The following is a 56,722-nucleotide window of genomic DNA, read 5'->3' as shown; positions in this document are numbered from 1 at the left end:
AGGGCGGCGCGGCTGCGGCCATGACCGGGCCGCTTGCGGGCAGCAGCGACAGCAGCAGGGCGCCCAGCCCCCAGGTGCCGGCCGCCAGGATACCCGCCGCGCGCAGGTTCGGCCGGCGCCACCAGCGCGCGGGCGTGAGCCACGCCGCCAGCACCAGGGTGGCGATCAGGCCGGCCGCGTAGGCGAGCACGGTGAGGGAGTTCGCGCTTGGCATGGCACTGTCCTTACGCGTCGAAACGCAGCACGTAGTGGCCCGCCACCAGATGGTGACCGGCGGGCAGCGTGTACGGTTGCTCGACGCTCGCTTCGCCGATGCTGGCCACAAAAGCGAGCTTGTCGTCGAGGTGATACAGCGCCTGGGTGGCGGACAGGCGCCCGATCAGGTAACCGTTCGGCCCCGCCTCGAAGCTGAAGGCGCTGCGCGAGAGGCCGATGCGGTCGGCGCTGGCGCTGTCCGCCCCGCTCACCAGGTGCAGGAAGCGCGGCGAATCGAGCACGCGCAGCGCGGCCAGCATGGGCGCGCTGCGCCCGAAGGCAAAGCGCGCACCGCCGGCGACCGGCGCCGCGATCGGGTGCGGCAGGCGCAGCACGGCGCAGTAGCGCTCGGCCATCGCCGGTGCAACCGCCAGCAGTTCGACCGTGCGCGCGTCGACCGGCGTAAAGGTGGCTGGCGCCGCAATCGGCTGGCGCCCGGCGCTGGTGAGCGCGTACAACTGGTCGTCCGCATTGACGCCGAAGGTCAGGGCCGCCGCTTCGCCGTCGCTTGCCAGCAGCAGGGACGGGGCCAGCCCGATCTCCATCGACACCGCGCCGGTGTCGCGGTAGCGCGACAGGCAGGGCAGCGCCAGGCCGACCAGGCTGACACGTTGCCGCGCCAGCGGGGCGTAGGTGGCGTCGCTTTCGACCGGGGCGGCGGCCGGGCGGTGGCTGAAGGGCACCGCGGTGTCGCCGCTGTCGATGCCGGCGGGAGCGCGCGGCTTCCACACGGCGGCCGGCTTGGCTGAGGGAGCAGGGATCGGGGCCGACGTTGTGGCGGAACCGGCGCGCCGCACGCGCATCAGCAGGCGCGCGGCCGGGTCGCCCCTGGCGCTGACGAGGTACTGGCCGCTGAGCGCATCGAGCACGCAGTCGAACGCGCCCTTGGGCCGCACCTGCACCTCGATCGGGGCGTCGGGACCATCGTTAATGAGCAAAATGGCGCCGACGGTGCCGAACGGCCAGCTTGGTACCGCGTGGCTGGCCAGGTCGGCGTCGTGACCGATCAGCGCCAGGCGCTGTTGCGGATAGATCGGGCACACCGCCTGCCAGATGGCGCTGTCGCGCGAGGTTTCCACTGTATACAAGGGCTGCTCGCCGGCGGCCGGCAGGTAGACCGCGTGGCCGAACTTGACTTCCACCTGGCCCGGTTCGAGCGCATCGGTGCCGACGACGTCGTAGCGCACGTCGTCGCTGCCGAGCAGGTCGCCAAAATCTTTCTGGTGCAGGGCCGTGAGCGACTGCGCCAGGTCGCGCACGCGGGCGCCGCGCGTCAGGTGGCGGTCGTCGTCGACTTCGTCCTGCGCCAGCATCAGGGTGATGTGCGAGAAGCAGCGCGTGGGAGCGCGGCCCCGGTGCTCGCGCGGGGAGCGTTCCAGCAGGTCGCGCAGCAGCGGGCGGCGCGAGAACAGGGCCAGGCCGGGCGCCTGCCACAGGGTTTCGGCGTTGAACACATCGTTCACCTTGCCCAGGACTTCATGTTGGACGTAGACCGGCATGGTTGATTCTCCTCGAATGATTGCGCACTGATTGCACTGAACGTTAGCAGGGGGCAGATGAAAAACAGCAGATGGCTGCCGCCGGCCGACAGAAAACTCATGGGCTGGCCCATGATCGGGAAGATCGCCAGGTTGGTCCCCCACGACAGCAAAAAGTGGCCCAGCACAAAGGCCGCGCCGCCGCACAGGGCGAAGCAGCGGAAGCGCCACAGCCAGGCCTGGCGGAAGTCGCGCGTTTGCTCGCTGGCGCCAAAGGCGCGCGCCGCCGTTTGCAGCAGGCCGACCAAAAACAGCGCCTGCAAGGCCCACAGCGCCAGTGCGCCCAGCAAGCCGTGGCGGTTCAAAAAGAAGGAGGGCGCAAAGTCATCCTGCACCGCCGGGATATGCAAAGCGCTGCCGCCGACCTGGCCCATGGCGCCCAGGCCAAGCCGGCTGTCGGCGCCCCACCACGCGCCTTCGGCGATGGCGCGCGCGGCCAGCAGCAACTGCTGGCCGGTATGCGGATGCTGGGCCGGGTCGAGCCACACCAGGAAGCGGTCGGCGTAAAAACCCCATTGCGCCACCTCGGCCACGCCGGCGCCGCGCAGCCAGGCGATGCCGCCGGCGGCCACGCAAGCGACGCCGAACAAGGCGGCGGTGGCGCCGTGGGTGCGGGTGGCGAGCGACCAGGCCAGGGCCATCGCCATGCACCACACCAGTAACAGGATCAGGGGCGAATAATCGTCCACCTGGACCAGGGCCAGCCCGAGCAGGGCGGCGAACAGCAGCACCGGTGCGGCCAGGCGCAGCCAGCGCCGCGCGGGACTCGACTGCTCCGGCATGTGCGCGTGCCAGCCAAGGCCGATGGCGAGGCAGTGCGCGGTAAGCGCGGTCAAGGCCAGCTTGGCAAATTCGACCGGCTGCAAGTCGAACACGCCGGTTTCGTCGCCGAAGACGACCTGCATCAGGAGCGCGCCCAGCGCCGCCAGCGCAAACAGGGCGAGCACCCATTCGAGGGTGGCCTGCGGCATGGCCGGGGCGGCGGCCCATGCCCGCAGGCGCAGGTGCGCGCTGATGCCAAGGCCGATCGCCAGCAGCGCCACCGATTTCTGGAAGTGGCGCAGCGCGGCCGATTCGGCGCCGCCGAAACCGAGTTCGAGCTGCGCCAGCAGGCCGACCGCCAGCAGCAGCACGCCGGCGGCGCTGGCCAGGGTCAGGCGCGCGGGCAGCAGCAGGCAGCCCCACAGCGCGGCCCAGGCCAGCAGCATCGACCAGCCGACCCCCGGCGCGCTGCCCGATCGCTGCGACAGCAGCGCGGCCACGCCGGCGATGACCAGCAGCGCGCTGCCTGCCGCCGCCGCGCGCACCGCATCGCTTGTAGCGCGCGTAAAAGGCCAGGCGCCGCGCTGCCATTGGATGGCCGCCGCCACCGCCAGCAACAGGCACAGGCCCAGCGCAACGGGCCATGCACGCCCGGCCGGCAGCGTCCACAGGCCGCGCTTTTTCCACTGCCACGTCACTTGCGCCGGCAGCAGCGCATCGGCGTCGGCGTACAGCGCCACATGGCGTTGCGGCAGCAGGTGCAGCACGCCATCGTCGATCCGCACACCCAGGCGGGTGCGGCCTGCGACCAGCGTTTGCACGCCGGCCAGCGGTTCCGCACGGCGCGCCAGGTCGACCTGGCCGGCGCTTGACGAGATCAGGAGCGGCGCGCGGTCGGCGGCGCCCGCGAGCAGCAGGCCCTCTTTGCTGCGTGCGATGGTGGCGCTGGCGCCTTCCACATAGGCGATGCCAAGCCGGTTGCCGCAATACAGATTGCCGCCAAAGGTCAGCGGACGCGCCACCGTCAACGCCTGCGGCATGGCGCGGTTCCACAGCGCGATGGTGCGTGCGGCGACGCCGGCGTCGGGGCAGGCCGGCTGCGCGCTGTCGTTGCGGTACAGGGTGGCGCCGTCGTAGCGCCACTGGGCGACGGGGCCGGAGAAGGCGACCTGGCGCGCGTTGGCGTCTTCCACATCGAAGCGCGCCGCGCCAATCCGGAACGATTGGCCGGTGCGCAGTGCGCTCGAGCCCATGCGGCGGTCGACGCCGTCGCGCTGCAGCAGCACCTGTTTGCCGGCGCTGGCATTGCTGGCCCACCAGTGGCCATCGGCGGCGCGGCGCAGGGCCAGATGGGCGTTGTCGGCTTGCGGCGCGGCCAGTTCGGCGCTGCCCAGGGTGAGCGACTCGCCGGGCCGCAGCAGCACCGAAATACGCTCGGGCGACCAGGCCGGCGGCGCGCGCCACAGGCACACCAGCTGCAACAGGCACAGCACCGCGAGCAGGGCGGCGGTAAGGAGGAAACCGGGCGAGCGGTCCGCGAAGTGCCTCATGGCCGCTCGCTCGCCGGCAGGGCGGCGCGGATGGCGCCGAGCATGCGGCTGATCTGCATGGCGTGGCACGGGCGCTGCGCGCGGTCGGCATGGAGCAGGGCGCGCAGCAGGAGCAGCGCTTCGGCCGCGCCGCCGTCGTGCGGGGCGTCGTCCGGACTCCAGGTGCCGGCGTCGGCCTGGGCGCCGAAGGCCCGTGCGAAATGCGCCGCTTCATCCTCGTGCAGGGTGGGCGGAGGGCGATTGCCGTGGCGTGCCAGCAGCATGGCCGCGCCGTCGCCACGGTGCTCGCGATAGGCCTGGCCGCACTCGCTGCAAAAGCGCAGCGGCAAGCCACCGGTGACCAGATAGTAGAACAGCGCCCCGAGGGCAAAGTAATCGGTGCGGGCGTCGGTGTGGTAGCCGTTCGCGTCCGGGAAAAACTGTTCCGGCGCCTGCCAGCTGGCCGTGCCGGCGTACGCGCTGGCGTGGCCGTCGGCCAGCGGGCGGCTGGTGCCGAAATCGGCCAGCTTGACGCTGCCGTTCCGGCGCGAGAGCAGCACATTGGCCGGTTTCAGGTCGAGGTACGACCAGCCGTACTGGTGGACCTTGGCCAGCGCCTGGTTGATCTGCCCGAGCCAGTCGAGCAGTTGCGTTTTTGTGATCGGGCGCCCGGCATCGCGTTCGATGGCGATATGGCGGCCAAGATCGGTGTCGAGCAGTTCGAGCGCCATGACGGGCAAGCCATCGTGTTCGCCGCTGTCGAGCAGGCGCACCACATGACGCTCGTCCCAGGGCGCGAGCGAGCGCAGGAAGGCGATTTCGTTGCGGGCGCTGGCGATCCAGCGTTCCTGCTGCAGGGGATGGGCGCGCGCCATCTGTGCGCGGTTGACCAGCTTGAGCGCCACGTCGCCGGCCGGCCCAGTGGCGCGCCACACCACGCCGTAGGCGGAGCCGCCCAACTGGCCGCACAGGCGGTACTGGCCCGCGCCAAGTGCGATGATCGCGTCCGCTGTTTCCATGCTTCCCCCACGAGGCGCCGGCAAGTGCCGTCAGCAAGCGATAGCGGAGGGAAGGGGAAAACGGGCGCTTCAACGCACGTAAACGAAAAAAGGCACGAGAATCTCGTGCCCGGGCAAACCTGGGAAAGCTACGCTTGATTAGCGGCCGTACCCGTGGCCATATCCGCGACCGCGTCCATGGCCGTAACCATGGCGATGTCCGCGACCACGTTCAACATACACGACCGCCGGTGGGCCATAGTAGCGTGGAGGCGGTGCGTAATACACCGGGGCTGGCTGGTAATAGCTGCGCGATTCCACATACACGGGCGCCGGTTCACGGTACGGGCGCTCATAACGGCGCTCTTCGTAGCGGGTTTCGTAGCGATTGTCATAACGGTTGTCGTAGTAGCCGCGGTTGTTGTCGCGGTCACGGGTGCTGATCGAATTGCCGACCACCGCGCCGAGCACGCCGCCGACCAGGGCACCGTTGCGCGATCCGGTGCTGTTGCCGAGGGCTGCGCCGGCGACGGCGCCGATTGCCGTATTGACGCCACGGTCGCTAGCCATTGCTGTGGAGGAGATGGCCGCTGCGGCCAGAACCACCGCACCAGCAAATTTTGTGTTCAACATAGCGTTTCCTTTGGCCTCAACCGAGATCGGGATGATCACGCAAGCGCTGGGGCATGACTGCACTATATCCCGGCTTCATGGGAATTCCATTCTTAATACATAAACTTACAAATCCTGGAATCGTGAAACAAGGGCCGCGCTACCATCTTTCCCCTTGCGTAAGGCGTGCGCTGCCCCATCTGCAACCGGTTACCCCTTCTTCCGGACCTGCCCATGCCCGCGCGCGCCGTCTTCATCGTATTGGCACTTCTGTCAATGTTGCACCTCTATATAGGCATGCGTCTGGTGCCGGCCATCGATCCGGGGCCGCTGGGCGTGGCCGTGGCGGTCGCGCTGCTGGCCGCATCGACCTTGCTGATGCCGGCCGGGTTGCTGTCGGTGCGCTTCAAGCGCTGGCGCTGGTCCGACCAGCTGGCGTGGGCCGGCATGCTGACCATGGGTTTGTTCTCCTCCCTGCTGGTACTGACGGTGCTGCGCGATGTGGCGCTGCTGGTGCTGGCCGTGTTCGGCGCCGCCGGCCAGCCGGTCGTGCGCGGCACGGCCATTGCCGTGCCGCTGGTGGCGCTGGGCGTGACCCTGATTGGCCTGGTCAACGCGCGCCGGGTGGCGCGGGTAGTCGAGGTGGAGGTGCCGATCGCCGGCCTGCCGGCCGCGCTGCACGGCTACACGATTGTCCAGATCTCCGACCTGCATGTGGGTCAGACCATCAAGCGCGGCTACCTGAATGCCATCGTCACCAGGGTCAATGCGCTCAAGCCCGACGCCATTGCGATTACCGGCGACACGGTCGACGGCAGCGTGCGACGCCTGCGCGCGCATACCGAGCCGCTGGGGCGTCTGGCGGCGCGCGACGGCGCGTTTTTCGTCACCGGCAACCACGAATACTATTCCGGCGCCGACGAATGGATCGCCGAGATGCGCCGCCTGGGCCTGACGGTGCTGATGAACCAGCACGTGGTGTGCGAGCGCGGCGACGCGGCCCTGATGATCGCCGGCGTGACCGACTTCACCGCGCACCACTTCAACGAATCGCACCGCAGCAATCCGCGCGCGGCGGCGGCGGGCGCGCCCGATCACGTGACCGTGCGCATCCTGCTCGCGCACCAGCCGCGCAGCGCCCCGGCGGCGGCGGACGCCGGCTTTCACCTGCAACTGTCGGGCCACACGCACGGCGGCCAGTTCTTCCCGTGGAACCTGTTCGTGCCCTTGCAGCAGCCGTTCACCGCAGGCCTGAACCGCATGCGCGATCTGTGGGTGTACACCAGTCGCGGCACCGGCTACTGGGGGCCGCCCAAGCGCTTCGGGGCGCCGTCCGAAATCACGCGGGTGCGCCTGGTGGCCGCTTGATCGCCGCAGTGCCGGGCCTCATACTGTGTGCCGACGGCGTCAATCCTGACGTGCGCTGAACACAGAACGGGAGAATACCGTGGGCGAAGTGGCTCGAACGCTGTTGAAATTACTGGAGCAGGCCTCGCAACCGGTAGAGTACGACCCCGAATGGCCATCTCCTTGCGCCGTGCTGCCGCCCGATGCCGATAATATGGTCGCGTGGCGGCCTGTGGCGATGGAACCGTCACCCGACTTTTCGGGCCTTGGGCTACGGCCGGACATCATCGAGTTCTATACAAGTTTTTGGGGCAGGGGATGGGAAGGCGGGCACGATGGAGAGGCTGTCTTCCTGACCGTGGCGTGGAACGCGCATGAATCAGCTCAGATCAGGGCGTCCCTGGCGTCCCAGGCCGCCGCCGGTGAACCTGTCTTCATCGCTACCACCGATTCCGATCTCTTTTTCGGCGTGGACAACGCCTCCGGCGCTGTATGGCTGTGTGAGCCGGGATACCCGCCGCTGCGTGAAGTGGCGCCGTCGCTCGCAGCGTTTTTGACAGCGCTGGCCTAGTGTCCCGAGTTAGAAATTCGTTGAATAAATATGGCGACAATCGCACCGATACTGCGTCACAAATGCTCGCCAGGCCTCGGCCTGTCTGCGCTTTGTTCCTTGTCTCGTTACGATCTCACCACATTTAATCATCAACGAATTTCTAACTCGGGACACTAGATCGCAACGATCCCCGGCAAGCCTGGCGCAAATGCGCTATCGTTGGAATCCCTCCGCCATCTTCAAGGATTGACCGCATGTCACGCACGTACCATCAGCCTGTGTTGTCCCTCCTCGCCGCCAGCATGATCAGTGGCGGCGCGCTCGCCGCCGCTCCCGGTAACGACCCCGCCGCGCTGGCCGCCATCCGCGACAGCGCGCTCAAAAGCGACTGGGCCTACGAGCGCCTGGCCGACATGACGGACCTGATCGGCCCGCGCCTGTCCGGATCGGCCGGCGCCGCCGCCGCCGTGACCCAGGTGGCCGACGCCATGCGCAAGCTGGGCGCCACCGTCACGCTGCAGCCGGTCAAGGTGCCGCACTGGGTGCGCGGCGAAGAAAAGGGCGAACTGGTGGACTTTCGCGGGCGCCCGGCCGGCGTGACCCAGCGCGTGGTGCTCACCGCCCTGGGCGGCTCCTCGGCCACCCCGGCGGCCGGCCTGGTGGCGCCGGTGATCGTGGTGCGCAGTTTCGATGAGCTCAAGGCGCGCGGCGCCGGGGTGAAAGGGCGCATCGTGCTGTTCGACGTCGCCTTCGACCAGGGCATGGCCGAGCGCGGCCAGGCGTCGCAAGCCTATCGCCAGGGCGCCAAGTACCGCGTGGGCGGGCCGCGCATGGCGGCCGAGATGGGCGCGGCGGCGGCGCTGGTGCGCTCGGTCGGCGGGGCCGACTTCCGCTTGCCGCACACCGGCAACAGCGGCATGCGCGACGGCGCGCGCATTCCGGCGGCCGCCGTCAGCGCCGAAGACGCGATGCTGATGGTGCGCCTGGCCGCGCGCGGTCCCTTGTCGATGCGCCTGACGCTCACCCCGCAAACGCTGCCCGACGCCGACAGTTTCAATGTGATCGCCGACTTGCCCGGCACCGACAAGGCCGACGAAATCGTGATCGTCTCGGGCCACCTCGATTCCTGGGACCTGGCCACCGGCGCCAACGACGACGGCGCCGGCGTGGCCAGCGCGATGGCGGTGATCGAGACGCTGAAAAAACTCGACTACCGGCCGCGCCGCACGATCCGCGTGATCGCCTGGGCCAACGAAGAAAACGGCGGGCGCGGTGCGCAGGCTTACTTCGAAGCGAACAAGGCGGCGCTGGGCAAGCAGATTGCCGCGATCGAGAGCGACAGCGGTGCGGGGCGTCCGTTCGGGCTGCGCGCCAGCGTGCTCGCGCGCGACGTGGCGCAGTTCGCGCCGCTGCAGGCCGCACTCGAGCCGATGGGCGCCGGCGCCTTCCAGCGCAGCGATGCACTCGGCAGCAGCGACCTGCACGAACTCGAACAGGCGGGCGTGCCGAGTTTTGCGCCGCTGATCGACACCGCCAACTACTTCCACTACCACCATTCGGCGGCCGACACGCTCGACAAGGTCGATCCGGAAAACCTGCGCCGCCATGTGGCGGTGATGGCCGCCACCACCTGGTTCCTGGCCAATACCGACAAGCCGGTGGCGCGCTGGGTCGACGCCGTAAAGGAGTAAGCGCCTCAGAAGGCGTCGAGCGGAATCTTCAGGTAACGCACGCCGTTCGCCTCGGGCGGCGGCAGTTGGCCGGCGTTGAGGTTGACCTGGATCGCGGGCAGGATCAGGGTGGGCATGGCCAGGGTGGCGTCGCGCCGCGTGCGCATGGCCACGAAGTCGGTTTCGCTCACGCCGTCGTGCACGTGGATGTTGTGCGCGCGCTGGGCGGCGACCGTGGTTTCCCAGGCCGGCGCGCGCCCTTCGGGTGGATAGTCGTGGCACATGAACAGGCGCGTGCCCGGGGCCAGCGCCAGGATGCGGCGCACCGACCGGTACAGCATGGCCGCGCTGCCGCCGGGGAAGTCGCAGCGCGCGGTCCCCACATCCGGCATGAACAACGTATCGCCGACAAACACGGCGTCGCCGATCCGGTACGCTATGTCGGCCGGCGTATGCCCCGGCACGTGCAGCGCGCGCGCTTGCAGCTCGCCGATGGCGAAGTCTTCGTCGGGCGCGAACAGGTGGTTGAAGCGGCTTGCTTCGCCGGCGTCGGCAAACAGCGCCGCAAAGGCGCGCTGCACGGTGCGGATGCCGGCGCCGATGGCGGTGCGCCCGCCCAGTTGCGCGGCCAGGAAGGGCGCCGCCGACAGGTGGTCGGCGTGGGCGTGGGTTTCGAGCAGCCACGCCACCGTGAGCGCCTGCGCGCGCACGAAGTCGATCACCCGCTCGGCCGACGCGGTGGACGTGCGTCCCGACTTGGGATCGAAATCGAGCACCGGGTCGATGATCGCGCACGGCGTGCCCGGTCCCGCGTGGACCACATAGGTGATGGTGGCGGTGCTGTCGTCGTAGAAGGGCTGGATCTGTGCTTGCGTCATGACCGGATTATATGCCGGCCATGCGTTTCCAGACGTAAAAAAGCCCGGCGGTTCCGTTGGGAACTGGCCGGGCCGCTTGACTGTGTATCTTCTACAGGTTCAGGCGTGGCAGGTAGCCGCCTGGAATGATTCCGAAGACCGACAGGACGATCAGGATCAGGAGAATGATGAACAGCACGCGGACGATCTGCGCAACGGGAGCCGGCAGCGGCAGCATGCTGACGAGCCACCAGATCAATCCGAAGATGACCAGGTAGATGATGAGGCTGATGAGGATATTCATTTTGTTTTCCAATACGGCTGTTGTTATTGATAAGTAGTGCAACAGAACGGACGATATCGGAAAAGCATCGGTCGATCCGTTCGGTAGGGCACATAAGCCCTCAGTCGACCGGCACGCGGCGCACGGCCCGGGCGCGCCCCCGGAATGGCCGGCCATACACGGTCTGGATGCCGCTCGTGAAGTTTTGCCCCCACACCAGGTGCGCGCGCGGCTCCTGCATTTCGCACGACCAGTACCACATGCGCTGGAAGTGCTCATGGAGGTTGGCGTAGAGCAATGCCAGCTCGCGCCGCGTCGGCAATTCCCCACCACAGGCCAGCGCCCAGTCGCGGGCGATTCCCCACGACACGTCCGTCACTTCATCCGGCAACAGCACCAGATGGTGGTCGCGACAATTGTTTTTTCCGAGAATCAGGCCGGCGTAGTGCTCTCCGGCGCAAAGGGCGTGCCTGAGGTTCGTATAGTCGTACATAGGTTCTCCATCGACGTGAATTGACTGTCTTTAGAGCGGCCCGGCGCGCGTGAGTTGCATTTAAGTGTTTGATTTCCATGAAGGAACTAAAAATATGGTTTTCATACTTGACAGAAATTTTTTTGTCAAATCATTGAACCTAAATCTTTGATCCCGCTCAAACCTTGTTCATTCACGTCACAATGTAAGGAACCTGTAATGAATAAATTTGTCACTTTTGCTTCGGAAATCCGTGTCAACGCGTTGCTGTGCAGCAGCATGACGGTCTTGCTGGCCGCTTGCGGCGGCGGCAGCGGCGAACAGGACTTGTCCCAGGCTAAGCAACAAACGCAGACGGCCAGCTACATGGCCAGCGCAGAAGGGGCCAGCGCCGAGGCGGCACCGGTCGACGCGCTGATGGCCACCCGTGCCGACGGCGACCAGGCCGATGCAAGCACGGTTGCGGCCCCGGACGGCGCCGGCCAGGCTGCGGACACCGCTCCATCCAATTACAGCGAGAAAGATTTTGCCCTCATCGGTTACGGCGCCGGCGACGCCGTGCCGGCCACGGCAACCGCCTACGGCGCCACCGATGCGGCCGCCTTGGCCGCCGCCACCGCGCCCCAGGGCTCGGACGTGACGGTATCGGCGCAAGCGGTACCCGTCATCCCCTCGACGACCTACAAGTTTTACGTGGCGCCAAACGGCAACGACAGCAGCGCCGGCAGCGCCGCCGCGCCGTTCAGGACGATTGCCCGCGCCGCGCGCGCAAGCAAGGGCAGCACCACCGTGTTCGTGGCGCCCGGCACCTACGCCGGCGGGATCAAAACTACCGTCAGCGGGTCCGCTTCGGCGCGCATCTATTTCGTCTCGACCACCAAATGGGGCGCGAAGATCGTCGCTTCCGGTTCGAGCGGCAAGACCGGTTGGGATAACAGGGGCAACTACGTCGATATCGTCGGCTTCGAAGTCAACGGCAAGGGTGGCAAGTGGACCGGCGGCATCTACAACGGCGGTTCCTACGACATGATCCGCGCCAATTATGTGCACGACATCGCCAAGGGTGTCGCCTGCAACAGCGGCGGCGGTTCGGCGATCGGCGTGGACAGCTACTACAAGGGCGTCAAGTCCGACGTCGTCGGCAACCTCGTGCACGATATCGGCCCGGCCGGTTGCCGTTTCGTGCAAGGCATCTACGTCAGTACCTCGGGCAGCGTGAAGAACAACGTGGTCTACCGCGTGGCCGAAGGCGCGATCCACCTGTGGCACGACGCCAACCGCGTGATCATCACCAACAATACGGTGACGACCTCGAACACCGGCATCATTGTCGGCGGCGGCGACTTCTATCACACCAAGGGGCCGGCCGATTACATCGCCGTGTACAGCAACATCGTGTACGACAACAAGATGGGCGTGTCGGAGCAGGGCAAGACGGGCAAAAACAATACCTACAGCAACAACCTGGTATTCAAGAATGCGACCTACAACTGGCAGCTCAGAAACGGCCTGACCCACACCGGCACCGTCAGTTCCGAGCCGCTGTTCGTGGCCTACAGCCGCAGCGGCATGCCGGACTTGCGCCTGTCGAGCAGTTCGCCCGCGATCGGGCGCGGCACCCCGGCCGAAGCGCTCGACTACGACTTCCTCGAGCGTCCACGCGATACGACGACCGGCTTCGACATCGGCGCCTATCAGCACTGATCGCCTGTAAAACAGCGACAACTCCCCCGATGCGACTGGCCGGTGACGGCTGGCGCATCGTCAATACGGCGCGCCTGGTTTGACGACCGGGCGCGCGCATGTGGCAGCGATCCGTTACGATGCAGGGAAAAACCGTATCGTTGAAGGAGATCCCCCATGTTGCCCACCCTGTTGCCTACCCTGTTACGCACCCCCTTGTCCTGTTGCATCGCCGCCCTGACGGCGCTGGCGCCGCCAGCCGCACTGGCGCAGTTGCCCACCAGTGATGCGCCGCCGGCCGCCAAAGGCTGGCGCGCGGAAACGGTGAGCGAAGGCTTGTCCCATCCCTGGGCCATGAGCTGGTTGCCGGACGGGCGACTGCTGGTCAGCACCAAGAATGGCAAGCTGTATATGCTCAAGGGCAAGCGCTTCGAGGAAGTGCCGATGGAAGGCTTGCCGCCGGTCTTCAGCAACGGGCAGGGCGGCCTGCTCGACATCGCCATCCATCCGGGCGACAAGGCCAATCCGCGCATCTACATGACCATGGCCACCGGCACCGACCAGGCCAACCGGACCACCCTGGTGCAGGGCGTGTTCGATGGCAAGCGCGTGAGCGGCATCAAGACCTTGTTCCGCGCCCAGCCCGACAAGAGCGGCGGCCAGCATTTCGGCTCGCGCCTGCTGTGGCAGAAGGATGGCACCTTGTTGATGAGTATCGGCGACGGCGGCAATCCACCACAGCAGGTGGGCGGCATGCTGGCGCGCGACCAGGCCCAGAACCTGGGCAGCCACAACGGGTCGATCCTGCGCCTGACCGATGCCGGCAAGGCCGCGCCGGGCAATCCGCTGGCCACGCGCCCGGGTGCGCTGCCCGAAATCTGGAGCTACGGCCACCGCAACATCCAGGGAATGGCGCTCGACGCCAACGGCCGCGTGTGGGCCACCGAACATGGACCACGCGGCGGCGATGAACTCAACCTGATCGAAGGGGGCCAAAATTATGGCTGGCCGCTGCAAAGCTACGGGCGCGATTACCGCACGGGCGAGCCGGTCGGCCAGTTGGTCGTGCCCGGCATGACGCAGCCCAGGATTGCCTGGGTGCCGTCGCCGGGCGCGTCCGGCCTGGTGCAGTACAGCGGCAGCCAGTTTCCGCAGTGGCGCGGCAGCCTGTTCAGCGGCGGCCTGGCCACCACCGACGTGCGCCGCATCGTGCTCGACAAGGACGCGAATGTGGTGTCGCAGGAACGCCTGCTGATCGGCAAGCGCGTGCGCGATGTGCGCCAGGGACCCGACGGGCATCTGTACGTCATCACCGACGAGGACAACGGCCAGTTGCTGCGCATCGTGCCGCAGTAAGCGCTATCCGATGAAAAAATGAAAAGCCCACGCATGCGTGGGCTTGAAGTGCCGGCAAAGCCGGATTTTCCGGTGCCGCCCCAGGGGGCGTCAGCTATCCGTATCGTCGTTCAGCTGCGCCGGCTGTCCCGATGAATTGAGTGCGTCGGACGCGCCCACCGGCGTCTGGCCGAAGGATTGAATGGTGCCGCCCATAAATTCGTAACCGGTCAGCGACGGCCCCCAGCTGCTGCCGTCCCACCACTTGTGATACAGCGCGCTGTCCGACCCCGTGGCGAAGACATCGAGACGGTTGGCCGCCCACGACACCACGTGCGGTTGCGAGGACAGGATGCCGCCCATGCCTTCGAAGCCGAGCAGGGACGGACCCCAGTTGCTGCCGTCCCACCATTTGTGATACAGCGCACTGTCGGTGCCGACCACGAATACGTCGATCCGGTTCGGTCCCCACGACACAGCTTCGGGGTTGCCGATGCACACGCCGCCGAGGCGTTCCAGGTTATTCCCGGCGGGCAGCCACTGGCTGCCGTTCCACCACTTGTGATACAGGGCGCCGTCCGTGCCGGTGACAAACACATCAAGGCGGTTGTTGCCCCATGCAACCGCGCGCGGGGCCGAGGTGCACACGCCGCCCAGTTTTTCGTAGCCGGTCAGCGACGGTCCCCAGTTGCTGCCGTCCCACCACTTGTGATACAGCGCGCGGTCGGTGCCGATGACGAACACGTCGAGGCGGTTCGGCCCCCAGGAGACGACTTCGGGCTGCTCCATGATGATGCCGCCCATGTTTTCGTAGCCGGTCAGCGACGGTCCCCAGGTCGTGCCGCTGCGCCACTTGTGATACAGCGCACGGTCGGTGCCGAGCACGAACACGTCGAGCCGGTTGGGGCCCCACGAGATGGCGCGCGGGTCGCCGATGCACACGCCGCCCAGGTTGGTGTAGCCGGTCAGCGACGGCACCCAGGCGCTGCCGTTGAAATTCTTGTGATACAGGGCGCTGTCGGTGCCTGTTACAAACAGGTCGAGGCGGTTGGGCTGGGTCGAGATGGCCTGCGGCACGCTGGTGCCGACCCCGCCCATGAATTCGTAGCCGGTCACGGACGGGTTCCAGCTCGACCCGTTCCACCACTTGTGATACATGCCGCGATTGGTGCCGAGGGTGAACACATCAAGCCGGTTCGGACCCCATGCCACGACTGGGCCCGAGCTGGGCTTGCGCGGGCCGGCTTGCAGCGCCAGCGCCTGGGCGCCGGGAGTATCGCCCTGGCCGGCGGCGCCGGCCGCCGGCTGGCTTCTCATGCTCGCGCCCGGCATGCCGTGCGCGCCTTGCGCGGCGGCGCTGGCGCCACTACCGCTGCCGCCGGCGCCATGCATCGCGCCGCTGCTCATGCCGTCCATGTTTTCCGTACTATCCGATTGCATTGATTTCATGCTGTCTTCCTTCCGGTTCGTTGATCGACTTCCTGCCCGGCTCCGTGAGCACGGCATGCCTGCGCAGGCCTGGTGAAATTATCGTGGTATTTCCAGTGGGAACTTTTGACGGAGATGCAAGGGTGGTGTTGCCGTATTCGGATACGGACATAAAAATACCAATCCCATCCGCCGTTGCGATAGCCTGCTTTCAAAAAATGCCACGGCGCCGACGCGCGCCGCCGCAGGCCCAGCATGCCGGCCAGGCCAAGGCAGACCAGGGCGAGCGAGGCAGGCTCGGGCGCCCCTGCGGGCGGCACCGTGATCGCCGCCTGGCTCAGGGAAAAACTCAAGTCGTTGAATTCGTACGGCCCGCCGCGCAAGTCCTCGAAGCTGACCAGCGTGACATCCGGCATCCAGTTCGCCTGGGCGCGCGCATGGGCACGGCGGTCGGCATTGCGGCTGGACTTGCCCGAGAAAAAATCGCGCCCCGTATTGTTAACATGCAGCCGAAACACCAGTTCGCTGCCGGCCGCAAACCGGCCCAGGTCGAGCGTCTTGCCCACCGGCGTGCTGCGATTGTTAAACATGAACACGTCGTTGTTGTCGACCCCGTCATCGGTGAACAGGTATACATCGTCCGCATAGTCGGCCGAGCTGCCCAGGTAGGTCGCCACCACGGCGCCCGGGCCTGTCGCCAGCACGGCCAGGCCTTCGGTGCCGCTGCTGGCGATGGGAATGGCGCGCGCCGCGCCGGGCATAGCCAGCGCGGCGATGGCCGCAGTGCAGGCAAGCGATGAACGAAGTAATGAATGACGTAACTTCATGCCCATGAGCTCCTCTTGAAACGGTGGTCCACGCCGTCGATCGGATGGCCCATCATAGGCAGGCGGCCCGGTGAAGAATAGCTATGCGATTTGCGTATAGCTTTTTCGCGAATATTCATATTTCGGGGGTGGCTCGCAGGCTTAGACTCCTTGTCACCCTTGACTAATGGCTAAGCAATGAAAATCATCAAACTGACGACGTACCGGGTTCCGCCGCGCTGGATGCTGCTCAAGATCGAGACAGACGAAGGCATCGTCGGCTGGGGCGAACCCGTGATCGAAGGGCGCGCGCGCACGGTCGAAGCGGCCGTTCACGAGATGACGCCATTTTTGATCGGCCAGGATCCGGGCCGCATCAACGACCTGTGGCAAGCCATGTACCGCGGCGGCTTTTACCGGGGCGGCGCGATCTTGATGAGCGCCATCGCCGGCATCGACCAGGCCCTGTGGGACATCAAGGGCAAGGCGCTCGGGGTGCCGGTCTACGACCTGCTGGGCGGCCGGGTGCGCGACAAGATGAAGATGTACAGCTGGGTCGGCGGCGACCGTCCGCTTGATGTCATCGCCGGCATCCGCAAGCTGCGCGAAGTCGGCATCGACACCTTCAAGATGAACGGCACCGAAGAACTGCGCATGTTGGACAGCGCGCGCGCGGTCGACCAGGCGGTCGGGCGCATCGCCGAGATCCGCGAAGCGTTCGGCAACGACATCGAATTCGGCATCGACTTCCACGGCCGCGTGGCCGCGCCCATGGCCAAGGTGCTGCTGCGCGCATTGGAGCCGTACCGCCCCCTGTTCGTCGAAGAGCCGGTGCTGGCCGAGCAGGCCGAGTATTACCCGCGCCTGGCCGAAGCGACCTCGATCCCGCTGGCGGCCGGCGAGCGCATGTACTCGCGCTTCGAATTCAAGCGCGTGCTCGAACAGGGTGGCCTGGCAATCCTGCAACCGGACCTGTCGCACGCCGGCGGCATCACCGAGTGCGTCAAGATCGCGGCCATGGCCGAAGCCTACGACGTCGCCGTGGCGCCGCATTGCCCGCTCGGCCCGGTGGCGCTGGCGGCCTGCCTGCACCTCGATTTTGTATCGCACAACGCCGTGCTGCAGGAGCAGAGCATGGGCATCCATTACAACCAGGGCGCCGAACTGCTCGACTACGTCATCAACAAGGAAGACTTCCGCATGGACGGCGGTTACATCGCCGCCCTGACAAAGCCGGGCCTGGGCGTGGAGGTCGACGAAGAACGCGTGATCGAAGCGAGCAAGAACGCGCCCGACTGGCGTAATCCCTTGTGGCGCCACGAGGACGGCAGCGTCGCCGAGTGGTAGCCGTGCTCGCGTCATCGTCGTGGTGCTCGCTGACGGCGTTGGCGCAGCCGTCGCGCCTGTCGCACCATCCCGGGCGCTCCCTGCGCTGGGATGCGCACGGCCGCCGCTGGTGGTGGGCCGGCGCCAGCGTCCACGCACTGCACGCGTACGCCGGCGAGGGCGCCGCGCCGCTGGCATGCCGCCTGCCCGATGCCGCCGGCCTGCTGGCGCACTGCCAGTCCGGGCGGGTGCTGCTGGGATTGAGCAAACGCCTCGGGCTGGCGCAGCCGAACACGGAAACCGGCGCGCGCCAGTTGCGCGTGCAGCCGCTGGTGGCGGTGGACGCGGCCGAACCGCGCACCGCGATCAGCGACGGCTGCACCGACCGCCGGGGTTTTTTGGTCTTCGGCACCCGCAACGTGGCCGAAGATGGGCGCGCGATCGGCAGTTTTTACCAGTATTCGCGCCAGCATGGCTTGCGCCGCCTGGCCTTGCCGGTGGTGGCCGAGGCGAGCTCCATCTGCTTTAGCGCCGACGGCAGGCGCATGTTCTTCGCCGACGCCCGCGCCAGCCGGATCATGGCCTGCGACTACGACGCCGAAGCGGGCGGCGTGGGCGCGCCGGAGGTGTTCGCGCAGCTCGACGCCGGACGCAGCCCGCGCGGCGCGGCGCTCGACGTAGATGGCTGCCTGTGGAGCGCCCAGGCCGGCCAGCTGCTGCGCTACGCACCCGATGGCAAGGTAGTACAGCGCATCGCGCACGATTGCACCAGCGTCGCCTTTGGCGGCGCCGGCCTGACGCAGCTCGCCGCCGTTGGCGCGGGCGGCTTGTTTACCGTCCCTGTTCCCGGCGTCGCGGGTCAGGCAGATAGTCCGTTCGACGATCATCGACCACAATAACTAACCAATAACTAAGACAACAGGAGACCACCATGAAATTACGTACCTTTGCAAAACTCGCCGCCGCCGCCCTGGTGACATGCGCTTTCGGCGCCGCCCACGCGGCCGATCCGGTCAAGATCGGCTTCCTGGTCAAGCAGGCCGAGGAACCGTGGTTCCAGGATGAATGGCGTTTCGCCGAGCAGGCCGCCAAGGACAAGGGTTTCACCCTGATCAAGATCGGCATTCCGAACGGCGAAAAAATGATCGCCGCGATCGATAACCTGGCCGCCCAAAAAGCCCAGGGCTTCGTCATCTGCGCGCCCGACGTCAAGCTGGGCAAGGCGGTCGAACGCGCCGCCTCGCGCAACAAGATGAAAGTCATCTCGGTCGACGACCGCCTGCTGGACGGCGCCGGCAAGCCGCTGGCGTCGGTGCCGCACATGGGTATTTCGGGCTACGAAATCGGCAAGCAAGTGGGCGCCGGTCTGGTTGCCGAAATCAAGGCGCGCGGCTGGAACCCGGCCGAAGTCGGGGTCCTGCGGGTGGCCTACGACCAGCTGCCGACGGCCAAGGAGCGCACCATGGGCGCGGTCGACACGCTCAAGGCGGCCGGCGTACCGGCGGCCAACGTGATCGACGCCACGCAAGCGAAGACCGATACCGAGTCGGCCTTCAACGCCGCCAACATCGCCTACACCAAGCAGCCGCGTTTCAAGAAGTGGGTCGCGGTGGCCTTGAACGACGAATCGGTGATGGGCGCGGTGCGCGCCGCCGAAGGACGCGGCATGCGCGCCGACGCCATGATCGGCATCGGCATCGGCGGCAGCAAGACGGCGCAGAACGAATTCGCCAAGCCGCAGCCGACCGGTTTCTTCGGCACCGTGATGATCAGCCCGAAACGCCACGGTTACGAAACCGCGGCCAACCTGTACGACTGGATCGCCACCAACAAGGTCCCGGCGGCGGAAACGCTCACCGCCGGCATGCTCATGACGCGCGCCAATGCTGACAAGGTGCGCGCCGAGATGGGACAGTGATCGACGATGTCCGCCTATCTCCAGTTTGACCAGGTCTCGAAGCACTTCCCCGGCGTGATCGCGCTCGGGGGCGTGAGCTTCGAGGCCCATGCCGGAACCGTGCATGGCCTGCTGGGCGAAAACGGCGCCGGCAAGTCGACCCTGCTCAAGATCCTGGGCGGGCAGTACCGCCCGGACGGCGGGCGCCTGCTGCTCGACGGGCGCGAAGTGCGCTTCGGTTCGGCCAGCGACGCCATCGCCGCCGGCGTGTCGATCATCCACCAGGAACTGCAGTACGTTCCCGAGCTGACGGTGGCCGAGAACGTCCTGCTCGGCCGCATGCCGACCCGCATGGGCTTTCTCGACAAGGGCGCCGCCAACAAACTGGTGTCGGAGCGGCTGGCCAGGATCGGCGTCGACCTCGACCCGAATGCGCGCCTGGCCGACCTGTCGATCGCGCAGCGCCAGATGGTCGAAATCTGCAAGGCCGTGATGCAGGACGCCCAGGTCATCGCCTTCGATGAGCCCACCAGCAGCCTGTCGCACCGCGAAACGGAGATCCTGTTCCGCCTGGTGCGCGACCTGCGCGCCGAAGGGCGCACCCTGATCTACATTTCGCACCGGCTGGAAGAGCTGTACGCGCTGTGCGACGCCTGCACCATTTTCCGCGACGGGCGCAAGGTCGCCACCCACCCGGTCATGGCCGACGTGCCGCGCGAGCGCCTGATCAGCGACATGGTCGGGCGTGAACTGAGCGACATCTACGACTACCGCGCACGGGAGCCGGGCGCCGAGCGCCTGGTGGTGCGCGGCATGGCCGACGGTTGCGACTTTTCCGTGCGCGCCGGCGAGGTGCTCGGTTTCTTTGGCCTGGTCGGCGCCGGGCGCAGCGAATTGATGCGCCAGATGTACGGCGCCGACAAGCGCCTGCCCGGCACCGTGGTGCTCGACGGCGTGGCGGTGCCGATGGGCGGCCCGTCGGCGGCGATTGCCGCCGGCATCGTCCTGTGTCCGGAAGACCGCAAGGAGCAGGGCATCCTGGCCCAGTCCTCGGTGGCCGAGAACATCAACATCAGCTGCCGCCGCCATGCGCTGCTGGGCGGGATCTTCCTGCGCCATGCGCGCGAGGCTGCGCTGGCCGACGACTTCATCGCTCGCCTGCGCATCAAGACCCCCAGCCGCGAGCAGGAAATCCGCCTGCTTTCGGGCGGCAACCAGCAGAAAGTGATCCTGGCGCGCTGGCTGGCCGAGCCGGACCTGAAGGTGCTGGTGCTGGATGAACCGACGCGCGGCATCGATGTGGGCGCCAAGAACGACATCTACCGCATCATCCACGACGTGGCCGCGCGCGGCTGCTGCGTGATCGTCATTTCGAGCGAACTGCCCGAAGTGCTGGGTATCGCCGACCGCGTGGCGGTGATGCGCGACGGCCGCATCGTGGGCGAACTGGCGCGCGCCAGCGCCGACGAACAAGCGGTGCTGCGCCTGGCGCTGCCGGATACGCTGACAGATATCGACAATAAGACGAACGATAACGACAACAACGACGACAACGCCGATACTACCTCCCGGAGAACCGCATGAGCACCATCCCAGTCACCCACGGCGGCGCCCCGGCGCTGGCCAACCGCCAGCGCGCGCTCCTGATCGAATACAGCATGCCGCTGGCCTACGCGGTGCTGTTCGCCGTGCTGGCGGCCACGGTCGATAACTTCTTCTCGGTCGCCAACGTGGTCGGCCTGATGCTGTCGGTCGCGCAGATCGGCATGGTCGCCTGCACCATGATGCTGTGCCTGGCCTCGCGCGACTTCGACCTGTCGGTCGGCTCCACCATCGCCTTTGCCGGCGTGCTCGGGGCCATGGTCCTGGAACGCACCGGCAGCGTCACGCTGGCCGTCGGGGCGGGCCTGGGCGCCGGCGCCTTGATCGGCGCCGGCAACGGCGTGCTCATTGCCTACCTGCGCGTCAATGCGCTGATCGCCACCCTGGCCACCATGCTGATGGTGCGCGGGCTGGCGTTTATCGCCTCGCAAGGGCAGGCGGTCGGGATCAATTCCGACGCCTTCATCGCCTTTGGCGACGCCCAGGTGCTGGGCCTGCCGCTGCCGGTGCTGGTGGCGGGCGCCTGCTTCCTGGTGTTCGGGGTGCTGCTCAATCATACGGTCTTCGGACGCAATACCCTGGCCATCGGTGGCAATCCGGAAGCGGCGCGCCTGGCGGGGGTCAAGGTCGAGAAGCTGCGCGTCTGGATCTTCTTGCTGCAAGGGCTGGTCACCGCGCTGGCGGGCCTGATCCTGGCGTCGCGCATCACCAGCGGCCAGCCGAATGCGGCGCAGGGGTTCGAGCTCGATGTGATTTCGGCCTGCGTGCTGGGGGGCGTGTCGCTGCAGGGCGGCAAGGCGCGCATTTTCGGAGTGCTGATCGGAGTGCTGATCATGGGGACCGTGGAAAATGTGATGAATCTGCTCAATGTCGATTCGTTCTACCAGTACCTGGTGCGCGGCTCGATCCTGCTGGCGGCGGTGCTGCTGGACCAGTTGAAGACGCGCGGCGAACGGCGGACGTAAAATACGGTGCGGAGGGCGGCGGCGTGCGCAAACGCTGAGATAGGAGGTCATACATGTTGACGTTTTGGCCATTGCGCATATATCATCGACATCCCCGACCCCGACAGCCATCCATGCCCGATCCACGCTCCGACCGATTTGTCCGCTCGCACCTCAAAACCCGCCACCTGGTGCTGCTGGTGGAGCTTGGCCGGCACGGCTCCATCATGCATGCGGCCCAGGCCGCGAACCTGACCCAGCCCGCTGCCTCCAAGCTGCTCGGCGAACTCGAACACGCGCTCGGCGTGCAGTTGTTCGAGCGCCTGCCGCGCGGCGTGGCGCCGACCTGGTACGGCCAGGTGCTGATCCGCCGCGCCGGCGCCGCCCTGGCCGAAATGGACGCCGCCCACCAGGAAGTCATGGAACTGCTCTCCGGCCTGCGCGGCCGGGTCGACGTGGGCACCGTGCTCACGCCGTCCACCCGCCTGGTGCCGGAGGCGGTCAACCTGCTCAAGGCGCGCCACGCGCGCGTGCATGTGTCGATCAGCGTCGATACCAGCAAGATCCTGGTGCAGCGCCTGCGCGCCGGCGAACTCGACCTGGTGGTCGGGCGCATTCTCGACACCGGGGCCGCCGCCGAACTGCACTTTGAACCGGTCACCGACGAACCGCACAGCCTGATCGCGCGCGCCGGCCATCCCTTGGCCGGGCGCACCGGCCTGACGCTGGACGAACTGGCGCGCCAGGGCTGGATCTTGCCGCCCAACGGCAGCATCTTGCGCGACCGCCTGACCGCCTTGTTCCTCGCGCGCGGGCTCGAGCCGCCGGCCGAAACGGTCGAAACGCTGGCCCTGCCGGTCATCGCCCACCTGCTCACCGGCAGCGACATGGTGGTGGCGCTGCCGCTGGAACTGGTGCAGCCTTACCTGCAAACGGGCCTGTTGACCGTGCTGCCGTTCGACCTGGGTATCCGCATGGACATGTACGGCATCATCACGCGCCGTCACCACCAACTCTCGCCGGGGGCCGAGAGCATGCTGGCCACGATGCGCGAAGTGGCGGCGCTGCGCTATCCGAAAGCGAACTCATCTATATGATTCCGGCATGCTAATTTCTAAATAAGCAATTGGAATCATATCCCGGGACCCGGTAGCATCGTCATCATGCGCCCGAGGGCGCGCTGTCGAAACTTCGGCGGCGTTTTGCTGTCGATAAGCTGACCAATCAAACAATCGCCCGCAGCGGCGCGGACCATCCGCACGAGCGGGGAACGGCCGGCGCCGGATGGCGCCCGCGCCCCGGCTCGTCGTACCTATCATGAGGGGAAGCATGCACACGCAATTACTTGGAATCGACTGGGGAACCAGCAACCGCCGGGCCTACCTGGTCCGGCGCGACGGCAAGTGCCTCGCCCGCCATGCCGACGACCAGGGCATGCTGGCGGTCGGCGGCGATTTCGCCGGCGCGCTGGCCAGCCTGCGCGAACGGATGGGCGTGGCGCCCGACGTCGCGGTCGTGATGTCGGGCATGGTCGGCTCGGCCAGCGGCTGGCAGGAAGTGCCCTATCTCGACACCAAAGTCCCGCTGACCGGCCTGCCGGCCCACCTGGCGCCCGTGACAGGCCACCCCGGCTGCTTCATCGTGCCCGGCTACTGCACCCGCGACGGCGCGGTGGACGTGATGCGCGGCGAAGAGACGCAACTGCTCGGCGCGGTCGGGCGCGGCCTGCTCGATGGCTGGGTGGTCCTGCCCGGCACCCACAGCAAGTGGGTCTACTTGCGCGCCGGCAAGGTCGACCAGCTGGTGACCTACATGACCGGCGAACTGTTCTCGATGCTGGCCGCCGGCGGCACCCTGGCCGCGCTGATGGCGGGCGGGCTTGACGACGACAGCGCCTTTGCCGCCGGCCTGCAGGAAGCGCGGCGCGCGCGCCCGCTGTCGAACGCGCTGTTCGGCGTGCGCGCGCGCGTGGTGTCGAAAACGATGGCGGCGACGCAGGCGCGTTCGTTTGTGAGCGGCCTGCTGATCGGCGCCGAATTCGTGGCCGCGCAGGGCCACGCCGACGGCGCCATCGACATCATCGGCTCGCCCGCTTTGAGCGCGCACTACGAGAGCGCGGCCGCGCACTTCGGCATGCCGGCGCGCGCGCACGACCCCGACGACGTTTACCTGGCCGCGCTGGCCTATTTTTTCGAAAGCGTTTAGTTATGGACACGACTATCATGGATACCACTCAATTCAAGCCACCCCTGGTCGCCATCTTGCGCGGCCTGCAAGCGCACGAGGCCGAAGCGGCCGGGGCGGCCTTGTTCGGGGCCGGCTTTCGCCTGCTCGAAGTGCCGCTCAACCGCCCCGGCGCGCTCGCATCGATCGCGCTGCTGGCGCGCATGGCGCCGGCCGGCGCCATCGTCGGCGGCGGCACCATGCTCAGCGTGGCCGACGTGGACGCGGTGCACGCGGCCGGCGGTCGCATGCTGGTCGCGCCGAACTGCAACACGGCCGTGATCGCGCGCGCCGCCGCCCTCGGCATGCTGTGCGCGCCCGGCGTGGCCACCCCGAGCGAAGCGTTCGAAGCGCTCGCCGCCGGCGCCCACGCGCTCAAGATCTTCCCGGCCGAGATGGTCGGCTACGCCGGCCTGAAAGCGTTCAAGACCGTGCTGCCGGCGGGCACGCCCCTGTGGCCGGTCGGCGGCGTCGCGCCGGACACCATGGCCGATTGGGTCGCGGCCGGGGCCACCGGGTTCGGCATCGGCGGGGCCTTGTATTCGCCCGGCACCACGCCCGAGATCCTCAGTTCGCGCGCGCAAGCGTTCGTCGACGCCTGGAATGCCACGCAGAAAACATAAGCGCGACCGTCAACCTCCAGATCAACACCAACAAGCAGGAACCCTCATGGAATTTGCGAACTATCCCAGCCTGGCCGGCAAAGCCGTTTTCGTCACTGGCGGCGGCTCCGGCATCGGTGCCGATATCGTGGCCGCTTTTGCGCGCCAGGGCGCGCGCGTGGCCTTTGCCGACCGCGACATCGCCTCGTCCACCGAACTGGTCGACGGCCTGGCCGGCGCCGTTGCGCACACGCCGTACTTCATCGGCTGCGACCTGTCCGATATCGATGCGCTGCGCGCCAGCGTCAAGGCGGCCGGCGAGAAGCTGGGCGACTTCGATGTGCTGGTCAATAACACCGCCAACGACGAGCGCCACGACTTCTTGCACGTCACGCCGGAGTATTTCGACGCCAAGATGGCGATCAACCTGAAGGTCGCGTTCTTCGCGGCCCAGGCGGTGATCGAAGGCATGCAGCGGCGCGGCGGCGGCGCCATCATCAACCTCGGCTCGACCGGCTGGAAGAACAAGGTGGCCGGCTACCCGGTGTACGCCACGGCCAAGTCGGCCGTGAACGGCCTGACCCGCAGCCTGGCGCGCGAATACGGCAAGAGCGGCATCCGCGTCAACACGCTCACGCCGGGCTGGGTGATGACCCCGCGCCAGCTCGACAAATGGGTGGACCCGGCCGGCGAGCGCGCCATGGATGACAACCAGTGCTTGCCAGGGCGCATCGTCGGCGCCGACGTGGCCAGCATGGCGCTGTTTCTCGGCGCGCATGACAGCCGCATGATCACGGCCCAGGAATTCGTGGTCGACGCCGGCTGGACCTGATGCGGTTGACGCCGCGCCGGGGCGGTGTCGTCGGCCTGCCTTGATTGGACAAAACGGACGGCGCATGCTTTCACAATAATGATACGATCTGGCATGCGCCCCAGCGGTGCGCATACCACTTCTCATTATCGGCGACCATGACCGGGCACTGGATGCGTTTGACATTTGACTTCCTCTCCAACGGCGGAGAACTCGGCGCCCTGATGCGCGCCAAGGACTGGAGCGCGACGCCGCTCGGTCCACCCGAACAATGGCCCACGCTGCTCAAGAGCACGATCCGGCTGATCCTCACGTCCAGCCACCCGATGTTCCTGTGGTGGGGCAGGGACCTGGTGCAGTTCTACAACGACGCCTATCGCCAGACCATGGGGCCGGAACGTCATCCGAGCGCCTTGGGCGGCTGCGGGCGGGAGTGCTGGGAAGAAATCTGGCCCATCATCGGCCCCCAGATCGAACTGGTCATGAACGGCGGCGGCAGCACCTGGAACGAAGACCAGCTGGTGCCGGTCACGCGCCACGGCAGGCGCGAAGATGTCTGGTGGACCTACGGCTACAGTCCGATCGAGGACCATGACGGCGTGCACGGCGTGTTGGTGGTGTGCAACGACGTAACCGCCCAGCACAAGGCCAAAGCCGCGCTCGAGCGCATGAACCTGGCCCTGACCGAGCAGATCGCGCAGCGCGAGCATGCGCAGCGGCATGAAGCGATCCAGACTTCGCAGCGCCTGCGCGCCGAACAAGCCCTGCGCGAACAGCGCGAAGCCGAATCCATGCGCCTGCGCCTGCTGTTCGAGCAGGCCCACGGCTTCATCTGCATCCTGCGCGGGCCGGAGCATGTGTTTGAATTCGTCAATTCGGCCTACCTGCGCCTGGTGGGCCAGCGTGCGCTGATCGGCAAGAGCGTGCGCGAAGCGCTGCCGGAGATGGTGGGGCAGGGATTTGTCGAGCTGCTCGATGGCGTGTATGCCAGCGGCATGCCGTACAAGGCGGGCGACCTGCGCATCGAACTGCGCCAGGCGCCCGACAGCGCGCCGACCCATGCCTACATCGACTTCGTGTACCAGCCGATCCTGGAAAACGGCGCTGTCAGCGGCATTTTCGTGCAGGGTTTCGACGTGACCGACCGCTCCATGGCGCGCCAGGCCTTGCAGCACAGCGAGCTGCGCCTGAAGGAAGGGCTGACCGTGGCGCGCATGGTGGTGTGGGACTGGGACCTGGACAGCAACGATGTGGTGTTCTCGGACAACGCACCCGAACTGTTCGGCGCCAACTGGACCAATATGCGCCAGGTATGGCACTGTTTCGACCCCGCCGACCTGAAACGGATGGAACTTGCGCGCAGCGAGGCACTCCAATGTCATGGAAGCTATGGCGATGTGGTGCGCCTGCGCCGCCCGGACAATGACCAGCTTGTCTGGTTGCAGGTGTACGGCACGGTGGTTGCGGACGAGGCCGGCAATGCCAGGTGCATACGCGGCGTATCGATCGATGTCAGCGCCCGCAAGCGTGCCGAGGAATCCTTGCGCGAGGCGGGGCGCCACAAAGATGAATTTTTGGCGATGCTGTCGCACGAACTGCGCAATCCGCTGGCGCCGATTCGTTCCGCAGCGCATTTGCTGGGTATGGCGCCGGAAAATATTTCCAGGGTGAAGATGTCGAGTGTCATCATCGAACGCCAGGTCAATCATATGACCAGCCTGATCAACGACCTGCTTGATGTGTCGCGGGTCAACACCGGGCTGGTGGTGCTCGACAAGGAGGTGATCGACCTGCATCAGGTGGTGCAGGAATCGGTCGAGCAGACCCAGCCGCTCATCAGCGAGCGCGGCCACGAGTTGCGCCTGGACGTGCCGGCCGAGGGGGTGGTGGCGGTGATGGGCGACCGCAAGCGGCTGGTGCAGGTGCTGACCAACCTGCTGCACAACGCGGCCAAGTACACGCCGGCCGGCGGGCGCATCGCGCTCGAGGCCAGCCATCATGGCGACACGGTCGAGTTGCACGTGCGCGACAACGGCATCGGTGTCGAGGCGCTGCTGATGCCGCATATTTTTGAGTTGTTCACGCAAGAAAAACGCTCGTCCGACCGCTCGCAGGGCGGGCTCGGCCTGGGGCTGGCGCTGGTGCGCAGCCTGGTGCTGCTGCATGGCGGGCACGTGACGGCGGCCAGTCCGGGGCCGGGGGAGGGGGCGACCTTTTCGGTGTACCTGCAAAAGCACGCGCTGGCCGGCAGCGCCGGCGCGGCCAGTCGCGGACCCGGCAGCCATGCGGGCGAGGGCTTGCGCCTGATGCTGGTCGACGACAACAAAGACGCCGCCAACGCCATGGCCATGGTACTGGAATCGGCCGGCCACGTGGTCATGGTCGAGCACGATCCGCTGCGCGCGCTGGAAAGCGTGGGCAACTTTGCGCCCGACGCCTGCCTGCTCGATATCGGCCTGCCCGGCATGGATGGCAACGAACTGGCGCGCCGGCTCAGGGCCACCGCACGCGCGCGCGCAGCCACCTTGATCGCGGTGACCGGCTATGGCAACAAGTACGACAAGGCCAGCGCGGTGCAGGCCGGCTTCGACCATTATTTCGTCAAGCCGGCCAACACCGCCGAGCTGATCGGCGTGCTGGCCCGCATCAAGCCGGTGCCGCGCGCAAGGCAGGGTTCGCCCGTTGCGGAGCGGATCGAGGGCTGACGCCGGCCTGGCGCGGGCTTGACGATACAGGACCTGCTTGCCGGGCGCCTCGGGGGCGGCTTGCGCCGCTGGCGAACCGGCGCGCGCCCCGCCGCGCGGATCGGGATGAACGCAAGGGCGGCAGCGTCAGCCTTGGTGGCGGCGCACGGCGGGGCTGTTGTCCGATGCCGCGCGACGATCCCCCTCGGGACACCCGCGCTATCGTATTGAAAACGCAATTTTCCACGCCGGTGATAAAGTTTGGCATCATTGAACTCCACGTCAGCCCCCATGCCCGCGCCGCTATTTATCATTCTCAACGCCGGTTCCGGCCACGCCGAAACCGAACTCCAGCGCACCACCATCGAAGACCTGCTCACCGCTGCCGGGCGCGAATTCGAACTGGCCGTGGTGGACCAGGCGGGCGAGCTGGGCGACATTGCGCGGCACATGGCCGCGCGCGCGTGCCAGAGCGGGGGCGTGCTGGTTGCCGCCGGCGGCGACGGCACCATCAACACCGTGGCGCGCCAGGCGGTCGAGAGCGGCTGCCAGTTCGGCGTGCTGCCGCAAGGCACTTTCAACTATTTCGGCCGCACCCACAGCATTCCGGAAGACCTGGGCGAGGCCGTGCGTGCGCTGCTCACGGCGCGGGTGGAGCCGGTGCAGGTGGGGCTGGTCAACGAGCGCGTATTCCTGGTCAACGCCAGCATCGGCCTGTACCCCACCTTGCTCGAAGAACGTGAGATCGACAAGAAGCAATACGGACGCAGCCGGCTGGTAGCCATGCTGTCGGCCCTGAAAACGGTGCTCGGATCGTACCGGCACCTGCACATCACCGTCGAACTCGATGGCAAGACGCGCACCCTGCGCACGCCCACCCTGTTCGTCGGCAACAACCGTTTGCAGATGGAACAAGTCGGCTTCGCCCCGCTGGCCGAGCGCATCGACGATGGCAAGCTGGCCGCGCTGGCGCCCCAGCCGGTGGGCAAGTTCGGCATGCTGGCCTTGCTGGCACGCGGCGCGCTCGGGCGCTTGAGCGAGGCCCCCAACCTGCACGCCTTCGGCCTGACCCGCATGACCGTCAAGCAGCGCGGCCTGGTGGGGCGGCGCCGCATGAAGGTCGCGATCGATGGCGAGGTGACGCAGCTCGATGCGCCGCTGGTGTTTCGCGTACTGGAAGGGCAGTTGTTGCTGCTCAAACCGGCGTCCGGCATGGCGCAGGCCGATCGGGAAGACATGGCGCTGGCCTCCTGACCCTGGCCCGCTGCGCTGGCGCGGCGCGGTTTTTTCTGGCCAAGCCCCGCCAGCGCCCGTATTGACTGGTCTACAATGCGGGCTTGTCCGTATGAACCTGGTCGACCATGAACGCTTTTAACCTGATGCGCAGCACCCACCGCCACCCGTCCGCCATCCTGCTGCTGGTACAGCTGCTCGGGATGCTGCTATATCCCTTCATCGAATCGACCCCGAGCGGGCTGGTGGTGTTCAATGCCTTCGGCATCATCGTGCTCGGATTTACCACCCGCATGGTGCGGCGCACGCCCGGGCACGCGTGGATCAGCGCCGGCATCGCCCTGCCGATCATCGTGCTGCTGGTGCTGCAAATGATCTTCGGTCGCGAGACGCTGCTGCCCTGGTCGTCCGCGCTCGAAGCGCTGTTCTACTTTTATGCGGCGGCCAGCCTGATCGCCTACATGATGGAAGACCACCGCGCCACCACCGACGAACTGTTCGCCGCCGGCGCCACCTTCACCCTGATCGCCTGGGGTTTTACGCACCTGTTCGTGCTGGTGCAGGCCATGCACCCGGGGACCTACGCGGCGGCCGTCAACGCCGCCGACGCGCGCACCTGGACCGAACTCAATTACCTCAGCTTCGCGCTGCTATCGAGCACCGGCATCGGCGACGTGATACCGCTCACGGCGCACGCGCGCGCGCTGGCCAGCGTCGAAATGTTCGTCGGCCTGATGTACCTGGCGGCGGTGGTGTCGCGCCTGATCGGCTTTACCCTGCAGCAGACCAAGGACGGCCGCGACTAAGGTGTGACGTGTGCGTGGACGATGCGCCCCAGCGTGGCCAGCGCCGCCTCGGCGCGCGCGTCCCACAAGTGGCCGTAGTTCAGGCGCAGGCAGTTCTCGAACCCCGGCTGGGGCGAAAAGATCGGTCCCGGCGCCACGCTGATGCCCTCGGCCAGCGCGGCGGCGTGCACCGCCAGCGCATCGGCCGCGCCGGGCAACTCCAGCCATAACAGATAGCCGCCCTTGGGGCGCGTGACGCGCGTGCCCTCGGGGAAGTGGCGCCGCACGGCGTCCATGAACTGCACCTGCTGCGCCGCCAGGGTGTGGCGCAACAGGCGCAGATGGCGGTCGTAGCCGCCTTTTTCCAAATACAGCGCCAGCGCGCCCTGGGCCGGCGCGCAGGTGGTCAGGGTACTGGCCAGCTTCTGGCGCGCCACCTGGCGCGTAAAGCGGCCGGCCGCCACCCAGCCGACCCGGTAACCGGGCGCCAGGCATTTCGAAAATGACGAACAGTGCATCACCAGGCCCTCGCTATCGAAGGCCTTGGCCGGCAGCGGGCGCTTGGCGCCGAAATACAGCTCGCCGAAGACATCGTCCTCGATCAGCGGCACCTGGTAGCGCGCCAGCAGGCGCACCAGGTCGCGTTTTTTCTCGTCGGGCATCAGGCTGCCCAGGGGATTCTGGAAGTTCGTCATCAGCCAGCAAGCTTTGGGGCGATGCCGTTCGAGCGCGCGTTCGGCCGCGGCCAGGTCCATGCCGTCGCGCGGGTGGGTCGGCACCGCGATCGCCTCCAGGCCCTGGCGCTCGATCGCCTGCAGCGAACCGTAGAAGGCGGGCGACTCGATCAGCACCGCGTCGCCGGGACGCGCCACCGCCATCAGGCACAGGTTGAGCGCTTCGAGCGCGCCGTTGGTGACGACGATCTCGTCGGCGTGCACCGTCATGCCATCGATCAGGTAGCGCAGCGACAGCTGGCGCCGCAAGCGCGCGTTGCCGGGGGTGAGATCGTCGACGCTGGCCCAGGGATCGAGCTGTTGCACGTTGGTGCTCATCAAGCGTGCCAGGCGCGCCAGCGGGAACAGCAGCGGGCTCGGAAAGGCCGAGCCGAACGGCACCACATCGCGCCGCATGGTGGTTTCGAGCAGGTCGAACACGCGCTCGCTCATGGCCAGTGGCAGCGCGTCTTCGGCAGGGCGCGAGGCGGTATCGGGCTCGGGCGGCAGGCGCCCGGCGCTGACGCTGACAAAATAGCCGGAGCGCTCGCGCGCCTGCACCAGTCCCTGGGCTTCGAGGGTGTAATAGGCCTCGAACACGGTGGCCGGGCTGACCCCGCGGCTGGCGCTGGTCTTGCGCACGGACGGTAGGCGGTCGCCGGGCTGCAGCGCGCCGCTCAGGATCGATTCGGAAATATCGCGCGCAAGCGCCTCGTAAAGTTTCATGATGCAGCAACGGCCCGACGAAGCCGGTAGACGGAATGGCAGCATCTTAATGCAAATCGCCTGCGCCGGCCTTTCCATCATCCAACGTTTCCTACGACCCAAACCCTCTCACACCGGGGTCTGACCTCTGATTCGAAACATTGTTAAATCAAGGTCCATGAAATGCGCGCAAATTCTGTCTCCGAAGATACCTTGGCTGCTGTTCAAGCCTTGATCCGAGCTGAGCAGACTGTGGCGACGGCCCCAGGCTGCGTCAATTGTTAAATGTTTCGAATCAGAGGTCAGACCCCGGTTGTAGGCGTTTTGGGCGTCAGGTGTTGCGGAAAATGAGTTCTTTCATCCGTTGCAGCCTCGGATATACCACCGGCACCGTCAGCATGGTGCTGGCTATGGCCATCAGCAGCAGGGCGGTGAAGGTCTCGCTGGTGATGATCTGCTTGTCGAGCAGGATGTTGACGAAGATGATCATGATCAGCGCCTTGGTCTGCAGCAGCCAGCCAATGATGCCGGCTTCGCCCTTTTTCCATTTGAGGATGCGGCCCGCGATGTGCGCGCCGATCAGCTTGCCGCCGACCGAGGCCACCAGCAGCACGCCGGCCGCAATGAACACGGCGGCGCTGCCCATGTCCCAGTTGGTGCGCAGCCCCGTGCTGAGGAAGTACACCGGCATGATCGCCAGCAGTACGTGGTGGCGCATCAGGTCCATCTTGGCCTGGTCGAACCAGTGCGCGTCCATCACCGCGCCAGCCAGGAACGCGCCGACCATGAAGTGCAGCCCGGCCCAGTCGGCGCCGAAACCGCACAACGCCAGCCAGATCAGGCCAACATACCAGCGGTCGCGCTCCGGCAACCAGACCATCAGGCGGCGGTGCAGGACCGTGGCGATGCCGAAGGCAAGCAGGAAGCCGAGCTGGCGTCCGACCCGGTTCCAGTCGAGCAGGATCAGGGCCAGTACGCCCCAAATGGCGATGTCGTCCAGGCTGGCGTAGCGCAAGATGCGCTGGCCGATCGGCTGGCGCAGGATATCGAGCTTTTCCATCAGCAGGATCAGAATCGGCAGCGCCGTCACCGCGCAGGCCATGCCGACCCCGACCACGAATTGCCAGGTCATCGCTTTCGGTCCGACCCAGCCGGCGTAGCCGAGCATGCCGGCCGCGACCACGGCGCCGAAGACCAGCGGCACGCCCAGCGCCAGGCTGGATGTAATGGTGGTTTCGCGCCGGTGCGCCCAGGCTTGCTTGAGGTCGAGTTCGATGCCGGCGATCATCACGAAGATCATCACCGCCCACCAGGCGATCCCGTTCATGGCCAGCATGACGGAGGGGTTGAAAATGAATTTGTAGTAATCCGGATACGCCGCACCCATCACGCCCGGTCCCAGCAAGACGCCGGTGATGATTTGCACCACGACCAGCGGGGCGTAGTAATCGGTCTTGAAAACGCGCCAGATGAGGTAGGGAATGGAGAAGATCAGGAGCATCGCGAGGAGGAAGATCTCCGTCGTGTTCATGGCTGTGTGCATGGGACTGTCTCGTTCTTGTTATATGGTGCGCGCGAGTGTGGTCCTCGGGCTGCATGGGCGCGGTGGCGAAATCATGTAGTAAAATTTCATAAATACCGCGCGCCAATGCTAGCTCAACAATTGAGTAAGTTCAACAACTATGTTGGGACGACAAGCCGGCGCGCAGCCGGGCGAAGGGCGCTGTTCACCGGCACGCTTGCTGCGGTATAGTCGGTGTTGTCGCCGGCTACGCCGTTTACTGTCCTTCCGAGACCCTGCCATGTCCCATACCTCAGAAACCCGCATTTTTTCGGCGCCTGCCGCGAGCGTTCCGCCAGTACTGTCCAGCGCCGACGACTATGAGGCCCTGGCGCGCGGTCCAGGCGCGCTTGCCTGCGCGCGCACCGACAAGCTGCATCACGTCTTCGGCAGCACGCGCAGCGGTTACGCGATCTACTATTTCGGGAACATCCTGGCCGCCTTCGATTTTCCGGCATTGTCCTTCCTGACCGACAGCGGCCAGCGGTATGCCTTCGAAGGCGAGTACGGCACCACGCTGGTCGAGGTGCTCGATGCCGACAAGCAGCGCGCCGTCATTACCCAGATGAATGCCTTGTTCGACGCCCTCAAGGCCAATCCCATGATCGCCTATGAGGCGGAAGACTTCGGCCACCTGTCCGAGGACGATATCGAAAAGGCGCTAGCGCGCGATTACGTCAGCGCCAGCCCGTATGCCGACACCAATGTGTGGGGCGACGAGGGCGACACGGCCGACTACCTGTTCACCTACCTGCGCAGCGTGCTCAAGGTGGTGGAAAATGCGCTGGATGAAGGCTTGCTCGTCATTTTCAGCGCCGAGATGTAGCCAGGCGACGGCACGCCCGGTCGCGCCAGCGCGACCGGGCAAGGTACATCGCTCTTACACCGGGCCGGTCAAGGCCGCCACACCGGACGCACCTTGGTGTTGATGTCGGTCGCTTGTCCCACGCGCGACTCGGCATCGACGAAGCCCGAGCGATTGCCGGAACTCAGGTTGAGGCCTTCGCCGCGGTATTCCACATCGCCGTACAGGTTCAGGCTGCCCGATGCGACCTGTGACCGTTCGAAGAATCCCAGTGGGTAGAAGGTGGTGCGCACCTGGGCCGAGCCGCCGACGATGAAGGCATTGTCGCCGTTGTTGCCGCGCTCGCCGATGATGCTCAAAGCGCCCACCGTGCCGCCCGATACCGTGCCGTTGGCGACGATGGCCTGGTCTTCGATGCGCGCATTGCCGGTGACCGAATTGCCCGCCAGGACCGTCGCGTAAGGGCCGACGAACACGCTGGCCGGCGTCGTCGATGGCGCGCAGCCGCCGCCGTTGGCGTGACGCGCCGTGCCGGCCGGGCACGGATCGCGCTGGCCGTTCTGGAAACCCTGCGGCCACGCGTTCGCCAGTTCGATCATGTACGGATAGCGCCAGATGGTGCCGTACTCCTGTTCGGCGACGATGGTCTTGAACACCGATGGCGTGGCCGTCACCACCAGGAACAGCGGTTCGCCGGCATTGACCTTGTAGGTCAGGTTGCCGTCCAGGCCTTTTTGCAAGGCGCTGTAGCGCGGCGCGGTGAACTGCGCGTTGGTGGCCACCAGACCCCAGCGGAAGTCGGCGTCGGAGCCGGGCTGGTTCACGCCCCGGAACTTGACGGTGATGGTGGTCGCGCCACTGGCCGGATACAGGCGCACCACGTTATAGCCGAAGCGCTGCGGCGCGCCGTAGTTGGGCGAGACGAAGCGGCGGTTGCCGGTCCAGTTGGTGTCGAGCGCCTCGAGCGGCATCAAGCGGTGCATGCGCTCGGACTTGTCGGCCTGGGTGATGTTGCCGTAAGCGTTGCGGAAGGCGTCGGGCGTGGCCTTGTAGTCCCATGTCACGTTGTGCATGGCCCAGTCGCCGAAAAAGTCGTTGAGCTGGGACATGCTCCATCCGCGTGATTTCTGGATGTTGGTGAACGGGTCCGGACCGGGGGTGGTCCAGATCTGGTTGGTCGCGACCGGGCACTGCTTGTCCTTGAGGTACTCCATGAACTGCCAGTTGCAGTAGCGGTCGCGCGTTGAACCAAGGTACAGGTGCGGCGCGTTCGACAGCATCTCGGAGCAGTGGGCTTCGTTCTTGTACTCGGGAAGCTGGTGCGGCGTGTAGTTGGCGTGGCTCTCGGCGATCCAGCCGCAGGTGTTCGAGTCGGGACAGCCAAGGCCGCCGTTGTACGCCATCCAATATTGCCAGGCATGGGTGAATTCGTGGGTCAGGCCCCAGTGGTCTTTCAGGGCGCCAGGCCCGATCCACATGCCGACCCGGTCGCGCGCCCAGCCGCCGGCAGTCAGGCCGTCGGTGGAGTGGATGTGGATCGAGGGCTTGATCTTGGTGGCCGTGTTGTAGAACGGCTCGGGCATGAACAGATTACTGTTGAACAGGTTCTGCCACACCGTGTTTTCGAGCGTGCTGACCGCCAGGTTGAGGTCGGTGTCGGAAACCTTTTCGTCGGAATAGAAGGCAAAGTGCGCCGATTCCTTGACCAGCTTGTAGTTCGGGCGGTCGGGGGAGGGGCCGCCTGCGGTCCAGGTGCCCGGCGTGGTGGCGGGCTTGTTGCTGTCGCAGCCAGTGGCCCAGACGGTGGTCGTGGTGCCATTATCGACCACCGGGGTCGGCGTTGGCGTCGGCGTCGGAGTCGGGGTAGGAGTCGGGGTAGGAGTAGGAGTCGGCGTCGGAGTAGGAGTAGGCGTCGGAGTAGGAGTCGGCGTCACCGGCCCGATCGCACAATACTTCTTCTTGCCCGCGATGGGGTCTCCAAACGTGGCGTTATTGCACGCCACATTGCCGGAGAGGCTTTTCGTGACCCACTTGTTGCTTGCGCCATAAGACACCGAGCGCTTGGCGGCGCCGACCACACAGGTCTCTCTCTCGGCGGCGCACTTGGTATACCCGCTCGGCCAATCGGCGGCGAAAGCCGGTGTCGCGGCGCTGCAGGCCAGCAGCGCGCTGGCGCTGGCAATCAATGTCTTGCGAATAAGCTGATCCATGTCCATCCCTCAAATGTTGTACAACGAGAAATGGTATGTTATCAGATGACTTGTGAAAAATGTAACTTTATTCGGTCGCAGTGATCATATTCTTTCGCGCCAGCACCGGCGCAGGAAGCCGGGATGGTCGGGACAACGGTCACGCCGCCCGGTTCGCAACCGCTGTGACGATCCCTGCGATAGCCCCGACGACGCCAACGCCGATAATGACCAGCAAGCAATACAGCAATGGCGTACCCCAGCTCCGGTGCTGGTAGTTCTTGCCGTACGTCGTGGCGACGAAGCGGATCTGGTCGCGCGCGCTGATGAAGTACCAGGCGATGATGACCGCAAAGCCGAAGAAGAAGTTAAACGTGCCAACCGGACCTGACTCCGGCATGGCGAACGCCAGCGTGAACGACACGAGAAACAGAAGCGCACTACCGATCAGCCAGCGTTTCGATGCCGCCGCCTTGGCGGGCTGGCCCAGCATTTGCCAGTTTTTCATGTGAATCCAGGAACCGAACATGATGCCGAACAGCAGGCACCACGCAACTGCCGCGCTTGGATTCCAGAGCGGCGGGCTCAGCCTGGTGTCGCCGGTAGTGGTGCCATTGGTCGCTTGGGGCGGGGCATAAGGGTTATCGATCATCGTGTTCTCGCATCGCGTTTGCGCCGGCCGGGGTGGCCAGTTGTCATTTGTCAGACCAGTAAAACGCCTGTCGGTTCCATAACGGACGCGCATTCCTGTTCGCCATGCGCAGGCGCGCAGGCGTGGTGATCGCGGGAAAAGTGGCCGTATCGACCATTTCCTGTGCTAGAATCTCGCCCGCTGCCCGGATGGTGAAACTGGTAGACACCCGAGACTTAAAATCTCGTGCTCGTAAGGGCGTGCCGGTTCGATTCCGGCTCCGGGCACTCCTAACAAAGTGTGCATTTCAAGGGAAAGTCCGGCCTCCTCCGTTCTCATGGAGGAAGCCGGACTTTTTTACGCCTGTACGTTGAGCGAAATCCGGGTCGGTCTGGGTTTTGCCAAAAAAATGACAGAGGAATTGGCAATGGCAGTGCCAAAAAAGTAGATGGACGGTGGCAACACCGGGTCCGTTGGCCGCTTAAGTACGTCAGGTCGAGCGCGTCGCGGAGCGCCGCTCTGCCACAGATTAGATCGCAGGATCGGTAGAACGCTCAATATGTACCGCAGCCATTTCATCGGGCTTTCGCCCATCATGTTGTGACGCAATTTGGGCGTCAGCTGGACGCTGTTGACCGAAAGCGGCCTGCTGGTCGCCGGTACGACCCGCCGACAAAGCAGCAGATGAAACAATAGGCTTTGTTTGACTGGAACGCAGGTTTTACCGTTCTTTTTCCCGCTTCGTATACTTGCCAAGCACCGCACAGGTTGAGTCGTCCTCATCCTCCGGGCGGGTACAGCTATCGCTAACAAAAGCATGCGCCCCCTCAATCGAGATCTTGGTTTTGCATACTTTATTCTTAAGCTTCCAGGTAAAGGTGATTGTGTTGCCGACTGCCTGCGCCATATTACTTTTGGCGAAGACTTCACCACCACAACTGCCACCGCCTGTGCCTAGCCAAACCTTGTAAGTCTTTGCCTTGATTGCTTTCACCGTCAGGTATCCGTGGCAACTATCGCAGACATACTCCCCTTCCAAACCGGGGCTTGCGTTGGAAAATGCAGCAAACTGGACCAGGGCAAGTGCAACAACAAGTTTCTTCATTTTTCTCTCATTCAATAGATCCCCCTGGCTGCAAGTGGCCTGTGGCGACCGGCCATATCGCCCCAAAGCAGTCGCTCGACAAGTGCTGCAATTGGCGGGAGCGCACCTTAAAACGATGTCAATCAGGCGTCTTCGCGGTCAATTAAACCCCCGTACTCATCCGAGTAAACGAGGTCGCCAGAAAATACGCGTTTCGTATACGACGTGAACCACGAACCGAAATGTGGGGCGACTAGCTCCCGCTCGCCTGAATCGTGCCACATGGTGATCACCTGTCCCGCCGATCCGGATGCATCTGGGGCAAGATCGAGACAAAGGTGATCGCCACCACCGTTGTGGGTAAATGGAATCCATCTGGCATTCCACCAGTCGCTCTGAATTCCACTTGAGGGATCAGAATGAATACCTGCAAAGTCCCCACCGTCGAGCAGATCCTTCCATACCGTCCATTGCGCCAGGATTTCATCCGTTGACAGGAATTCGGAACCCTCAAACAATCCGCCTGTATCCGGATTCTGGCCATTATGGATCTTGAGGCAGGCCACATAATCGTCTGGCAAGGTGATTCCAATTGCTTCCTGAAGGCCCGCAATCTGTTCATCCGTCGCCGGTGGGTTAAGGCCAGCGAGCCCTTCAGGCCAATGCTCTGATAGCCATACTTCGAATCTGGTCCATGAACTACGCATATCGCTTTTCCTGTTAATCGCAAATTGGAATGAGGCCGACTCGACGCCATGTGCGGCTAAGCCCCACTTTTGGCCGCGAGCGGAAGTTGATCGAAATCAGTATAACTCAGCAAAATTGCAAAAGAGGAACCTTCCCTTGCCGGCTCAGTCGCGTCTTTTGCTGTGTAGTCGCATTAATTGGTGGATGAACAGGGTCGTAGCAGTTGGTCGATGTGTGCCACATCGGAGCGAGTTATCCGACGCCTCCGAATCAAGCGATTTGAGCATTGCGAGCAAGAACAATATTCCCATCCATCGGCTAGCGATGACCGCGATTCCTCAAACGATCAGGTGTGGCGCGCCCGTTCCATTCCCTCGGCCAGCGGTATGGTGTAGCATTCGTGGCGGCGCGCCGCAGTCCGGCCCGCCGCAGTACTTACAAGGACACGAATTGAACATCACTATCAACGAGGAACTGCGTTCCTTCATCGACCCGCTCACCGCCAACGAATACGCCGCGCTCGAACGCAGCCTGCTGGCCGAGGGCTGCCGCGACGCGCTGGTGCTGTGGAACGATGTGCTGATCGACGGCCACAATCGCTACGACATCTGCCAGAAGCACAGCATCCCCTTCAAAACCGTGCAGAACGCGACCTTCGACTCGCTCGACGACGTCATGCTGTGGATGATCGATAACCACCTGGCGCGCCGCAGCGTCTCGGACTACCAGCGCGGCGTGCTCGCGCTGCGCAAAAAAGACATCGTCGCCGCCCGCGTGGCCCAGCGCGCCACCGAACCGGAAGCTGCGCAGGCCGCGCCCGACGCGGCCAAGGCGCCCGAGTCGCCGCCCTGGAACACGCGCGAAGACGTGGCCAAGGCCGCGCGCGTGTCGAGCAATACGATCAGCCAGATTGAACGCATCCAGAAGGCGGCCACGCCGCAGCTGGTTGAAGCGGTGCGCTCGGGGACGATCTCGATCAACGCCGCCGCCAACGTGGCGTCGCTGCCGGAATCGGTGCAGATCGCGGCGGTGGCCGGCGGGCGCAAGGAACTGCAACAGGCGGCGCGCCAGGTGCGCGAACAGAAGGCGTCAAGCCGTCCGCCCAAGGAGCCGCCGGCCGACGCCGAAGCCGACTTGCGCGCCCAGGTGGCAACCCTGCGCGAGAAGGTCGATGCCCTGGGCGCCGAGAACCAGGCCCTCAGGGAGCGTCTCGCGGCACTGGGCGAGAGCGCCGCGTAGCCGCGCGGGGGCGCAAGCCGCTATTGAAAATCGTCAGGAGATGCATCGATGTTTCGACCCTTTCTCGTTTCGACACTGCTTGGCTGCGCCACCATCGCCAGCGCGATGGCCGCCGGCGCCGCGCCTGACAAGCGCGCCGGCGTGCCATCAGCTGTGACGCCCGAACAGGCGCGCTGGCACAAGACAGCGCAGCGCGTGACCATCATGCGCGACAAGTGGGGCATTCCCCACGTCTTCGGCAAGAGCGACGCCGACGCCGTCTTCGGCCTGCTGTACGCGCAGGCGGAGGACGATTTCAACCGGGTCGAACTCAATTACATCAACGCGCTCGGGCGCCTGGCCGAAGTCGAAGGCGAGGCCGAAATCTGGCGCGACCTGCGCATGAAGATGTTCATCACGCCGGGCGACATGCGGGCCAGGTACGCGGCCAGCCCGGCGTGGCTTAAAAAATTGATGGTCGCCTTTGCCGATGGCCTGAACTTTTACCTGCACACCCATCCCGAGGTCAAGCCCAGGCTGATTACGCATTTCGAGCCGTGGATGGCGCTCGCGTTCAGCGAAGGCAGCATCGGCGGCGATATCGAGTCGATCAGTCTCAAGGAGCTGGAGCAGTTTTACGGCAAGAAGAGCGCGCTGGCGCTGGCGGACGCCCCGAATGCCCTCGACCGCGAACCGCGCGGCTCGAACGGCTTCGCCATCGCCCCCAAACTGAGCGCGTCCGGGCGCGCGCTCCTGCTGATCAACCCGCACACCTCGTTCTACTTCCGGCCCGAAGTCCACGTCGTCAGCAACGAGGGCCTGAACGCCTACGGCGCCGTGACCTGGGGCCAGTTCTTCGTCTACCAGGGATTCAACGACAAAGCCGGCTGGATGCATACCTCGGGCGGCGGCGATGTGATCGACGAGTACCTCGAAACGGTGACCGAAAAAGACGGCAGGTACGTCTACCAGTACGGCGGCGGCGAGCGCTCCCTGCGCGAAGTCAAGATCACCTTGCCCTACAAGAGCGCCGGCGGCATGGCCAGCAAGAGCGTCACCGCCTACTTCAGCCACCACGGTCCGGTGGTGCGCGCGCAGGACGGCAAGTGGGTCGCGGTCAAGCTGATGGAGGAGCCGCTCAAGGCCCTCACGCAGTCGTACATGCGCACCAAGGCCCGCAATTACAAGGCGTTCCGCACGACGATGGAGCTGCGCACCAACTCGTCGAACAATACCGTGTATGCGGATGCCGACGGCGCCATCGCCTACTTCCACGGCAATTTTGTGCCGAAGCGCGACACCGCCTTCGACTGGAACAAGCCCGTCGACGGCAGCAATCCGGCCACCGAATGGCAAGGCTTGCACGCCATTGACGAGACCATCACGCTGCTCAACCCGGCCAGCGGCTGGATCCAGAACACCAACAACTGGCCGTTCGCGGCGGCGGGTGCGAACAGTCCGCGCCAGCAGGACTACCCTGCGTATATGTGGTCGCTGCCGGAGAACGCGCGCGGCCTGCATGCCGTGGCCGTGCTGGAAAACCGCAAGGATTTCACGCTCGATAGTCTGATCGCCGCCGCGTACGATAGCCACCTGACCGCCTTCGATCCGCTGATCGCCTCACTGGCCGCCGCCTACGACGAGCTGCCCGCCGGCGACGCGCTCAAGGCGCAGCTGGCGCCGCAAATGGCCGCCTTGCGCGCGTGGGACCGCCGTTACGGCGTCGACTCGGTTCCGACCTCGCTGGCCGTCTACTGGGGCCAGGAGATGGTCGCGCATGCGTCCGCCGCCGCCAAGGCGAAGGGCGTGCCGACGCTCGACTACATCCGCGACAGCCTGGCGCCGGCCGAGCGCCTTCAAGCGCTGGTGCGCGCCACGGCCAGGCTGGAGACGGACTTTGGCGCCTGGCAAACGCCATGGGGCGAGATCAACCGCTTCCAGCGCATCAGCGGCGATGTCAGGCAGCAGTACGATGACGCCAAACCGAGTTATCCGGTGGCGTTCGCGTCGGCCAACTGGGGTTCGCTGGCCGCCTTCGGCATGGTGGCGCCGCAAACGACGAAGCGCATCTACGGCGACCGTGGCAACAGCTTCGTGGCGGTCGTGGAGTTCGGGCCGCGCGTGCGCGCCAAAAGCATTCTGGCCGGCGGCAACAGCGGCAATCCGGCTTCACCGCATTTCAGCGACCAGGCCGAGATGTACAGCAAGGGGCAGTTCAAGGACGTCCTGTTTTACAAAGCCGATATCGAGAAGCACCTCGAACGCAAATACCATCCCGGCCAATAGGAGCGCAACGTGATTTTGAGCGAAAAACAGAAAATGCTGGCCGGCGAAGCGTATCGCCCCGGCGACGCGGAAATCCAGGCCGACCAGTCGGTCGCCAAGGCGTGGATGGTGCGCTACAACGCCGCCCTGGGCGAGTCGGCGTCGGCGCGCCGCGTTTTGCTGGCCGCGCAGTTCGGCGCGGTGGGCGAGGGTGCGGTGATCCGCCCGCCGTTCCACTGCGACTACGGCTACAACATCCACCTCGGCAAAGACGTGTTCCTGAACTTTAACTGCGTCATTCTCGACGTGGTGAGCGTGACCATCGGCGAGGGCACGCAGATCGGCCCCGCCGTGCAGATTTACACGGCCGACCACCCGCGCGATCCGGCGCAGCGTAAAGCGGGACTGGAGTGGGGCCGCCCGGTCAGCATCGGACGCAATGTCTGGATCGGCGGCGGCGCCATCATCCTGCCCGGTGTGAGCATCGGTGACGATGCCGTCATCGGCGCCGGCAGCGTGGTCACGCGCGACGTGCCGGCCGGCGCCACCGCTGTCGGCAACCCTGCGCGCGTCCTAAGCCGCTAGCAGGCGCGCCTTCAAAAAGTCGACGAACAGCCGCGTGCGCGCCGACAGCAGGCGCGTATCGGTAATCGCATGCACCGGGATCGGCGCCAGGCGCCATTCCGGCAGCACCCGCAGCAGCCGTCCCGAGGCCAGTTCTTCGCGCGCGATCACGTTGTCGAGGATCGCAATGCCGGCGCCTTCGGCCGCCAGCGCACGGCTCAACCCCACGTTGTTCATCAGGAAGCGCGCCCTGACCGGCACCGTGACGCTGGCCGCGCCCTTAAACAAGGTCCATCCATCCTGCCGGATGCCCGGAGCGGCGCACAAGGCGTGCCGTATCAGGTCGTCCGGATGGTCGAGCGGGGGCGCCCGGTCGAGGTAGGCCGGCGCCGCATATAGCTGGCGCTCGAGCAGCGCGATCTGGCGTGCGACCAGCGTCGATGGCGCGGTCGGCGCAGGCCCCATGCGAATCGCCAGGTCGAACGGCTCGGCCAGCAGGTCGACCCGGCGCGAGGCCGCGTCGAGTTCGAAGTCGATCAGCGGATAGGCGATGGCGAATTCGGCCAGCAGCGGCGCCAGGTAGTTGATCGCCAGGTCCACCGGCATCGAGACGCGCAAGGTGCCGCTCGGACGAGCCGCATCGCCGCGCAGCGCTTCGTGCGCCACGTTGGCTTCTTCGACGATGCCCTGGCAGCGGTTGAAGTACGCCTGCCCGGCGTCGGTCAGCTCGACCCGGCGCGTGGAGCGGTGCAGCAAGCGCACGCCGATTTCCTTTTCCAGCGCGGCGATATTACGCGACAGCGTGGAACTGGACATGCCGAGCGTGACGGCCGCCTTGCGGAAGTTTTTGGTCTTCGCCACTTCCACGTAGAGCTGCATGTAGTTCAGTAATTGCATGCCGATTGCTCCATTTATGCAGCAGTGAATCTTGTTTTTGGCTGTTTATCTCATTGATGCAGCAATGTACCATGGGTTCTCACTCAGCCAGAAGGGAAACAGATGAACACCTTATTCACTCCGCTCGAACTCGGCCACCTGACACTGCCCAACCGCATCATGATGGCGCCCATGACGCGCTCGCGCTCCGACGACGCCAGCGGCGTGCCGTCCGCCGCCGTCGCCACGTATTACGAACAGCGCGCCGACGCCGGCCTCCTGATCACCGAAGGCACCTTTCCTGGCCCGATGGGCAAGGGCTATGTGCGCACCCCCGGCATTCATACCGATGCGCAGATCGCCGCCTGGAAGGATGTCACCGACGCCGTGCACCGCAAGGGCGGACGGATCTTCATGCAGTTGATGCACTGCGGGCGCATGTCGCATCCGAGCATGCTGCCTGGCGGCGCGGCGCCGCTTGCGCCATCGGCGATCAAGCCGGCCGGCACGGTCTATACCGCCGCCGGCCCGCTCGAACTGACGCAGCCGCGCGCACTGTCGACCAGCGAGGTGCAAGGCGTGATCGAGGAGTACCGTATTGCCACCCGCAACGCGCTCGCCGCCGGCTTCGACGGGGTCGAGCTGCATGCGGCGTCGGGCTATTTGCCGGAGCAGTTCCTGTCCTCGTCCACCAACGAGCGCACCGACCAATATGGCGGCTCGCTGGAAAACCGCGCGCGTTTCATCCTCGACGTGCTGGCCGCGATGGCCGGCGAGGCGGGCGGCGCGCGGGTCGGCATCAAGATCGCGCCGGAGATGGGTTTTAACGACATCAGCGACGCCGCGCCGCAGGAGACCTACAACTACCTGGTGCGGCAACTGGCCCCGCTCAAGCTGGCCTACCTGCACGTGGCCCAATTCAAGACATCATTCGACTACCACGCGGCGCTGCGCCCGCTGTTCGCCGGCGCTTACCTGCAAGGCGGCGGGCTGGTAAAAGAGAGCGCTGACGCGGCCATCGGCGCGCAGCGTGCCGACGCCGCGGTGTTCGGTGGCCTTTACCTGGCCAACCCCGACCTGGTGCGGCGCTTGCGGCTCGACGCGCCGCTCAATGCGCCCGATTCAGCCACCTTCTACTCGCCCGGCGCGGCCGGCTACACCGATTACCCGGCGCTGGGAGAAGCGGCATGAAGCGCGCGGTTCGCATTCACGCGTACGGCGGCGCCGACGCGGTGCGGGTCGACCAGGTTGACGTGCCCGCGCCAGGCGCCGGCGAGGTGCTGGTGCGGGTGCGCGCCGCCGGCGTCAATGCGCTGGACTGGAAGATCCGCCAGGGGTATCTGCAGGCGGTGTTCCCCCTTGCGCTGCCGGCCACCCTCGGCATCGAGCTGGCCGGGGAGGTGATGGCGCTCGGCGATGGCGTGACCGACTTTGCGCCGGGCGACCGGGTCATGGGACCGTTCGGCGCCCTGGGCGCCTACGCCGACGTGGTGGCGGTGGCGGCGTACAAGCTGGCGCTGGTGCCGCAGGCGATGGATTACGTGCAGGCCGCGGCGCTGCCGGTGGCCAGCCTGACCGCGTGGCAGGCATTGCGCGCCGCCGGCCCGCTGCTGCCCGGCCGGCAGGTGCTGATCCACGGCGCGGCCGGCGGGGTAGGGGGCTTTGCGCTGCAGTTTGCCAAGGCGGCGGGTGCGGTGGTGCTGGCGACGGCGTCGGCGGCCAGTCGCGGCCATGTGCTGGCGCTGGGCGCGGACCGCGTAGTCGACCGGCACGCCGAACGCTTCGAGGAGCAGGTGCGCGACATCGACCTGGTGCTCGACCTGGTGGGCGGCGACACGCTCGATCGCTCGTGGCAGGTGTTGGCCGAGGGTGGCGCCATTGTCAGCACGGCCGCTCCCGACATCGCGGCGCGCGCACCGGCCGGGCGGCGCGGCCTGTGGTTCACGATGGCGCCGGACCGGCAGCAATTGAGCGAGATCGCCGCCATGGTCGCCGCAGGGACGCTGCGCTCGACGATTGCCCGCGTCATCGGCATCGACGGCCTGGCGCAGGCCATCGAAGAAAGCCACAGCGGGCATGGGCCCGGCAAAGTGGTCGTCGATTTCACCCGCTGATACTAAGAGCCTATCTCAGTAGATCGGAGTCGCTGCTGGCACGCCTGGCAAGCGAGTGCGGCCTCGGTATTCCTTCGGAATACCCTCGTCGTTGCATGGCTAGCCATGCGGCCTCCTCGCGCATTGCCCTCGCTTGCCATGCATCGCCTACGCGCATGTCGCCATCAGCTTCCCCCGATCTACTGAGATAGGCTCTAAGATGCAACAGACGCGTCCGCCGCGCTTGCTATAATGACGCGCTTCAATCGGTGGGAACACGCAGTGGCAAAACTTTATTTCAGGTATTCGGCGATGAACGCCGGCAAGTCGACAGCGCTGCTGCAAGTTGCGCATAACTATGAAGAGCAGGGCCAGCAGGTCAAGCTGTACACGGCCGCGATCGACAGCCGCTACGGCGTGGGGCAGGTCACATCGCGCCTGGGACCGCAGCGCGAGGTCGATATCTTCGATGGCGCGACCGATTTCCTGACCGAGGTGCCGAAAGTGGCCTGCGTGCTGGTCGACGAGGCGCAGTTTTTGTCGACCGCGCAGGTGCAGCAATTGCACCAGCTGGCGCAGGTGCGCGGCGTGCCGGTCATCTGCTATGGTTTGCGCAGCGATTTCCGGGGCGAGCCGTTTCCTGGTTCGGCCTATTTGCTGGCGCTGGCCGACGACATCGAGGAATTGAAGAATATCTGCACCTGCGGCAAAAAAGCCACGATGAACATCCGCGTGGACGAGCAGGGCAAGCGGATCAGGGAAGGCGAGCAAGTGTCCATTGGCGGCAACGAGCAATACCGCCAGGCCTGCGGCCGGTGTTTTTACGCGGGCTGACACGGCCCGAGGGTAAGGAGGTGTTGCATGTCCCATCCTGTCACCTATATTCATCTGGCGCCCGGCAGCCTGCCCACAGGGCGGGTGCAGCCGGCGCCGTACAAAATGGTGGTCATCGCCGACGCGGCGGTCGCGCCCGAATGGCAATCGCAGGTGAGCGATTGGATCGTCAAGTCCGGTTGCCGCTACATGATCGCCTGGGGCGTCGATTGCAGTTCCTGGGACGACGCGGTCGATATGGCCAATATCGAAGCGTTCGACTTCGGCGATATCCCCGACCAGCATTTCATTCCCACTTCATGGCATGCCGACGATCCGATCGAGGAGGTGTTCGGCTTTTGCAAGTACGACGCGGTGCATCCGGTAGTCGAACTCAAGCAAACCGTGTTGTTGCATATTGCGGAAGCGGCGAACCAGGACGCGCTGCTGCACGCTTACGCGGCAGTGTGAGGCGCCCGGGTCGCCGCTGGCGCTGTCAGGAAACCCGCGCCCTGGAACGCTTGTTCAATCCGGCCGCGACCTCCCTGCGTACGGACGGGTTTTTGATCAGGCTCACCGCCAGCGCCTTGATACTGGCGGCTTCATCAAGTTCGCCATTGCCGGCCAAAACGGTCAGTACCCGCCGGACTTCGCTGACGTAGGTCGTGATTTCGGCGCGCCGCTCGGGTAAGTGCGAGAACGGGCGCTGTTTGATCGCCGCGATGTCTTGTTCCAGCACGCGCGCCATCTCGCGCACGAACGGCTCGGCCGGCGGCATCAGTTTTGCCGCCAGGGCGTAGTCGCGCGCCTCCACAATGGCCGGCATGGCAATGAGCGCGCAGTCGGCGGCAAATACCGGCGAGGCTGCGGCCAGCGCCTTGTAGAACTGATAGGTCGCCGCCGTATCGCCGAGTTCCGAATCGATGATGACGATATCCCAGAACGCTTCGCGGTCGTTGGCGCCGGCCAGCAGCGCCTTGGCCTTGTCGGCGCGGACGGTGCGCAGCGCGTCGAGCGCCTTGGGGTAGGCACGGCCCAGTTCGGCCCACATGCCGACCAGGTAGTAGCGTATTTCTTCCAGTGCCGGATCTTCGTCCAGGGCGTGCTGGTAGAACCAGATAAAGCCTTGGAGCGCCTCGTCGTGGCGGCCCTCGTGCAGGGCGTCTTCCGCGTCGCTGAAACGTGTCAGTGCTGTCATGATTTCCTTTTAGGTTGGGCAGCTCGCCCGAAAGGCGCATGATGCCATACTTGCCATTGGCGCAAAAGGCGCTACCGAAGAGCGTTGTACTCGTCGCCGATCTGGGGGATAATTCGTCCATGAACGATACCACTACACTCCCCCCATTGCCCGACCGCCTGTCGATCGACCCGCGCAGCCCTTTTCACAATGAAGCGGCGTTCGAACGCGACGTCGCCATCAAGCTCAACGGTAAAGAGCACCTGAATGTCGAGGAATATTGCATCAGCGAAGGCTGGATCAAGATTCCATCCGGCAAAGCACTGGACCGCAAGGGCCATCCGATGCTGATCAAACTCAAAGGCACGGTCGAAGCGTTCTATAAATAGAACGATTTGATGCCGTCCTGCCCTTATCGGGCCGGGCTGGCGAACCCGTAATCCAATTTTGTCCCCGCTGATGCCGCCGCGCTGTGTTTACATCGCGATTGTGTCACCGGGGATATTCATTTGTGCAAAGGGGATGACGTGGTCTGGATACCGCAAGGCGGTTTTTTGTCCGAGAACGGCGCAGCATGAATCCCGTCGCCCGTGTGCAACTGGACGAGCTGCGCCAGCACCTGCGCAGTGCCGCGCTGGCCACGGCTGGCGGTTTTCGTCCGCCGCAGGACCCGCTGACGTCCTGGTTCGGGCGCGGCGTCGGCTTGCCGCACGAGACCTTGCCCGAGTTTGAAGGCAAGCCGATGTTCCCGCTGCTGCAAATCCACGTGGCCGAGCTGCCGTACGTCCCCGAGCAGTTGCGCGACGTTGCCTTGCTGGTGCTGTTCCACAACCAGTCGCGCCATCCCTTCGATCTGCCGCACGGCGAAGGATGGCTGATCCGGGAGTACGCGCGCCTCGACGGCCTGGTTCCTTTGCCGGAGGTAACGAAACCCGTCAAGCCGTTTCCCATCCGCTGGACCAGGGTGGACGATGACGCGCCGGCCTGGGAAGGCGCCTGGGAAATCGTCGACCTGGCTGCGGTCAATGACGACGAGGCCGCGACCGACGCGTTTTTCGACGGCTTTACGCGCTATACCGGCACCAAGGTGGGCGGTTATCCGTACGAAATCCAGCACGGCGTCGGCCTTCACGACTTTGTGTTCCAGGTTGGCTCGGAAGAGAAGGTCGGCTGGATGTGGGGCGACAATGGCGTCGGCTACTTCTTCCGCGCGCCGGATGGCCAGTGGCGCTGGGATTGCCAGTTTTACTAGCACTTACTTAGGGTTCAGGCGTGCAGGGGATACGCCCCTGTCAGCACCTGCGGCGCGCTCGCCACCCGCACCATGTGGCTGAAGGCGGCCGACAGGCCACCCTGGCGGTCGATCACGGTCCAGCCATCGCCTCTCTCCGTCAGCGTCGGCTTGCCCTCATGGGCCAGCACGAACAGCGACAGCACCGTGCCTTCGGTCAGTACATGGTCGGTGCCGAACCAGCTTTTCGGTTTTACGATCATCGGCGGCAGGATCGGTTCCGCGCCGATCATATGGCCGGCAAACTGCGGCGAGAGGAAGATCCCCTTTTCGAGCGCCGACTTGCCCAGTTGCGCCGCCAGCGCCGACACGGTCACGCCGGGGCGGCACAAGGGCACGGCGGCGTCGATGCATGCGCGGGCGTGCTCGAGCAGGAGGCGTCGTCGGGGCAGGATCGTGCCGGCCTGCATGCTCCAGTTCTGCACGCAAAATGCGCCTGCGCCGTCGGTGCCGCACACTGCCAACTTGACTGCGTCGCCATCCTTGATCAGCGTGGTCCGGCTCGGAATCGCATTCATCGCCTGCGTATTGAGGCACACCGATATATCGTCGGGAAAACCCATGTTGGTGCGCATCGTCAGGCCAATGCCCCGTTTCTTCGCTTGTTCGCGGGCCATGTCGGCCAGGTCGGCGGTGGCCATGCCCGGCTGGACTGCGCCGAGCACGGCGGCCATCAGCTCGCTGTGAGCATGCGTCAGTATGGCCAGTTGCGCATTCAGCGCCGGCGAATTGGGGGTGGTAGGGCGGATAGTGGTAAACATCGGCATGGCGCAGTGCGGTGTAAGGGGGGCGCACGATACCATGCCTGCGTCTTGCCGGGCTGGTCTATGGTATAAGTTTGGCCATGAACGCCGGACAGTTTCCCGCATCATGAAAGACATCCTCCTCTACCTCGCGCCCTCGGTCGCGCTGGCGCTGGTGATCCGGGTGCTGGCCGGAGCCCATCCCTTCTTTTTCCTGTTCACCGTGGCCGGCACCATCTGCCACGAGCTGGCCCATTTCGTGGCCGGCCTGCTGACCGGCGCACGGCCCGCCTCGTTTACCGTGATCCCGCGCCGGGTCGGGCGCCACTGGGAACTCGGCTCGGTCACGCTGACCCGGGTGCGCTGGTACAACGCCGCCCCGGCCGCCCTGGCGCCGCTGGTGATTGTGCTGCTGCCGCTCTGCGTGGCCTGGTGGCGCACACGCCAGGCTTGGCAGTTCGACCCGCGCGACCTGCTCATCGCGCTGGCGCTGGCGCCCCAGTTCCTCTCGTTCTGGCCTTCGATGGTCGACTGGCGCATCGCGGTGCGGTCCTGGCCTTATCTGTTCATCATCGGCGGTGCGGGCTGGACGGTGTTCCACTTCCGGCCACACCTGTTTCAATTTGTAAATCCATGAAGCGGTAGCGCCGTCAGCCCGTAAGCTCGGTTTCGCGCCGCTGCGTGGCTCGCCCTGTGTTATGCCACTATCCTGTTAGAATCGGAAGCAGTAGCCGATTTAGCGGCTGGGCGCCCTTGCACTGCACGGTTTCGCCCGCAGATAACACCAGTTCCCGCTCGGAGAGACAACGAATGAAGAAGCACATGTTGATGGTCGCACTGGCATTTGCCGCGACGACACAAGCGGCAGTCCCGCAGCCCGTCAAGGCGGTTGCCCAGCCTGCCAAAGCCGGCACCACGCCGCTCAAGCCGGTTGCCACGCAAACCCAGGCCGCCGCCTGGGCCGCCACGGTCTTTGGACGCCACCATTACAAGGTCACCCCGCTTGACGATGCGATGTCGGACAAGATTTTCGACCGCTACCTCAAGTCGCTCGACAGCGACCGCCTGCATTTCCTGCAGAGCGATATCGATGGCTTCGAGCCGATCCGCACCAGGCTCGACGATGCGATCAAGGCGGAAAACCTGGCCACGCCGTTTTCCATGTACAGCCTGTACCAGCAGCGCTTCAACGAGCGTTTCGCGTATTCGCGTGAGCTGCTCAAAGGCAAGTTCGACTTCACCACCGACGAAACCTTCCAGATCGACCGCGAAAAGGCGGCCTGGCCGAAGAATATCGAGGAAGCGCGCGACCTGTGGCGCAAGCGCGTCAAGAACGACTGGCTGCGCCTGAAGCTGGCAGGTAAAGACGACAAGTCGATCCGCGAAACGCTCGACAAGCGCTACGAAAACTACGTCGGCCGCATGGGCAAGGTCGACAGCGAAGACGTGTTCATGACCTTCATGAACGCCTACGCCACCTCGATCGAGCCGCACACCAACTACCTCGGCCCGCGCTCGGCCGACAACTTCGCCATCGCCATGCGCCTCTCGCTCGACGGCATCGGCGCCGTGCTGCAGCAGCGCGAAGACTACACCGTCATCCGCGAGATCGTGGTCGGCAGCCCGGCCGGCATGTCCGGCAAGCTGAAAGTGGGCGACCGCATCGTCGGCGTGGCCCAGGCCGATTCGCCGGGCTTCACCGACGTGCTCGGCTGGCGCATCGACGACGTGGTCCAGCTGATCCGTGGTCCCAAGGAATCGGTGGTGCGCCTGAACGTGCTGCCGGTCGACGCCGGCACCGACGGCAAGACCGTCACGGTGGCGCTGGTGCGCAAGAAAATCAATATGGAAGAGCAGGCCGCCAAGAAAACCATCATCGAAGTCAAGGATGGCGGCGTCAAGCGCCGGGTCGGCGTGATTTCCTTGCCGACCTTCTACCTCGACTTCGAAGCGCGCCGCCGCGGCGACAAGGACTACAAGAGCGCCACGCGCGACGTGGCCCGCATCCTCGGCGAGCTCAAGAAAGAAAAGGTCGACAATGTGCTGATCGACCTGCGCAACAATGGCGGCGGCGCCCTGGGCGAAGCGGTCGAGCTGACCGGCCTGTTCATCGACAAGGGCCCGGTCGTGATGCAGCGCAGCGCCGACGGCGGCGTGGCGGTCGAGAGCGACACCCAGGCCGGCCTGGCCTGGGATGGCCCGATGGGCGTGCTGATCAACCGTGGCTCGGCCTCGGCGTCCGAAATCTTTGCCGCCGCGATCCAGGATTACGGCCGTGGCCTGGTGCTGGGCGAACCGAGCTTCGGCAAGGGCACGGTCCAGACCCTGGTCAACCTCGACCGTGGCAACCCCGGCGAAAAAGCCCGCTACGGCGAGCTCAAGATGACGATCGCGCAGTTCTTCCGCATCAACGGTGGCACCACGCAGTTGCGCGGCGTCACGCCCGACATCAAGATGCCGGTCACGTCCGATCCGGAAGGCTTTGGCGAATCGAGCTACGACAACGCCTTGCCATGGGTGGCCATCAAGCCGGTCGCGTTCACGCCGTCGGGCAATTTGAAGCAACTGATTGCCCCGCTGCAAAAACGTCACGAAACGCGCATCGCCAAGGACAAGGACTTCCAGTACTTGCAGGAAGACATGACCGAGTTGCGTAAGCTGCGCAAGGACAACGTGATTTCGCTCAACGAAGCGGTGCGGCGCAAGGAACGCGATGCGCTGGAAGCGAAGGCGAAGCAGCGCGAAGCGCGCCAGGTGGCCCTGCGCGCCGCCGTCACCGACGAGCCGGCCGACGTGACCGACGCCAAGGATGCGCGCAGCAAGCTGGCGCCGCCGGCCAGGACCACCAAAGCCGCCGCCACCAAGCCGAACCGCCAGGATGATGGCTTGCAGGCCGACGAGCGCAACCTGGCATCCGAACTGGCCGCCGAAAAAGCGGCCAAGGACGCCAAGGACGTGATGTTGCAGGAAGCGGCGCATATTCTCTCGGACGAGATCGAGATGCTCAAGGGCGATACGCGCATGGCGGCACGCCTGATGCCTTATCTGCCGGCGGTTAAAGCCGGTAACTGAGCAGGGATGCGGTAAGTTGCAGCGACGGGGCCTTGGTGGCCCCGTCGTCGTTTACCGGGCGGGCAGTCCGCGCCTTGCCGCGCGCTTGGGCCGAACCGGGACTGCCGAGCAGCAGAGGAGACGGCAATTGGAACTGGAAAATCAGCAACTCCGGCAGGACGTAACCATCCTGAAAAGGACTCGGCCTTCTTTGCCCTCGAAATGACATGCCAGAGTACAGTAGAGTCCCTTGCTTTTCTCGTCAACAGTCATTTTCGTAAAATAGATCAGAAAGTTAGTATAGACAATGCAAGCTGAATTCATCGCAGCTAACCCGCAGGAGCGAGCAATCACAGTGCTCCACGAAATTCTTGAGCAAGGGGTAGATCAAATTTCCATCGCTTGTGCTTTCTTGACAGCGGGAGGTGCAAAATTTTTGGAGCGCCATGTTGAGCGGCTTCGGTTGCCGGAATCATTTTTGGTGGTCGCTTGGGGTACGCCGACCGATGAGGAGGCGCTCGAAAAACTCCACAAATTGGCGCCAGGCCACATTTACTATCACCTCGGCTCTCAATTGCCATATGAGACCGGTGTTGGCTCTGGCCTCATGCATTCAAAAGTTTTCTTTGCGAGAGCGGGACGGCAATGCTGGTTATGGACCGGGAGCCATAATCTGACCGCTTCTGCCCTGCAGGGAGTGAACCGGGAGGCTGCAATTTTATTGACTGGTACAGTGGATGAACTCCCCTTTCAAAGCGCACTGCAACATCTCCAGCAATGCAAAGCGGAAGCAAAGGTTTTTGATCCCGCTAATCCCCCACCGGCCTTGCGCCCTGAACAAACCTTGGTAGTTCACGCGGAATGTTCAATCGAACTGAAACCGCTGCCCTGGCACGTGCATCTGCGGCCGGCGTCGACTGCATATGACAAGGAAATGCGACCACCGGGTGCTGTCTGGTTGTACCTTCACATGAAGAATGCGCTGCGAAGATACGGGTCTCGTCCCTTGGCTGAAACCGCATACTCTGGCACACTCACCGCGCTCAATTTTACGGAATACCATCCGCAACGTGGCATCCCCGCAAACTGGCAAGGCGCGGATTATGTGATCGAGCAAAACAATGGAATCTTTCAGCTTGTCGCACAAGAAGTCGGGGCAACTAATACCCCTTCACAGGCAGTGTTCCGAATTGATTCAGTCGAGGAACCAACAACAGTATGGGTATCGGATAGCCCTAATCCACGGCGCGAACGCAGACCGGGACCGACCCGGCTTAGCCAAACGGATCCGGATTTTCTCCAATTCTTCACGCCACGGTCAGTCAAGGGCGGTCAGTTGGTGCATCGCGACTATGACGCTATCCATGACGTTGTACGCATGCGCCGAACTGAAGTAGGAGATATGGCCGAGGCCGACCTTTTGCCACGCGTAAGCTATAGCGCGAACAGGTTGACTGGCCTCGAAATTGCTGAAGTATCGAAGGGCGACGAAAGATCGGCATTCATTTATAGAGCGAAATTCCGACTTTGATCGCATTCGATAGGAATACATTGGCGCACGGCAGCTAATATGGGGCAGCGTTTCGCCTGCAATGGCGCTGCAGTTTATGCCTGCAATTCGGATACATTGCGTCAACAGGGGCGAATTAAGCGATAACTGGAGCGACGCCCGAACACTTAGATCGTTCAGAAGAGAATTTCATTTATACCATAGCCAGAGATTTCCGCTTTTGGTTTCATGACGAATTTGCGCTGAGCGTTATCGTACACGCGAACCCAGCCGTGGGTGTCGAGTTTTTGAGTTGCGTAAAGCAGCATTTTTGGAGTCGTAACCAGTTGCGCTTCCAAAGGGTGCCCACCGTTGCTTACATAAATCGTGTCCGGTAACGCTTCGCTCCACTGAACGATGTGCCTGGCCAAGTTTAGCGCATCGTTGGGTTCATTCAGGGCAAAGGAAGAATACTTCAGGTTCCGAGGGGGCTCGATGCGTTCGATAACGGAGCTAAAGATGGAAGCCTGCGTCCGAACGCGAAAGTAATCAAACTTGGAGACATCTTGTTTGGTAGCCATTAAAAAGCCGTGCGAAAGCAGGCTGGCGTTATTTATGCTGGGATACAAAGTGTCGCTATCCTCATAGTACGTCGCATTGCGGGTAGCAAGGGGAACGCCGAGCTTTACGGCCGTGGTTAGAGGAAGGACGCGAACTTTTCCTGACCTGTCGTAAAAAGCCAGCACGTAATTTTCGTGCTCATTTGAACCCAGCGTTCTTGGGTTTTCAATTTTCAACTCATGTCCGGGTGCAGCTTCATCTATGGTTTCCCATCGCAACAAGATCGGCTTTTTGCCATGATCTGTTGAGAGGGCACATCGCTTCAAAAAAATCAACAGGCGTGCTTCTTCGGATTCGGGATGCAGGTGCTCCCTGGCAATTGATTTCGCGTTTCTATGATTTTTGGCATGATGAGCACAAGATGGCCCTGTCCGAAGACACTGTTCCTCCGAGTCCCATGCAATCCATCCGTTTTGGTAATCATCGACGAATAAGGGGACGCCACTGAGCTTGGTCGAATGAGCGAGAAATGAAGGTGACACGTACTGCTCGTGGTCGATTGTTATTTCGAGCGCACTGCTTTCTCCTTCTTGAAAACCGTCTATGGCGAAAATATCGAAGTCGGCATTGGGGTCGTTACAGGTCAGCGAATTGACTCTGGTGTCTAATCCACTGTCAGTGCATGTCGATTTAATCAACAGCTCGATCATCTCATCTTGGCTGAGCGTGGGTTCGCAAACTTTAGGCGCGTGCGTTTTTTGGTTGACGCCGTTTTTTTCATCGGCAGATCTACTGAGGCCGTCAAGCCAATCATCATAGTCATTTTCACTACCGGCGTTCATGCCAATGCTATCGCAATACTCTGCCCAATCGCTCATTCCAGATCCTCGAGAAATTTTTTTCCGTGCCGACGATTGTCAGGTAAGTCACTTGACAGGTCAAGGTGGCAAATTCCGCGTGTCGTCCTGATAGACTGATTACCTGGTGCCGAAGAAGGCGGAGATGATGGAACGGGAGGGAAAGCGCACTCCCAGCGCCACATACTGATTGCTTGCTTCGGCGCCCAGGGCAATCCCCGAGTCGCAATCAATCGTCTCGGTGGCGGCGCGCGCCGGTGTCTGCGGCCGTCAGCCCTTGCCGGCCGCTTTGCCGGCAAATGCCATCCATCCGCTACACAACAGCACGACAGCGATGGCCCCGGCCGCCATGCCGGTCGTGATGACGGCAAATGGAACACGCTGGGGATGGGCCGGGTCAGCGCTCAGGTAGGCACATGCGGCGCCAAGGGCCGCCGCCAGCACCGCCGCGACGGCCAGCCAGCGCTGCCAATTGCGCATCGTTGGCGGAGATGGCGAGCGAGGTTCCGTACCAGCAACCCAAGCAAACGTGCAGGTCGCCATCACGATCAATCCGAGCAGACTGCTGCCGTGCTGGAGAATCTTGAACGCCGGCAGCTCGTAGTCGCCGAGCGACACCCGCTCGCGCAGCGCTGCGAAGTAATTGACGGGGATCGTATCGGGATGCGTGAACGCGTCCCAGAAAATGTGCGTGGCGGCGCCGATGGCGAGCGACAAAAGGATCGTCCAGACTGCCCGTGCGTTGCGCGCAGGCAGGGCGGGCGGGCCCATGCGCACGCTGACAGCGCGCGGCAGCCATGCCAGCAAAGCCTGCCTCAACAGCGTTTGATAGACGATATAGACCAGCGTGTCAACGGCGATTTAAAACTGATACAGTTTTCGTAGTGCCAGCGATTTAAAGCTGATACACCTCCGTTACCGAACACACCATGTGTTCAGCCAATTTCCGTGACCTCGCACCCGCGCATCATTCCTGCCTGGCGCTGGTGCTTGAGCCTGTAGCTTTCGCCCGCGATCGGCACGATATGCGCGTGATGCAGCAAGCGGTCCAATAGCGCTGCGGTCAAGGTCGTATCCTGCGCAAACGTCGTGTCCCACTGCCCGAACGGCAGAT

Annotated in this window: 52 protein-coding genes and 1 tRNA gene (1 of these 53 cut by a window edge); 31 read left to right on the top strand and 22 right to left on the bottom strand. The window is 64.7% G+C overall.

What is annotated here, in order from left to right; all coding sequences use genetic code 11:
* The 5 genes from F0185_RS30670 to F0185_RS30650 all read right to left on the bottom strand — a co-directional run.
* A protein-coding gene (locus F0185_RS30670) for an SH3 domain-containing protein (RefSeq protein WP_167231867.1) crosses the window boundary here: on the bottom strand, nt 1–214 show its beginning. 230 nt of this gene lie to the left of the window's left edge; 214 of the gene's 444 nt are visible here — the first part of the coding sequence; it begins with the start codon at nt 212–214; its stop codon lies beyond the left edge, outside the window.
* A gap of 10 nt (nt 215–224) precedes the next feature.
* Nucleotides 225–1,754, bottom strand: coding sequence for a hypothetical protein (locus F0185_RS30665; protein WP_167231864.1), 1,530 nt, complete (start codon nt 1,752–1,754; stop codon nt 225–227).
* The gene (locus F0185_RS30660) at nt 1,715–4,105 is read right to left on the bottom strand and encodes an FtsW/RodA/SpoVE family cell cycle protein (RefSeq protein ID WP_167231861.1); all 2,391 of its coding nucleotides are present in this window, start codon (nt 4,103–4,105) and stop codon (nt 1,715–1,717) included. Before F0185_RS30660 ends, F0185_RS30665 begins: the two co-directional genes overlap by 40 nt.
* On the bottom strand, nt 4,102–5,103 hold the full coding sequence (locus F0185_RS30655; protein ID WP_167231858.1) for a serine/threonine-protein kinase: 1,002 nt from the start codon (nt 5,101–5,103) through the stop codon (nt 4,102–4,104). Before F0185_RS30655 ends, F0185_RS30660 begins: the two co-directional genes overlap by 4 nt.
* Nucleotides 5,104–5,241: 138 nt before the next feature.
* The gene (locus tag F0185_RS30650) at nt 5,242–5,715 is read right to left on the bottom strand and encodes a glycine zipper family protein (RefSeq protein ID WP_167231855.1); all 474 of its coding nucleotides are present in this window, start codon (nt 5,713–5,715) and stop codon (nt 5,242–5,244) included.
* A gap of 213 nt (nt 5,716–5,928) precedes the next feature.
* Here F0185_RS30650 and F0185_RS30645 point away from each other — a divergent pair, with 213 nt between their 5' ends.
* The 3 genes from F0185_RS30645 to F0185_RS30635 all read left to right on the top strand — a co-directional run bounded on the left by F0185_RS30645 (nt 5,929) and on the right by F0185_RS30635 (nt 9,285).
* Nucleotides 5,929–7,062: a metallophosphoesterase gene (locus tag F0185_RS30645; RefSeq protein ID WP_167231852.1), complete on the top strand. Its 1,134-nt coding sequence runs from the start codon at nt 5,929–5,931 to the stop codon at nt 7,060–7,062.
* A 79-nt stretch (nt 7,063–7,141) separates the two neighbouring features.
* On the top strand, nt 7,142–7,612 hold the full coding sequence (locus F0185_RS30640; protein WP_167231849.1) for a SecY-interacting protein Syd: 471 nt from the start codon (nt 7,142–7,144) through the stop codon (nt 7,610–7,612).
* 236 nt (nt 7,613–7,848) lie between these two features.
* Complete coding sequence (locus F0185_RS30635) at nt 7,849–9,285, top strand: M20/M25/M40 family metallo-hydrolase (RefSeq protein ID WP_167231846.1); 1,437 nt, start codon at nt 7,849–7,851, stop codon at nt 9,283–9,285.
* Between the two features lie 5 nt (nt 9,286–9,290).
* On the opposite strand, the gene F0185_RS30630 is transcribed toward F0185_RS30635, so the two are convergent.
* The 3 genes from F0185_RS30630 to F0185_RS30620 all read right to left on the bottom strand — a co-directional run bounded on the left by F0185_RS30630 (nt 9,291) and on the right by F0185_RS30620 (nt 10,897).
* On the bottom strand, nt 9,291–10,142 hold the full coding sequence (locus F0185_RS30630) for an MBL fold metallo-hydrolase (protein WP_167231843.1): 852 nt from the start codon (nt 10,140–10,142) through the stop codon (nt 9,291–9,293).
* A gap of 91 nt (nt 10,143–10,233) precedes the next feature.
* Nucleotides 10,234–10,425, bottom strand: coding sequence for a Thivi_2564 family membrane protein (locus F0185_RS30625; protein WP_126073335.1), 192 nt, complete (start codon nt 10,423–10,425; stop codon nt 10,234–10,236).
* A 100-nt stretch (nt 10,426–10,525) separates the two neighbouring features.
* Nucleotides 10,526–10,897: a DUF1566 domain-containing protein gene (locus tag F0185_RS30620; RefSeq protein ID WP_167231841.1), complete on the bottom strand. Its 372-nt coding sequence runs from the start codon at nt 10,895–10,897 to the stop codon at nt 10,526–10,528.
* 198 nt (nt 10,898–11,095) lie between these two features.
* Between F0185_RS30620 and F0185_RS30615 the strand changes: the two genes are divergently transcribed.
* Nucleotides 11,096–12,580: a DUF1565 domain-containing protein gene (locus F0185_RS30615; protein WP_167231838.1), complete on the top strand. Its 1,485-nt coding sequence runs from the start codon at nt 11,096–11,098 to the stop codon at nt 12,578–12,580.
* Nucleotides 12,581–12,736: 156 nt separating this feature from the next.
* Entirely contained in the window at nt 12,737–13,915 is a 1,179-nt protein-coding gene (locus F0185_RS30610; RefSeq protein WP_167231836.1) for a PQQ-dependent sugar dehydrogenase, read from the top strand.
* A gap of 90 nt (nt 13,916–14,005) precedes the next feature.
* Here the strand turns inward: F0185_RS30610 and F0185_RS30605 are convergent, their stop codons facing one another.
* Nucleotides 14,006–15,343, bottom strand: coding sequence for a PLL family lectin (locus F0185_RS30605; RefSeq protein ID WP_229477273.1), 1,338 nt, complete (start codon nt 15,341–15,343; stop codon nt 14,006–14,008).
* Entirely contained in the window at nt 15,340–16,149 is an 810-nt protein-coding gene (locus tag F0185_RS30600; RefSeq protein ID WP_167231833.1) for a PEP-CTERM sorting domain-containing protein, read from the bottom strand. The genes F0185_RS30605 and F0185_RS30600 overlap by 4 nt, the downstream gene beginning before the upstream one ends.
* A gap of 177 nt (nt 16,150–16,326) precedes the next feature.
* Here F0185_RS30600 and dgoD point away from each other — a divergent pair, with 177 nt between their 5' ends.
* The 12 genes from dgoD (at nt 16,327) to F0185_RS30540 (ending at nt 30,256) form a co-directional block, all read left to right on the top strand.
* Nucleotides 16,327–17,475: a galactonate dehydratase gene (dgoD, locus tag F0185_RS30595; protein WP_167231831.1), complete on the top strand. Its 1,149-nt coding sequence runs from the start codon at nt 16,327–16,329 to the stop codon at nt 17,473–17,475.
* 2 nt (nt 17,476–17,477) lie between these two features.
* Complete coding sequence (locus tag F0185_RS30590; protein ID WP_167231828.1) at nt 17,478–18,353, top strand: SMP-30/gluconolactonase/LRE family protein; 876 nt, start codon at nt 17,478–17,480, stop codon at nt 18,351–18,353.
* Between the two features lie 32 nt (nt 18,354–18,385).
* Complete coding sequence (locus F0185_RS30585; protein ID WP_167231825.1) at nt 18,386–19,372, top strand: substrate-binding domain-containing protein; 987 nt, start codon at nt 18,386–18,388, stop codon at nt 19,370–19,372.
* Nucleotides 19,373–19,378: 6 nt separating this feature from the next.
* Complete coding sequence (gene araG, locus F0185_RS30580) at nt 19,379–20,935, top strand: L-arabinose ABC transporter ATP-binding protein AraG (protein ID WP_167231822.1); 1,557 nt, start codon at nt 19,379–19,381, stop codon at nt 20,933–20,935.
* A complete protein-coding gene (araH, locus tag F0185_RS30575) occupies nt 20,932–21,918 on the top strand; it encodes an L-arabinose ABC transporter permease AraH (RefSeq protein WP_166899051.1) in 987 nt (328 codons plus the stop codon). Before araG ends, araH begins: the two co-directional genes overlap by 4 nt.
* A gap of 113 nt (nt 21,919–22,031) precedes the next feature.
* On the top strand, nt 22,032–22,994 hold the full coding sequence (locus F0185_RS30570) for a LysR substrate-binding domain-containing protein (RefSeq protein WP_167231819.1): 963 nt from the start codon (nt 22,032–22,034) through the stop codon (nt 22,992–22,994).
* 232 nt (nt 22,995–23,226) lie between these two features.
* On the top strand, nt 23,227–24,102 hold the full coding sequence (locus tag F0185_RS30565; RefSeq protein ID WP_167231816.1) for a 2-dehydro-3-deoxygalactonokinase: 876 nt from the start codon (nt 23,227–23,229) through the stop codon (nt 24,100–24,102).
* 17 nt (nt 24,103–24,119) lie between these two features.
* The gene (locus tag F0185_RS30560; RefSeq protein WP_167231813.1) at nt 24,120–24,743 is read left to right on the top strand and encodes a 2-dehydro-3-deoxy-6-phosphogalactonate aldolase; all 624 of its coding nucleotides are present in this window, start codon (nt 24,120–24,122) and stop codon (nt 24,741–24,743) included.
* A gap of 46 nt (nt 24,744–24,789) precedes the next feature.
* Nucleotides 24,790–25,554, top strand: a complete 765-nt coding sequence (locus tag F0185_RS30555; protein WP_167231810.1) for an SDR family NAD(P)-dependent oxidoreductase — start codon at nt 24,790–24,792, stop codon at nt 25,552–25,554.
* A gap of 152 nt (nt 25,555–25,706) precedes the next feature.
* The gene (locus tag F0185_RS30550) at nt 25,707–28,238 is read left to right on the top strand and encodes a hybrid sensor histidine kinase/response regulator (protein WP_167231807.1); all 2,532 of its coding nucleotides are present in this window, start codon (nt 25,707–25,709) and stop codon (nt 28,236–28,238) included.
* A 270-nt stretch (nt 28,239–28,508) separates the two neighbouring features.
* Entirely contained in the window at nt 28,509–29,471 is a 963-nt protein-coding gene (locus F0185_RS30545) for a diacylglycerol/lipid kinase family protein (protein ID WP_167231804.1), read from the top strand.
* A 107-nt stretch (nt 29,472–29,578) separates the two neighbouring features.
* Entirely contained in the window at nt 29,579–30,256 is a 678-nt protein-coding gene (locus F0185_RS30540; protein WP_187362694.1) for an ion channel, read from the top strand.
* Here the strand turns inward: F0185_RS30540 and F0185_RS30535 are convergent.
* Together F0185_RS30535 and F0185_RS30530 are read right to left on the bottom strand one after the other, a co-directional pair.
* Nucleotides 30,253–31,674, bottom strand: coding sequence for an aminotransferase-like domain-containing protein (locus F0185_RS30535; RefSeq protein WP_167231802.1), 1,422 nt, complete (start codon nt 31,672–31,674; stop codon nt 30,253–30,255). The two genes, F0185_RS30540 and F0185_RS30535, sit on opposite strands and share 4 nt — an antisense overlap.
* Nucleotides 31,675–31,984: 310 nt before the next feature.
* A complete protein-coding gene (locus tag F0185_RS30530; RefSeq protein ID WP_167231799.1) occupies nt 31,985–33,196 on the bottom strand; it encodes a cation:proton antiporter in 1,212 nt (403 codons plus the stop codon).
* A gap of 259 nt (nt 33,197–33,455) precedes the next feature.
* On the opposite strand from F0185_RS30530, the gene F0185_RS30525 reads away from it, so the two are divergent.
* Nucleotides 33,456–34,040, top strand: a complete 585-nt coding sequence (locus tag F0185_RS30525; RefSeq protein WP_167231796.1) for a hypothetical protein — start codon at nt 33,456–33,458, stop codon at nt 34,038–34,040.
* 68 nt (nt 34,041–34,108) lie between these two features.
* On the opposite strand, the gene F0185_RS30520 is transcribed toward F0185_RS30525, so the two are convergent.
* Together F0185_RS30520 and F0185_RS30510 are read right to left on the bottom strand one after the other, a co-directional pair.
* The gene (locus tag F0185_RS30520; protein ID WP_187362698.1) at nt 34,109–36,229 is read right to left on the bottom strand and encodes a DUF6055 domain-containing protein; all 2,121 of its coding nucleotides are present in this window, start codon (nt 36,227–36,229) and stop codon (nt 34,109–34,111) included.
* A 139-nt stretch (nt 36,230–36,368) separates the two neighbouring features.
* Nucleotides 36,369–36,860, bottom strand: coding sequence for a hypothetical protein (locus F0185_RS30510; protein WP_167231793.1), 492 nt, complete (start codon nt 36,858–36,860; stop codon nt 36,369–36,371).
* 182 nt (nt 36,861–37,042) lie between these two features.
* On the opposite strand from F0185_RS30510, the gene F0185_RS30505 reads away from it, so the two are divergent.
* Nucleotides 37,043–37,126: transfer RNA gene (locus tag F0185_RS30505), tRNA-Leu, on the top strand.
* Between the two features lie 434 nt (nt 37,127–37,560).
* Here the strand turns inward: F0185_RS30505 and F0185_RS30500 are convergent.
* Nucleotides 37,561–37,944, bottom strand: coding sequence for a hypothetical protein (locus F0185_RS30500; protein ID WP_167231790.1), 384 nt, complete (start codon nt 37,942–37,944; stop codon nt 37,561–37,563).
* A gap of 122 nt (nt 37,945–38,066) precedes the next feature.
* Nucleotides 38,067–38,630, bottom strand: a complete 564-nt coding sequence (locus F0185_RS30495) for an SMI1/KNR4 family protein (protein WP_167231787.1) — start codon at nt 38,628–38,630, stop codon at nt 38,067–38,069.
* A 430-nt stretch (nt 38,631–39,060) separates the two neighbouring features.
* Here F0185_RS30495 and F0185_RS30490 point away from each other — a divergent pair, with 430 nt between their 5' ends.
* Genes F0185_RS30490 through F0185_RS30480 form a run of 3 tightly spaced genes read left to right on the top strand, consistent with a single transcriptional unit; the run spans nt 39,061 to nt 42,678 of the window.
* On the top strand, nt 39,061–39,849 hold the full coding sequence (locus tag F0185_RS30490) for a hypothetical protein (protein ID WP_167231784.1): 789 nt from the start codon (nt 39,061–39,063) through the stop codon (nt 39,847–39,849).
* A gap of 48 nt (nt 39,850–39,897) precedes the next feature.
* On the top strand, nt 39,898–42,114 hold the full coding sequence (locus F0185_RS30485; protein ID WP_167231781.1) for an acylase: 2,217 nt from the start codon (nt 39,898–39,900) through the stop codon (nt 42,112–42,114).
* 12 nt (nt 42,115–42,126) lie between these two features.
* On the top strand, nt 42,127–42,678 hold the full coding sequence (locus F0185_RS30480; protein WP_370664097.1) for a sugar O-acetyltransferase: 552 nt from the start codon (nt 42,127–42,129) through the stop codon (nt 42,676–42,678).
* Here F0185_RS30480 and F0185_RS30475 read toward each other — a convergent pair.
* Nucleotides 42,667–43,554 (bottom strand): LysR family transcriptional regulator, encoded by an 888-nt coding sequence (locus F0185_RS30475; RefSeq protein ID WP_167231775.1) that lies wholly within the window; start codon nt 43,552–43,554, stop codon nt 42,667–42,669. The genes F0185_RS30480 and F0185_RS30475 overlap by 12 nt on opposite strands.
* 102 nt (nt 43,555–43,656) lie before the next feature.
* On the opposite strand from F0185_RS30475, the gene F0185_RS30470 reads away from it, so the two are divergent.
* From F0185_RS30470 to F0185_RS30455, 4 genes are all read left to right on the top strand, one after another.
* The gene (locus F0185_RS30470) at nt 43,657–44,724 is read left to right on the top strand and encodes an alkene reductase (protein ID WP_167231772.1); all 1,068 of its coding nucleotides are present in this window, start codon (nt 43,657–43,659) and stop codon (nt 44,722–44,724) included.
* A complete protein-coding gene (locus F0185_RS30465) occupies nt 44,721–45,647 on the top strand; it encodes an NADP-dependent oxidoreductase (RefSeq protein ID WP_167231769.1) in 927 nt (308 codons plus the stop codon). Before F0185_RS30470 ends, F0185_RS30465 begins: the two co-directional genes overlap by 4 nt.
* 261 nt (nt 45,648–45,908) lie before the next feature.
* Nucleotides 45,909–46,460: a thymidine kinase gene (locus F0185_RS30460; protein WP_167231766.1), complete on the top strand. Its 552-nt coding sequence runs from the start codon at nt 45,909–45,911 to the stop codon at nt 46,458–46,460.
* A 27-nt stretch (nt 46,461–46,487) separates the two neighbouring features.
* Nucleotides 46,488–46,910 carry a DUF7684 family protein gene (locus F0185_RS30455; RefSeq protein ID WP_223164608.1) on the top strand — a complete coding sequence of 141 codons (423 nt, stop codon included), beginning with the start codon at nt 46,488–46,490 and terminating at the stop codon, nt 46,908–46,910.
* Nucleotides 46,911–46,935: 25 nt separating this feature from the next.
* On the opposite strand, the gene F0185_RS30450 is transcribed toward F0185_RS30455, so the two are convergent.
* A complete protein-coding gene (locus F0185_RS30450; RefSeq protein WP_167231763.1) occupies nt 46,936–47,637 on the bottom strand; it encodes a hypothetical protein in 702 nt (233 codons plus the stop codon).
* A 119-nt stretch (nt 47,638–47,756) separates the two neighbouring features.
* Here F0185_RS30450 and F0185_RS30445 point away from each other — a divergent pair, with 119 nt between their 5' ends.
* Together F0185_RS30445 and F0185_RS30440 are read left to right on the top strand one after the other, a co-directional pair.
* On the top strand, nt 47,757–48,005 hold the full coding sequence (locus F0185_RS30445; RefSeq protein ID WP_166897872.1) for a DUF3297 family protein: 249 nt from the start codon (nt 47,757–47,759) through the stop codon (nt 48,003–48,005).
* Nucleotides 48,006–48,190: 185 nt separating this feature from the next.
* Complete coding sequence (locus F0185_RS30440; RefSeq protein WP_167231760.1) at nt 48,191–48,868, top strand: DUF1963 domain-containing protein; 678 nt, start codon at nt 48,191–48,193, stop codon at nt 48,866–48,868.
* A gap of 14 nt (nt 48,869–48,882) precedes the next feature.
* Here F0185_RS30440 and F0185_RS30435 read toward each other — a convergent pair whose 3' ends face one another.
* Nucleotides 48,883–49,674, bottom strand: coding sequence for a M24 family metallopeptidase (locus F0185_RS30435; protein WP_167231757.1), 792 nt, complete (start codon nt 49,672–49,674; stop codon nt 48,883–48,885).
* A gap of 103 nt (nt 49,675–49,777) precedes the next feature.
* On the opposite strand from F0185_RS30435, the gene F0185_RS30430 reads away from it, so the two are divergent.
* From F0185_RS30430 to F0185_RS30420, 3 genes are all read left to right on the top strand, one after another.
* Complete coding sequence (locus tag F0185_RS30430) at nt 49,778–50,287, top strand: hypothetical protein (RefSeq protein WP_167231740.1); 510 nt, start codon at nt 49,778–49,780, stop codon at nt 50,285–50,287.
* A gap of 173 nt (nt 50,288–50,460) precedes the next feature.
* Complete coding sequence (locus F0185_RS30425; protein ID WP_167231737.1) at nt 50,461–52,722, top strand: carboxy terminal-processing peptidase; 2,262 nt, start codon at nt 50,461–50,463, stop codon at nt 52,720–52,722.
* A gap of 286 nt (nt 52,723–53,008) precedes the next feature.
* The gene (locus F0185_RS30420; RefSeq protein ID WP_167231734.1) at nt 53,009–54,232 is read left to right on the top strand and encodes a hypothetical protein; all 1,224 of its coding nucleotides are present in this window, start codon (nt 53,009–53,011) and stop codon (nt 54,230–54,232) included.
* Between the two features lie 155 nt (nt 54,233–54,387).
* Here the strand turns inward: F0185_RS30420 and F0185_RS30415 are convergent, their stop codons facing one another.
* The 3 genes from F0185_RS30415 to F0185_RS30405 form a co-directional block, all read right to left on the bottom strand.
* On the bottom strand, nt 54,388–55,629 hold the full coding sequence (locus F0185_RS30415; RefSeq protein WP_167231731.1) for a hypothetical protein: 1,242 nt from the start codon (nt 55,627–55,629) through the stop codon (nt 54,388–54,390).
* 249 nt (nt 55,630–55,878) lie between these two features.
* Complete coding sequence (locus F0185_RS30410) at nt 55,879–56,445, bottom strand: DUF4184 family protein (RefSeq protein ID WP_370664096.1); 567 nt, start codon at nt 56,443–56,445, stop codon at nt 55,879–55,881.
* 98 nt (nt 56,446–56,543) lie between these two features.
* A partial coding sequence (locus F0185_RS30405) for an ATP-binding protein (RefSeq protein WP_167231725.1) occupies nt 56,544–56,722 on the bottom strand: 179 nt, incomplete at its 5' end.

The sequence above is a fragment of the Massilia rubra genome (assembly GCF_011682065.1).
Lineage (GTDB): Bacteria > Pseudomonadota > Gammaproteobacteria > Burkholderiales > Burkholderiaceae_D > Telluria_A > Telluria_A rubra.
The sequence above is the reverse complement of the archived record's forward strand: the minus strand, read 5'-3'. Positions and strand labels throughout refer to the sequence as shown.

Coding starts and splice junctions, on each gene's coding strand:
- F0185_RS30525 (WP_167231796.1), top strand. CDS start 33,456: ATGTCCCATACCTCAGAAACCCGCATTTTTTCGGCGCCTGCCGCGAGC.
- F0185_RS30415 (WP_167231731.1), bottom strand. CDS start 55,629: ATGAGCGATTGGGCAGAGTATTGCGATAGCATTGGCATGAACGCCGGT.
- F0185_RS30555 (WP_167231810.1), top strand. CDS start 24,790: ATGGAATTTGCGAACTATCCCAGCCTGGCCGGCAAAGCCGTTTTCGTC.
- F0185_RS30465 (WP_167231769.1), top strand. CDS start 44,721: ATGAAGCGCGCGGTTCGCATTCACGCGTACGGCGGCGCCGACGCGGTG.
- F0185_RS30550 (WP_167231807.1), top strand. CDS start 25,707: ATGCGTTTGACATTTGACTTCCTCTCCAACGGCGGAGAACTCGGCGCC.
- dgoD (WP_167231831.1), top strand. CDS start 16,327: ATGAAAATCATCAAACTGACGACGTACCGGGTTCCGCCGCGCTGGATG.
- F0185_RS30510 (WP_167231793.1), bottom strand. CDS start 36,860: ATGATCGATAACCCTTATGCCCCGCCCCAAGCGACCAATGGCACCACT.
- F0185_RS30485 (WP_167231781.1), top strand. CDS start 39,898: ATGTTTCGACCCTTTCTCGTTTCGACACTGCTTGGCTGCGCCACCATC.
- F0185_RS30625 (WP_126073335.1), bottom strand. CDS start 10,425: ATGAATATCCTCATCAGCCTCATCATCTACCTGGTCATCTTCGGATTG.
- F0185_RS30585 (WP_167231825.1), top strand. CDS start 18,386: ATGAAATTACGTACCTTTGCAAAACTCGCCGCCGCCGCCCTGGTGACA.
- F0185_RS30545 (WP_167231804.1), top strand. CDS start 28,509: ATGCCCGCGCCGCTATTTATCATTCTCAACGCCGGTTCCGGCCACGCC.
- F0185_RS30435 (WP_167231757.1), bottom strand. CDS start 49,674: ATGCCGATGTTTACCACTATCCGCCCTACCACCCCCAATTCGCCGGCG.
- F0185_RS30665 (WP_167231864.1), bottom strand. CDS start 1,754: ATGCCGGTCTACGTCCAACATGAAGTCCTGGGCAAGGTGAACGATGTG.
- F0185_RS30445 (WP_166897872.1), top strand. CDS start 47,757: ATGAACGATACCACTACACTCCCCCCATTGCCCGACCGCCTGTCGATC.
- F0185_RS30630 (WP_167231843.1), bottom strand. CDS start 10,142: ATGACGCAAGCACAGATCCAGCCCTTCTACGACGACAGCACCGCCACC.
- F0185_RS30620 (WP_167231841.1), bottom strand. CDS start 10,897: ATGTACGACTATACGAACCTCAGGCACGCCCTTTGCGCCGGAGAGCAC.
- F0185_RS30475 (WP_167231775.1), bottom strand. CDS start 43,554: ATGCAATTACTGAACTACATGCAGCTCTACGTGGAAGTGGCGAAGACC.
- F0185_RS30650 (WP_167231855.1), bottom strand. CDS start 5,715: ATGTTGAACACAAAATTTGCTGGTGCGGTGGTTCTGGCCGCAGCGGCC.
- F0185_RS30425 (WP_167231737.1), top strand. CDS start 50,461: ATGAAGAAGCACATGTTGATGGTCGCACTGGCATTTGCCGCGACGACA.
- F0185_RS30645 (WP_167231852.1), top strand. CDS start 5,929: ATGCCCGCGCGCGCCGTCTTCATCGTATTGGCACTTCTGTCAATGTTG.
- araG (WP_167231822.1), top strand. CDS start 19,379: ATGTCCGCCTATCTCCAGTTTGACCAGGTCTCGAAGCACTTCCCCGGC.
- F0185_RS30540 (WP_187362694.1), top strand. CDS start 29,579: ATGAACGCTTTTAACCTGATGCGCAGCACCCACCGCCACCCGTCCGCC.
- F0185_RS30535 (WP_167231802.1), bottom strand. CDS start 31,674: ATGAAACTTTACGAGGCGCTTGCGCGCGATATTTCCGAATCGATCCTG.
- F0185_RS30655 (WP_167231858.1), bottom strand. CDS start 5,103: ATGGAAACAGCGGACGCGATCATCGCACTTGGCGCGGGCCAGTACCGC.
- F0185_RS30530 (WP_167231799.1), bottom strand. CDS start 33,196: ATGCACACAGCCATGAACACGACGGAGATCTTCCTCCTCGCGATGCTC.
- F0185_RS30635 (WP_167231846.1), top strand. CDS start 7,849: ATGTCACGCACGTACCATCAGCCTGTGTTGTCCCTCCTCGCCGCCAGC.
- F0185_RS30440 (WP_167231760.1), top strand. CDS start 48,191: ATGAATCCCGTCGCCCGTGTGCAACTGGACGAGCTGCGCCAGCACCTG.
- F0185_RS30470 (WP_167231772.1), top strand. CDS start 43,657: ATGAACACCTTATTCACTCCGCTCGAACTCGGCCACCTGACACTGCCC.
- F0185_RS30660 (WP_167231861.1), bottom strand. CDS start 4,105: ATGAGGCACTTCGCGGACCGCTCGCCCGGTTTCCTCCTTACCGCCGCC.
- F0185_RS30615 (WP_167231838.1), top strand. CDS start 11,096: ATGAATAAATTTGTCACTTTTGCTTCGGAAATCCGTGTCAACGCGTTG.
- F0185_RS30570 (WP_167231819.1), top strand. CDS start 22,032: ATGCCCGATCCACGCTCCGACCGATTTGTCCGCTCGCACCTCAAAACC.
- F0185_RS30430 (WP_167231740.1), top strand. CDS start 49,778: ATGAAAGACATCCTCCTCTACCTCGCGCCCTCGGTCGCGCTGGCGCTG.
- F0185_RS30500 (WP_167231790.1), bottom strand. CDS start 37,944: ATGAAGAAACTTGTTGTTGCACTTGCCCTGGTCCAGTTTGCTGCATTT.
- F0185_RS30605 (WP_229477273.1), bottom strand. CDS start 15,343: ATGAAATCAATGCAATCGGATAGTACGGAAAACATGGACGGCATGAGC.
- F0185_RS30565 (WP_167231816.1), top strand. CDS start 23,227: ATGCACACGCAATTACTTGGAATCGACTGGGGAACCAGCAACCGCCGG.
- F0185_RS30560 (WP_167231813.1), top strand. CDS start 24,120: ATGGATACCACTCAATTCAAGCCACCCCTGGTCGCCATCTTGCGCGGC.
- F0185_RS30610 (WP_167231836.1), top strand. CDS start 12,737: ATGTTGCCCACCCTGTTGCCTACCCTGTTACGCACCCCCTTGTCCTGT.
- F0185_RS30520 (WP_187362698.1), bottom strand. CDS start 36,229: ATGGATCAGCTTATTCGCAAGACATTGATTGCCAGCGCCAGCGCGCTG.
- F0185_RS30600 (WP_167231833.1), bottom strand. CDS start 16,149: ATGAAGTTACGTCATTCATTACTTCGTTCATCGCTTGCCTGCACTGCG.
- F0185_RS30420 (WP_167231734.1), top strand. CDS start 53,009: ATGCAAGCTGAATTCATCGCAGCTAACCCGCAGGAGCGAGCAATCACA.
- F0185_RS30455 (WP_223164608.1), top strand. CDS start 46,488: ATGTCCCATCCTGTCACCTATATTCATCTGGCGCCCGGCAGCCTGCCC.
- F0185_RS30495 (WP_167231787.1), bottom strand. CDS start 38,630: ATGCGTAGTTCATGGACCAGATTCGAAGTATGGCTATCAGAGCATTGG.
- F0185_RS30450 (WP_167231763.1), bottom strand. CDS start 47,637: ATGACAGCACTGACACGTTTCAGCGACGCGGAAGACGCCCTGCACGAG.
- araH (WP_166899051.1), top strand. CDS start 20,932: ATGAGCACCATCCCAGTCACCCACGGCGGCGCCCCGGCGCTGGCCAAC.